Raw genomic sequence first — 57671 nt, forward strand, 5'->3', positions numbered from 1 at the left:
AGAGCAGGGACGCACCGGTGAAGACGACGAGCCCCGTCAGCTGGATGCGCCTGGAGCCGTAGCGGTCCGCCAGGTTGCCGGTGAGGATCATGCACACGGCGTACGCGGCCATGTAGCCGACGAGCGAGCTGCTGGTGCTGCCCGGCCCGACCCCGAACGACCTGCCGATGGCGGGCAGCGCGGGAACGTAGGCGGCGAGCGCCAGCTGAGGCACGAACACCAGTGACATCAAGCAGACGGCCAGCCCCCGCGGCAGTCCGGCCTGCTTCACGCGACGGCCCCCACCAGCAGGCGGTCCGAGGCCGGTACGAGCTGCGCCGCCACCTTGGCGGCCTGCCGTGCGACCAGTTCCATGGAACTCACGTGGAAGTGCTCCCCCGAGGCCAGGTCGCCGAGCACGTAGAGACGGGGGAACGCCGCTCCCGCGGAACCCCGCACCTGGTTGGTCCCGGGATCGACCCGGATGCCGCCCAGCGGGTGGGAGACGAAGGTGCCGTTGCGCACCAGCCGGGACGTCAGCGAGGAGGCGGACGCGGCGGCCGTGTTGTTCGTGCGCCCCACCGCGTTGACGACCGCGTCGTAGTGCCCGGTGCGCCCGTCGGTGAAGGTCGCGGTGAAGCCGCCGCCCGCAGCCGCCGCGACGTGGGTGATGCCCCTGGCGAAGCCGAGCCGGCCCTCCTCGTGGAGGCCGAGCAGCCGGTGCGCGTTGGTCACCGGCATCGGATTGCGCAGGCAGTTGTACGTCCGGTAGTGGTCGCGCAGGAACAGGCGCCGGCTCGCCTCCGGAAGGGACCGCCACAGCTCCGAGTAGAACGGGGTGAGAGCACCGACGCAGCGCTGCGCGAGGCCGCCGGGCAACGGATTCTCCAGCCGGTGGCGCATCAGCTCCGGCGCGGACCAGGCATCGGTGTACGGGCGCAGCGCCTCGCGCATGCTCGTTCCGCCCGACCGCAGGGTGGCGTCGACGAGTTCATGGATGCTGCGCAGGCTGACGCTGCCACGGGCCAGCAACCGGCGTGCACCGGCCAGGAGTTCGGGCAGTTCGCCGGTGCCGAGGTCGGTGCGGACGTCCGGGATGCTGCCGGACCGCGAGGCGAGGGTGATCCGGCGCTCCTGCCCGGCGTCCGCCAGGACGACGGCCACGTCGATGGCCGTCAGCCCGGCCCCCAGGACGAGCACCTCCGCACTCGGGTCGACCTGGTCCAGCGAGCTGACGAGGGGATACGGCTGGGCGACGAATCCGGCGGTCCCGGCGAGCCCGTAGACATCGGACGGCGCGATGGCGCCGATCGCGATGACCACCTCGTCGGCGAGGAAGCGCTCCCCGTCGGCGGTGGTCAGGATGTGCCCGTCGCTCCCTTCGGCCCCGCCGCTCTCCACCGCCAGGTCGACGACAGCGGACGGCACGAGCGTCACCTGCGCCCCGAGCAGCCGCAGGTCCTCCCGGGACTGACCGAAGACGTTCTCCAGATACTGGCCGAACAGCGAGCGGGAGACGAAGTGCGAACGCGGCGTCCGCCGCGCCTGCGGGTCGCCGCCCTCGCCGGCGGAAGTCTGCCGGTAGAGCCAGCGGCGGAACTGACCGGGGTCGCCGTAGTCCACGGACATGGCGGAATAGGGCCGGTTGAGCAGGGCGGTGTCGGCGTCCTCGGCATAGGCGATGCCGGGGCCGAAACTCTTCCCTGGTTCGAAGACGATGACATCCGCCGCCGCGCCGGCCACGTCGCCCGACAGCCGCCGGGCGTAGGCGGCGAGGAATGCGGTGCAGGCGGCACCGCCGCCGACCACGGCGATGGTTCGGTTCTTCAACACTGCTGCTCCGGTGTGTGGTGGACAAAACCCGCTCCACGGGCGGCGTTCGGCATCGTCAGAGGTGCGCGCGAATGACCGGGGCGGACAATTCGGCGACGGGGGCTCCGGAAGTCGGCTCCACAGGATTTCCGGTATGCGTATGGAGCCGTTCCCCCTCAACTCACCTGGTGAGAAGCGATGTCGTACCCGGGCGGGTACGGATCACCTCACCAGGTCGGGACAAGGTTCCACAGTGACGGAGGCCATAATTCCCCCACTGGTTTTACCGGCCACCGATCCGGTTTTCCAAAGAGCTTGAAAAACCGGTTCGCCGTCCTGTGCGCGGCACTTACCTCCGGTCGCACGGCGGGGAAATATTCTGCTGCTCACACGTGAAGGCCCGGCATCCGCCGGGCCTTCACCGCCTCCTGTGCGAGGGTGGGATCAGCCCTCCAGGCCGTACCGCCGTGCGGCCTCGCGCACCGCCTCCGGCTTGATCTCGCCCCGCCGGGCCAGCGCGGCGAGCGCCGCCACCGTCACCGACTCGGCGTCGACGCCGAAGTGGCGCCGCACCGCCTCCCGCGTGTCGGAGAGGCCGAAGCCGTCCGTGCCGATGGACGTCCAGTCCTGCTCGACCCAGGGGGCGATCTGGTCGGGGACCGCCCGCATCCAGTCGCTGACGGCGACGACCGGCCCCGGCGCACCGTGCAGCGCCTGGGTCACGTACGGGATCCGGTCCTCGCCCTTGAGCCGCGCCGCGTCACAGGACAGGGCGTCGCGGCGCAGCTCGGTCCAGGAGGGCGCGGACCACACGTCGGCTGCCACGCCCCAGTCGCCGGCCAGCAGTCGCTGGGCGTCCAGGGCCCAGTGGACGGCCGTGCCGGAGGACAGCAGCTGGAGGCGCGGGGCCCCGTCCGGGGCGCCAGCGGCCTCCTGGAAGCGGTAGAGGCCCTTGAGGATGCCTTCCTCCGCGCCCTCGGGCATGGGCGGCTGGACCTTGGTCTCGTTGTAGACGGTGAGGTAGTAGAAGACGTCCTCGGCGTCGGGGCCGTACATCCGCCGCAGGCCGTCGCGGACGATGACCGCGATCTCGTACGCGAACGCCGGGTCGTAGGAGACCGCCGCCGGGTTGGTGGAGGCGATCAGGTGCGAGTGGCCGTCGGCGTGCTGGAGGCCCTCGCCCGTCATGGTGGTGCGGCCCGCGGTGGCCCCGATGACGAAGCCCCGGCCCAGCTGGTCGGCCAGCGCCCAGAACTGATCTGCCGTCCGCTGCCAGCCGAACATGGAATAGAAGATGTAGAACGGGATCATCGGCTCGCCGTGCGTGGCGTACGACGTGGCGGCCGCCGTGAAGTCGGCCAGCGAGCCCGCCTCGGTGATGCCCTCGTTGAGGATCTGACCGTCCTTGGCCTCCTTGTAGTACAGGAGCTGGTCGCGGTCGACGGGGTCGTAGGTCTGGCCGGCCGGGGAGTACAGGCCGGCCGAGGGGAAGAGCGACTCCATGCCGAAGGTGCGGGCCTCGTCGGGGACGATCGGCACCCAGCGCCGGCCGGTCTCCTCGTCCCGCATCAGCTCCTTGACCAGCCGGACGAACGCCATGGTCGTGGCGATCTCCTGGCGGCCCGATCCCTTGTGCAGGGCCTCGAAGGGCTTGGCGGGCGGCTCCGGCAGCGGCTTGGCGACGACCTTGCGGGCCGGGGCCGGTCCGCCGAGCGCCGCGCGGCGCTCGTGCAGGTACCGCACCTCCGGGGAGTTCTCGCCGGGGTGGGCGTACGGGATCGTCCCGCCGTCCAGGGCGCTGTCGGGGATGGGGAGGTCGAGCAGGTCCCGCATGGCACGGAACTCCTTCCCCGTGAGCTTCTTCATCTGGTGGTTGGCGTTGCGCGACTCGAAGCCCGGGCCGAGCGTGTAGCCCTTGACGGTCTGCACGAGGACGACGGTCGGCGCGCCCCGGTGCTCGACGGCGGCCCGGTAGGCGGCGTGGACCTTGCGCGGCTCGTGGCCGGCGCGGGAGGCCCGGAAGAGCTCCAGGAGCCGTGCGTCGGCGAGGCCCGCGCCGATGGTGTGCAGCGGGGAGCCGGGGCCGCCGGCACCGAAGAAGTGCTCGCGGAGGTAGGACGGGTCCGCGGTGGCGTACGTCTGGAACTGCGCGTCCGGCACCTCGCGCAGCCGGCGCACCAGCACGCCCTCGGTGTCCTGCGCGAAGAGCTCGTCCCAGGCGGTGCCCCACAGCGACTTGACGACGTTCCAGCCGGCGGCGCGGAACTGGGCCTCCAGCTCCTGCACGATCTTGAAGTTGGGGCGGACCGGTCCGTCCAGGCGCTGGAGGTTGCAGTTGACGACGAAGGTCAGGTTGTCCAGCCGCTCCCGGCCCGCGAGGGCGAGGGCGGCGGTCGACTCCGGTTCGTCCATCTCGCCGTCGCCGAGGAAGGCCCACACGCGCGACTGCGAGGTGTCCTTGATGCCGCGGTGCTCCAGATAGCGGTTGAACCGTGCCTGGTAGATCGCGGAGAGTGGGCCCAGGCCCATGGAGACGGTGGGGAACTCCCACAGCCAGGGCAGCCGGCGCGGGTGCGGGTAGGAGGGCAGCCCGCCGCCCCCGGCCTCCTGGCGGAAGCGGTCCAGCTGCCCCTCCGTCAGGCGGCCTTCCAGGAAGGCGCGCGCGTAGATGCCCGGGGAAGCGTGGCCCTGGATGTAGAGCTGGTCGCCGGACCCTCCCCCGGCTACCGCCGGGGACGCCCCCAGGCTTCCTTTGCCGCGGAAGAAGTGCTGGAAGCCCGTCTCGTAGAGCCAGGCCGCCGAGGCAAACGTCGCCATGTGGCCGCCCAGGCCCGCGCGCTGGTTGCCACGGGTGACCATGGCGGCCGCGTTCCAGCGGTTCCAGGCGGTGATCCGGGCCTCCAGCTCCTCGTCGCCCGGGTAGTCGGGCTCGGCGGAGGTCGGAATGGTGTTGAGGTAAGGGGTCTCCAGGAACGGAGGGAGACCCAGCCCGGACCGCTCGGCGTGTTCGAGCGTACGGCGCAGCAGGTACGCCGCCCGGTCGGCTCCCCCGAACCGGGCGGCGGAGTCCAGGGACTCGCACCACTCGGCGACCTCCGACGGGTCCTTGTCGGGCAGTTGGTCAAGCTGGGACACGGGTGAACCTCTTTCGCGATCCCGGGGTGGGGGACAGGGGTGCCGCGTCCGGCCGCGGCGGGCCGGCGTTGGTGACGCGCGGCCGGGCATGCGGGTGGGCCGGCCGCCGGGGCCCGGCACGTGGGCCCGCGAGAACCGCGGATTCCGCGTGGCGAAACCTTGTTTCCGTCAGACCACGCTAGGAGCGGGAAGTTGATGCAGTCAACACTTACCGCCCAGTAATGATCGATGATCGATCAAAACTGCGACAGTGTGCGGGCTTTCTCCCATTCGAGTGAACGGCGCAGAGGTCCGGAACCGGGCCGCCGGGCGGCTCCTACGCTGGCGCCACAACGTCATGTGTCCCAGGGGGAGGACCGATCATGCTCGGCAGGACCCTGTTCGCCCTCACGGCTCTCACCACCGCGCTGATCATTCCGTCCGCAGCCCCGGACGCCGACGCAGCGGTGCTCGCCACCACGTCGCTGACCAACGCCTCCAGCGGACGGACCCTCAGCCTCCGCACCGGCGATCGGATCAGCATCCGCCTCCGCCCCGTCCAGGGCAACGGCGAGAAGTGGACGTGGAGCACGCCGGTGGTCTCCTCGGCCGACGTCCTCAACCGGACGGGCAGGCATGAAGAACCGGACGGGGGCGCCGCCGCCGACATCCGTGTCGACGGGGCCGGTCAGAGCGACATCACCGCCCAGCGCACGTGCACGGCCACCCGCCCGCAGCACCGGTGCCGGCACGCCGCCTTCCAGTGGCGGGTGACCGTCAACGCCCACTGACGGTGAACGACAGCCCCGCCCGCCCCCGAGCGACGGGACAGGCATGGACCGCTCGCCGCGCCGACGCACGTATCGCACACCGGTGTCCGACAGCACCCGATGGGACCGTTTCCGGCCGCGCCCGGACGACATCATCATCACCAGTCCGCCGAAGTGCGGCACGACATGGATGCAGCGCATCACCGCATGTCTGGTCTTCGGGCACACCGGGCTGTCCACATGCTGTCCTGGTGGGAACTGCGGCACGAATCCGGCGTGTTCCTGCTCCACTACCAGAACCTGCTGGACGACCTGGAGGGCCAGATGCGGCACGTGGCCGCGTGCCGTGGCTCTTCCACCGCGGCGTGAGCGGGCAGTGGCGGGAGACCGTTGGGCCGTGCCGCTCAACCCGCTGCCGTCCCGGAGTCTCCAGGCGGGCTCAAACGCTCGGTCAGGAAGGCGAGGATCTCGTCCCTGGCCTGCAGCGTGGGGTGTCCGTCCTCGTCGACGAGGTGGGCGGTGACGACGCTGTGCGGGGTCCCGACCACGTCGCGGAAGAACGGGGGCGGCTCGGTGTTGGCGGAGCTTCCGGGAAGGACGCGGCCGTCGAAGGCGTCACCGAGGAGCGCCCGGTAGGCGGCGAAGCGCCGGCCGGTGCACCAGCGGTCGTCGTCGAAGCGGTAGGCGAGAACCTTCAGTCCGTCGCGCGCGATGCGGTCCCGGACCGCACGCGCGTCCTCGTCGCTGATCTCCAGCCCCGCGGGGTCGTCGAACGGCAGTGACGGGTGGTTGACCACCGGTGCGATGACGGCCGGTTCCATCGCCATCGTGAGGGCGAAGTTGCCGGTGAAACACAGTCCGATCACGCCGACTCCCGGACCGCCGCATTCGGCGTGGGCTCGGCGCGCCAGCCCGCGCAGCCAAGCGGTGACGGGGCTGGTGCCGCCCCCGGCGAACGCGCGGAACTCGGCACTGACGCACGCGCGACGGGCGATCTTCTCACCGGCCTCGGCCGTGGGATAGGCGCCGTCGACCCCGAAGAGGGAGGGGACGTGGACGGTGAAGCCCGTATCCCGCACCCACCGTGCCAGCCGGAGGACGTCGGGGCTGATGCCGGGCATCTCCGGCATCAGCACGACGGCAGGCCCGGAGCCCGCGACGTAGACCGTCTTCACCACCCCGTCCACATCGACCAGCCGGCGGGAGAAGTCCGTGATCGCGTCGTCAAGACGTCCATCGGCAGCACTCATAGCTGACAAGAGTGGACTGACGCCCCGTGCAAGGTGAGGCGCCAAGTCGCCACGCACAGACGAAATCTCGCCAAGAAGGGCTCTCGATCGCTCCCTTCAGCTCGGCGGCCGGCGGGTCAGCGGCCGCCGACGAGGCGGGGAAGCTCCGCCAGGACGTCGTTCACACGCTCGGCGGGGATGCCGCCGCCCTGGGCGATCTCCTGCGAGCCTCCGCCCCGGCCGCCCAGGAGCTGCTTGACCAGCGCGGCGGCGTTCAGCCCGGCTTCCCGGGCCGGGGCCGTGAGGGCCAGGACCAGTCCGCCGGACGCAGTGGCGACGGCGGCCGCGCCGGGCCGGCCCTGCGGGAGGCGGTCGCGGACGGCGAGGGCCAGGGCGCGGGCCTCGTCCGTTGTGCCGTCGACGGTGGTGGTGACGACGAGCGTGCCGTCCGCCTCCACGGCCCGGCCGGCCAGTTCGGCGGCCTGAGCCGCGGTGGCCCGTGCCTTGAGGCGGGCGTTCTCCCGGTCCGCGGCCTTGAGCCGGTCCAGGAGGCCGGCGATCTTCTCGGGGAGTTCGGCGCGGGGCGCGTTCAGCTGCTCGGCGATGCGGGAGACCAGGTCGCGTTCCCGGGCGAGGTGGCCGAAGCCCTCGACGCCGACCGCGGCCTCCAGGCGGCGCATGCCGGCGCCGACCGAGGACTCCGCGGTCAGGGCGACCGTGCCGACCTGGGAGGCGTGGTCGACGTGAGTGCCACCGCAGAGTTCCCGGGACCAGGCCCCGCCGATCTCGACGACCCGGACCTGCTCCCCGTACGTCTCGTCGAACAGGGCGAGCGCGCCGAGCTCCTTGGCCTCGGCGAGGGTCATCCAGCGCACGCCGACCGGCAGGTCGCGGCGCAGGGCGCGGTTGGCGGCCTCCTCGATCTCGCTGCGGACCGTCTGCGAGAGGCCGCCGCGCCAGGGGAAGTCCAGGCGCAGGTAGCCGGGCCGGTTGTACGAGCCGGACTGCAGGGCGGTGGGGCCGAGGATCTCGCGGAGCGCGGCGTGCAGGACGTGGGTGCCGGAGTGGGCCTGCCGGGCGCCGAGGCGCCACTCGGGGTCGACGGCCGCGACGACCGGGTCGCCGGCGGCGAGCTCTCCGGCGGTGACGCGCACCTGGTGCACGACCAGTCCGGGCAGCGGACGCTGGACGTCCAGGACGTCGGCCTCGGCCGAACTGCCGGAGATGCGGCCGGCGTCACTGTCCTGGCCTCCGGACTCGGCGTAGAACGGGGAGCGGTCCAGGACGATCGAGACGATCTCGCCCTCGCGGGCGACCGGCACCGGGCCGTTCGCGCCGAGGACGGCGAGCACCTTCGACTCGGTGGTCAGGGCCTCCCAGGCACGCCAATCGGTGGGGCCGTGGGTGTCCAGTACGGTGCGCAGCGCGCCGGTGTCGGTGGCGCCGCCGGACTTGCGGGCCCGGGCGTCGGCGCGGGCCCGTTCGCGCTGCTCGTTCATCAGCGCGGTGAAGCCCTCCCGGTCGACCTCGACGCCCTGTTCGGCGGCCATCTCCAGGGTGAGGTCGATCGGGAACCCGTAGGTGTCGTGCAGCAGGAAGGCCTGCTTGCCGGGCAGCGAGCGGCCGCCGTCCGCCTTGACCCCGGCGACGGCGGTGTCGAGCACGGTGGTGCCCTGCTTGAGGGTGGCGCGGAAGGCGTCCTCCTCGCCGTACGCCTGGTCCGCGATCCGGGCGAAGGCCTCCATGACCTCGGGGTAGCTGGGGGCCATGCAGTCGCGGGCCACGGTCATCAGCTCGGGCAGGGCCGGGTCGTGGAAGCCGAGCTGGCGCATGGAGCGGACCGAGCGGCGCAGGATGCGGCGCAGCACGTAGCCGCGGCCCTCGTTGCCGGGGGCGGTGCCGTCGGCGAGCAGCATCAGGGCGGTGCGTACGTGGTCGGCGACCACCCGCAGGCGGACGTCGGCCTGCGCGTCGGCGCCGTAGCGGACCCCGGCGAGTTCGGCGGCGCGGTCGAGGACCGGGCGGGTCTCGTCGATCTCGTACAGGTTGTCCCTGCCCTGGAGGAGGGTGGCCATCCGCTCCAGGCCCATGCCGGTGTCGATGTTGCGGCGCGGCAGTTCGCCGAGGATCGGGTAGCCGGACTTGCCGGCGCCCTCGCCGCGCTCGTACTGCATGAAGACCAGGTTCCAGAACTCCATGTAGCGGTCCTCGTCGACCGCCGGGCCGCCCTCGCGGCCGAGCGCCGGGCCGCGGTCGTAGTACAGCTCGGAGCAGGGCCCGCACGGGCCGGGGACGCCCATGGACCAGAAGTTGTCCTCGTCGCCGCGGGCCACGATCCGCTCGTCGGGCAGTCCGGCGACCTCGCGCCAGATGCCGCGGGCGTCGGTGTCGGAGTGGTGGACGGTGACCCAGATGCGGTCGGGGTCGAGGCCGTAGCCGCCTTCGGTCTGCGCCTTCGTCGACAGCTCCCAGGCGAAGCCGATGGCCTCCTCCTTGAAGTAGTCCCCGAAGGAGAAGTTGCCGTTCATCTGGAAGAAGGAACCGTGCCGGGTGGTCTTGCCGACCTCCTCGATGTCGAGGGTGCGGATGCACTTCTGCACGCTCGTGGCGCGCGGCCAGGGCGCGGCCTGCTCGCCGGTCAGGTAGGGCTTGAAGGGGACCATGCCGGCGTTGACGAACAGCAGGGTCGGGTCCGGCGTCGGCAGCGGCGCGCTGGGGACGGTGGTGTGGCCGCGTTCGGCGAAGAAGTCCAGGAATCTGCGGCGGATGTCGGCGGTACGCAAGGTGTGCTGCTCCGTTGCTCGGATCTCAGGCTCGGGTCGCGGATGGGTCGGGGGACGGCTGTGCGGGCCGGCGGGCGGGGCCCGGGCGCCTTGGGCCGGGAGGGATCAGGCTGCTCGGACGACCGGGCGGGCGAGCGGGGGCAGGGCCGCGTACTCGAGCGGTGCCGACGGGTCGATGGACACGTCGAGGGGCGCCGGTTCGGCGCCGGAGCGGACGAGGAGGTCACCGACGGCGGCGATCATCGCGCCGTTGTCGGTGCACAGGGTCATGGGCGGGACGCGCAGTTCGATCCCGGCCGAGGCGCAGCGCTTCTCCGCCAGGGCGCGGACCCGGGAGTTGGCGGCCACTCCCCCGACGACGATCAGCGTCCTGACGTCGTAGGCGCGGCAGGCGGCGAGCGCCTTGCGGGTCAGCACGTCGGCCACGGCCTCCTGAAGGGCGGCGGCCCCGTCGGCGACCGGGACCTCCTCGCCGCGCAGCCGGTGGCCCTCGACCCAGCGGGCCGCGGCCGTCTTGAGGCCGGAGAAGGAGAACGCGTACGGGTCGTCGCCGGGCCGGGTCAGCGGGCGGGGGAAGGCCACGGCCCGCCGGTCGCCCTCGCGTGCCGCCCGGTCGATGGCGGGTCCGCCCGGGTACGGCAGTCCCAGGATGCGGGCCACCTTGTCGAAGCACTCCCCCGCCGCATCGTCCAGGGTGTCGCCCAGGTGCAGGATCGGCTCGCGGACCAGGTCCCGTACGAGCAGCAGGGAGGTGTGGCCGCCGGAGACGATCAGCACCACGCACGGTTCGGGCAGCGGGCCGTGTTCGAGGGTGTCGGCGGCGACGTGCCCGGCCAGGTGGTGGACGCCGTACAGCGGAACCCCTGCCGCGTAGGCGAGGGTCTTGGCGCCGGACAGGCCCACCTGGAGCGCGCCGGACAGACCGGGGCCGGTGGTGACGGCGACCGCGTCGATCTGACTCAACCGCATCCCGGCCTGGTCCAGGGCCTGGCGCACGACCGGGTTGAAGGAGTGCAGGTGCGCCCGGGCGGCTATCTCGGGCACCACCCCGCCGAACCGCGCGTGCTCGTCCATGCTCGACGCCACCACGTGCGCGAGCAGTTTCCCGTCCCGCACGATGCCCGCGCCCGTCTCGTCGCACGACGACTCGATACCCAGCACCACCGGTGCACCCACAGCACGTCTCCCTCTGCCTCTAGCTCGCAACTGCAATATATGTGCAATAAGGGGAGAGGTGGTTACGGCCCCTGTCCCACCGGGGGCCGTGCCCCGCGGCCGGTGACGAACCGGGGCCGCGCTCGCCGGAGCGCCGCCCCGCTTCTGCGGCCTCGCCCGCGCGAGGATCGCGGGGACGACGCCATGCACGCACCCTCGGAGGACGCGATGCCGACCAGGATCCTGCTCGAAGGACGGCCGGGCGTGGGCAAGACGACCGCCGTCCGGCGCCTGGCCTCCCTGCTGCACACCCGTACGCCCGTCGGTTTCACGACGGAGGAGATCCGGGAGGGCACCGCCCGAGTGGGATTCGCGCTGGAGACGCTGGACGGCAGGCGGGCGGTACTCGCCCACGTCACCTTCCCCGGGCCGCCGCGCATCGGCCGGTACGGCGTCGATCTGCGCGTCATGGACGAACTGGCCCTGTCGGCCCTCGCCCCGCTGTCAGCGGACCCGGCGCCGGGGCATCTCGCGCTCATCGACGAGCTGGGCGGGATGGAGCTGTCCAGCTCCGCGTTCCGGGAGGCTGTCGAGGAACTGCTCACGGCCGACATCGACGTCGTCGCCACCGTGCACGCGCGCCACGACCCGTTCACCGACGCCCTCAAGCAGCACGCCGGCATCGAAGTGGTCCACGTGACCGCGCGGAACCGGGATGCGCTGCCCGGGGAACTGGCGGCACGGCTGGAGACGTAGAGAGGTCCCCGCCCCGGGCGAACTCGCGGACTTCGCCGGGGTGCTCATGCCCCGTCCGTACGACGGGTCACCGGCATCGGGACCGGCTCGGATGCGCGGACCGCTCGGGCGTAGGCTTCGCCCAACACGGACGCGGTGGGGGGCGCAGCACATGACGGCTGAGACGGCACAGAGGTGGGGATCGACCCTCGATTCGGTCGTCGTGTACGCGCAGGGCGCGGTCTGCCGCCGCCTGGCCCGGGGCAGCGTGCCGCCGGACGGCCGGGTGCGGGTGACGGGGCTGCCCCGCTCGCTCGACCCCGGCTCGCTGCGGGCCCGGGTCCTGGGCTCCCCGGGCGTGCGTGTCACCGAGGCCCGGGTGGAGGTCGAGGCCGAGCCGCTCGGCACCGGCACGCCCGACGGGTTGCGGCGCGAGGTCGAGCGGCTGCACGACGAGTGCGCGGCCGCGCAGGGCCGCCGGGACCGGCAACTGAGCCTGATCGAGGAGGTCAGGGCTCTGCGCCCGGTCCCACCGGCCCGCAAGCGCGAGGAGTCGCACCGCCGCACCCCCGTCGACGCGTGGCTGGAGCTCGCCGACTTCACCGAGGAGCGGCTGACGGGGCTGCACGCCCGCCTCGTCGAGCTGGAGGAGGCGCTGCGCCGCGTCGAGCACGAACTCACCCTCGCCACGGACAGGCTCGACCGCGCCTCGACCGACGCACCGTCAGCGCACGTGGAGACCATGGTCTCCGCGGTCCTTACGCTCGACGGCACCGCCGGCAGCACTGCTGACGCGGAGACGGAGCCGGATCTGGAGCTGGAGCTGGAGTACGGGGTGCCGGGCGCCGTCTGGGTGCCTGCCTACCGCCTCGCCTACCGTCAGGGCGACGGCACCGGCGATCTGGTGCTGCGCGCCTCGGTGGCGCAGCGCACCGGCGAGGACTGGACCGGCGTGCGCATCGCCCTGGCCACCGCTGACCTGCGGCGCCGCACCGACCTGCCGAGGCTCCGCTCGATCCGGATCGGACGCCGTCAGTCCGTCCCCGCGCCTTCGGGCTGGCGCGAGCCCCCGGCGGGGCTCGCCGACCTGTTCGCCGGGTACGAGGCGGCCGGCTCTCGTCCTGAGACGGCCGGCGCCGTGTGGGCCGGTTCGGCGCCCGGTGGTGCCGCGGGCGGCTCCGCGCCCGGTCCCGTTCCGCCACCGCCGGCGGTAATGCCGGCAGCGGCACCGCAGGGCTACGGCGCACCGCCCCCGGCGCCCAGCGGCGCAGGCGGCCACTTCGCGCAGGACTTCGAGGGCGAGATGCCCGAGTGGTCGCGGCCTGCCCGCTCCCGGTCGGGGGCCGGATCGCATCCCGGCGGCGGCCCCTTCGCCGGGGCCCCCGCCCCCATGGCGCCTGCGGCTCCCGGCCGGGCTGCGCCGCCGCCACCGCCTCCGGCGCCCGGTCCGCCGCAGCCGAGCGGCGCCGAGCTCGACTACGCCGCCCTCGTCCTGTGCGGCCCCGACGAGCAGGGCGACCGCCGGGGCAGGCTGTTTCCCGACGCTCCCTTCGACGCGGTGGCGGCCGAGTACCGCCGCCGCGCCGAATCGGTGGCCGCGCTGCCGCTGCCCGGGCACGCCGTGCGTCCCCGCGAGTCGGCGGGCTCCTTCGACCACCGCTTCGATGCCACCGCCCGCGCCGACGTTCCGTCGGACGGCACCTGGCACACCATCACCGTCGCCGGGATCCCGGTCGGTCTGCGCACCGAGTACCTCTGTGTGCCGTCCGTGGAGCAGACCGTGTACGGCACGCTGGTGCTCTCCAACGCCACCGGCCAGGCGCTGCTCGCCGGGCCGGTGGAGGTCACCGTCGACGACGAGTTCCTGCTGACCGCCGCACTGCCCACGCTCGCCCCCGGTGGTGTCCGCCGGGTGGGGCTCGGGCCGGCCGAGGGCATCCGGGTCACCCGCCGTACGAACCTGCACGAGTCGACCTCGGGCCTGCGCAACAACACCACCGTGCTCGACCACCGCGTCCACGTGGAGCTGGCCAACCGGCTCGCGAGGCCCGTCACCGTCGAGGTCCGCGAGCGGGTGCCGGTCACCTCCGAACCGGACGTCCGCATCGAGGAGCGGGCCGGCTGGACCACGCCCGAGCCCGGCACGGGACCCGAACACCACGCCCCGGGCACCCGCGTCTGGCGGGTGGACCTGCCCGCCGGCGACACCGCCGCCCTCGACGGCCGTTACGAGATCCGCATCCCGGCCGGCAAGGCCCTGGTCGGCGGCAACCGCAGGAGCTGACACCACCATGTCCACGTCGCCGAACACATCCCCGAACACGTCCCCGGAGCCGATCGCCCTCCCCGTCACCGCCGTCACCTGCATGGAGGATCGCGCCCACATCGAGCGCACCGCCGTGCTCGACCTGGAGGCCGGGGTCCAGCGGCTGCGTCTCGGTCCGGTCAGTGCCCTGGCCGTCGACCGCACCCTCCATGCCGAGCTGACCGCCGATCACCCCGCGACCGTGCTGGACGTGCGGATCGTCCGCACCTGGACACCGCGCGACCCGCTGCCGTCCGCCGAAGACTCGGCCCTGCGCCGGCGTGTACACCTCCTCGAAGAGGAGCAGCTCGCCCTGGAGCAGCGACGCGATCGGCTGCGCGCCCGCCTCGACCTCCTCGGCCGCCTCGCCGCCGATGTGCTGCGGGAGATCGGCGAAGGCGCCGGCGCAGGGGAGACCGAAGCACCCCGCTGGGCCCGTGAACTGGACCGGGTGGACGGCGAGCGCGACTCGTACGGCGAGCAACTCCGCGCCGTTGAGGCCCGGCTGGCCGCCCTCGCCTCCGAACTCAGGGAGGTCCGGCGGGGCATGGAGCTCTCCGAGGAGGAGCCCGCCGAGCTGGTCGGTCACATCGAGCTGACCGTGGAGGCCGCGGCCGCCGGGCCGGTCTCGCTGCGCCTGAGCCACCTCACCGCTTGTGCGCTGTGGCGGCCCGCCTACCGGGCCGTGCTCGACGGGGACTCCCTGACGCTGGAGACCGACGCGATGGTCTGGCAGCGCACCGGCGAGGACTGGTCGGACGTAGGGCTGACGTTGTCGACGGCACGTTCGGCGCTGGCCACCGAGCCGCCGCGGCTGGGCGAGGACCGGCTGACGCTGAAGGACCGCTCCGCCGCGGAGCGCCGCACGGTCGACGTCGAGCTGCGCGAGGAGGAGATCGGAGACCTCGGCCCGGTCCCGGTGCTCGGCCTGCCCGGGGTGGACGACGGCGGCGAGACGCGGGTGCTGCGCTCCCCCGCCCCGGTCTCCGTGCCCGCGGACGGCCGCGCCCACCGGGTGCCGCTCTCCGTCTTCACCACGGCCGCGGGCAGCGAGTACGCCTGCTCACCCGAGCTGTCTCCGCTGGTCACCCAGGTGGTGCGGTTCGACAACCTGTCCGGCCACGTGCTGCTCGCCGGGCCCGTGGACCTGGTCCGCGGCAGTGGGTTCAGCGGCCGCGGCACGCTGGACTTCACCGCCCCCGGCGCCCCCGTCGAGCTCGCCTTCGGCAGCTGCGACGACCACCGGGTGGTCCGGGAGGCCGAGGAGTCCCGTGACTCCTCCGGAATCATGCAGCGGACCGTGGTCACCCGCACGGTCCGGTTGCACCTGTCGCGCTTCTCCGCCCCCGGGGAGCACGGCGAACGGGTGGTCGTCCTGCGGGAGCGGATCCCGGTCTCCGAGGTCTCGGCGGTGGAGGTGCGCCTGCGCAAGGAAGCCTGCTCCCCGGCGCCCGCCGTGGTCGACGCCGAAGGCATCGCCCGCTGGGACGTCCCCCTCCCGCCCGGCGGCCGCCGCACGGTCACCCTGGTCTACGAGCTGTCGGCGAGTTCCAAAGTCGCCGGGCTCTGAGCCCGGCGGCCCGGTCCGCCGCACACACGCTGCCGGTAAGTGTTAACGCGGGGGCGCTCTGCGTGTTTTCGTGACGGTTCGGCCCGCGGTGCGCAACCATACGGATTCCGGCTCGGCATCAAAAGGCAACAACGCCAGGAGCGAGGAGCCGGCAAAGGGAAGCACCGAGGCAGGAAGAAGGACGGACGTGGCCGGCAGCGAAAGTGAGAACCCGGTAATCCCCTCCCCCACCCCGACGCCGTCCCACCCCCGGACGAACCGGGACTGGTGGCCGGACCAGCTGGACCTCCAGGTTCTCCACCAGCACTCGCCTCGGTCCAATCCGCTGGGCGCGGACTTCAGCTACGCGGAAGAGTTCGCGACCCTGGACGTGGACGCGCTGAAGCAGGACGTCTTCGCGGTGATGACGGCGTCACAGGACTGGTGGCCTGCCGACTACGGCCACTACGGGCCGCTCTTCATCCGGATGAGCTGGCACGCCGCGGGAACGTACCGCATCGCCGACGGCCGGGGCGGCGGCGGCTCCGGCGCCCAGCGCTTCGCCCCGCTCAACAGCTGGCCGGACAACGCGAGCCTCGACAAGGCGCGCCGTCTGCTCTGGCCGGTCAAGCAGAAGTACGGCCGGAAAATCTCCTGGGCCGATCTGCTGATCTTCGCCGGAAACTGCGCCATCGAATCGATGGGCCTCAAGACATTCGGTTTCGGCTTCGGGCGGGAGGACATCTGGGAACCCGAGGAAATCTTCTGGGGACCCGAGGACACCTGGCTCGGAGACGAGCGCTACCGCGGCGACAGAGAATTGACCGGTCCTTTCGGCGCCGTGCAGATGGGACTGATCTACGTCAATCCGGAGGGGCCCAACGGAAACCCCGATCCGATCGCTGCCGCCCGGGACATCCGCGAGACCTTCGGGCGCATGGCGATGAACGACGAGGAGACGGTCGCGCTCATCGTCGGCGGCCACACGTTCGGCAAATGTCACGGTGCCGTCGATCCCTCGTACATCGGCCCGGAGCCCGAGGCCTGCCCCATCGAGCAGCAGGGCCTCGGCTGGCGGAACACCTGCGGCAGCGGCAAGGGCGCCGACGCGCTCACCAGTGGGCTGGAGGGCGCATGGACCTCCGCGCCGACGACGTGGGACAACGGGTACCTGGACAACCTCTTCAGGTACGACTGGGAGCTGACGACGAGCCCGGCCGGTGCGAAGCAGTGGACCCCCACGGATCCCTCGGCCAAGGACACCGTGCCCGACGCTCACGATCCGTCGAAGAGGCACGCTCCCATGATGCTGACGACGGACCTCGCGCTGAAGCTGGATCCCGTCTACGCGCCGATCGCGAAGAGCTTCCACGAGAACCCGGACAAGCTGGCGGAAGCGTTCGCCAAGGCGTGGTACAAGCTGCTGCACCGCGACATGGGCCCCCTCCCCCGCTACCTCGGCCCGTGGATTCCCGAGCCGCAGCTGTGGCAGGACCCCGTCCCCGGCGTCGATCACCAGCTGATCGGGGACGAGGACAGCGCTGCGCTCAAGGGCAGTATCCTCGCCTCGGACCTGTCCGTCCCCCAGCTGGTCACCACCGCCTGGGCGTCGGCGGCGAGCTTCCGCGGCACCGACAAGCGCGGCGGGGCCAACGGGGCACGCATCCGGCTCGCGCCGCAGAAGGACTGGGAGGCCAATGCCGTCCCCGAGGTGGCCGAGGCCATCCGGACACTCGAGCAGATCCGGCAGGACTTCAACGGCTCACAGGTCGGCGGAACCAAGGTTTCCCTCGCCGACCTGATCGTCCTGGGCGGGTGCGCGGCCGTCGAGCAGGCCGCGAGGAACGCCGGGCACGACATCACGGTCCCGTTCGCACCGGGCCGCACGGACGCCTCGCAGGAGCAGACCGACGTCGAGTCGTTCTCCGTGCTCGAACCCAAGGCGGACGGGTTCCGCAACTACCTCCGGGCAGGAGAGAAGCTGTCGCCGGAGACCCTCCTGCTGGACCGCGCCAACCTGCTGACCCTGACCGCGCCCGAGATGACGGTTCTGGTCGGCGGCATGCGAGCCCTGAACGCCGGCCACGAGCGGTCTCCGCACGGCGTCCTCACCCACCGGCCGGAGACCTTGACCAACGACTTCTTCGTCAACCTGCTCGACATGGGTACGGAGTGGAAGGCGTCGACCTCTACCGAGAACGTATTCGAAGGCCGGGATCGCGCCACGGGCGAGGTCAGATGGACAGCCACCGCGGTCGACCTCGTCTTCGGCTCGCATTCCCAGCTCCGGGCCGTCTCGGAGGTCTACGCGTGCGAGGACGCGGGAGAGAAGTTCGCGCGTGACTTCGTGGCGGCGTGGGACAAGGTGATGAACCTCGACCGGTTCGACCTCGTCTGAACCCGGGGCACCGGCCGGCCGCTCACCGGCTGCCGACCGGCCCAAGACACCCCGGAGCCGGACACCGCCGCAGGCCGGGCCTCCCTGTGGCACACTCTTGATCACTTTTGAGCGAGCGCCCGCCAGGGCGTTCCGACTGACAGAGTGGGGAACTCATGACCAAGGTCCGGCTCAGCACCAACCATGGCGACATCGTGCTGGAACTCAACAGTGAGAAGGCTCCGAAGACCGTCCAGAACTTCCTGGAGTACGTCGACGCCGGCCACTACAACGGCACGATCTTTCACCGGGTGATCTCGAGCTTCATGATCCAGGGTGGCGGCTTCACCCCCGACATGCAGCAGAAGCCGGCCAACGCCCCGATCGAGAACGAGGCGAACAACGGCCTCCAGAACAACCGCGGCACCGTGGCCATGGCCCGTACGAACGACCCGCACTCGGCGAGCGCGCAGTTCTTCATCAACACCGTCGACAACGACTTCCTGAACCACAGCTCGCCGACGCCGCAGGGCTGGGGCTACGCGGTGTTCGGCAAGGTCGTCGAGGGTGCGGACGTCGTCGACGCGATCAGGGACGTACGGACGGCCAGCAAGGGGTTCCACCAGGACGTTCCGGTCGAGCCCGTGGTCATCGAGCGTGCGGAGCGCGTGGCCTGACCCTGAGCGGTCGTGGCGTCCGGTCCGGGCAACGAACGGCATGTGCCGGGGGCCGGCCTGCCGACCGGTGGACGGCCGGGGGCGGAGCATCCGGCCGTCGCTCCCGGCCTACGCCCCCGCGGTGTTCGACTGCCGACGGACGTGCTTCACCTCGCGGTCGACGGCCCAGGCGTCGGCGACCGCCCCGATGTGGCCGAGCTTGTCGGGATTGATGACCGATCGGATCGTCTGGATCTGCCCGTCGAGCACGTCGAGGACCATCGTGTGGAGCACCTTGCCGTCCCGGTCCCGGAAGATCGCGCCGGGCTGGCCGTTGACCTCGTGCGACTCGAGCGACACGCCGATCCGGACCAGCCAGGGGTAGCCCGTGCCCAGCAACCGGGCCACGTTCTCCGCACCCACGATGGCCCTGGCCAGCTGCGGGGCCTTGCCGCCGCCGTCCCCGACCATCTGCACGTCGGCGGCCAGCAGATTCTGCAACCCGCCCACGTCGCCGTTCTTCAGCGCGTCGAAGAACCGCGTCGCCAGTTCCTGCCGCTCCTGACGGTCCGCTGCGAAGCGCGGCCGCCCGTCCTCCATGTGCCGCCGCGCCCGCACCAGCAGTTGCCGGCATGCCGCCTCCGAGCGTCCCACCGCCGCGGCGACCTCGTCGAACCCGAAGGCGAACACCTCCCGCAGCAGGAAGACCGCCCGCTCCAGCGGGCTGAGCCGCTCCAGCAACAGCAGCGCCGCCATCGACACCGAGTCGGCCAGCTCCACCGCCCGCGCCGGATCCTGATACGGATCGTTCAGCAGCGGCTCGGGAAACCACGGCCCGACGTACTCCTCCCGCCGTACCCGCGCGGAACGCAGCACGTCGATCGAAATCCGTGTCACCGCGGCCGACAGGAACGCCTTGGTCGACGTGGGCCGTGTCGACGAGCCGTCGAAGCGCAGCCACGTCTCCTGCACCGCGTCCTCGGCCTCACTCACGCTGCCCAGAATCCGATAGGCGATCGAGAACAGCAGCGGCCGCAGCTCCTCGAACTCCTCAACCTTGCTCACGCCGAACCCTCTCCCCCTGAAACCCTTTCACCTGGCCGTGTGCGTCGGCGCAGGCGCCTTCTGATGATCATCCGGATCACCGGCGGGCCAGAGTAACGCCCCTGGCCCGGAGGCTCGGAGCCCGCAGCCGGGCTCCGAGCCGGTTACTGCTGCCGCTCTCAGTGGAACTGCCCGGCCTTGTAGTCGCCGGCCGGCTGCCGGGTGATGACGTTCAGCCGGTTCGCCATGTTCATAAGGGAGACCAGGACGACCAGGGCGGTGAGCTGCTCCTCGTCGTAGTACTTGGCGGCGTGTGCCCACACTGCGTCACTGACCCCGCCGGCCGCGTCCGCGACCCGGGTCCCCTCCTCCGCCAGCTCCAGCGCGGCACGCTCGGCCTCGGTGAAGACCGTCGCCTCCCGCCACCCCGCCACCAGGTTCAGCCGCAGCGCGGTCTCGCCGGCAGCGGCTGCCTCCTTGGTGTGTATGTCGATGCATACGGCGCAGCCGTTGATCTGGCTCACGCGCAGCGACACCAGTTCCTGCGTCGCGGCCGGCAGCTGCGAGTCCTTGAGCGCCTTGCCCGCCGCCATGAAGTGCTTGATGACCTTGCCGGCGGTCGGGTCGGTGAAGAAGTTCAGTCGCGCGTCCATGGTGTGCTCCTTGGTGGTCGTCACTGCCTACACCCCCGAGACGAGGTAGCCCGCGCCCCTGTGACATGGGCTGATGTGACGTGGGTCTCCCCGGCCGTGCCGCCGCAAGGGCCTGCTTCCAGGCGGCACGAACACCAAGGCTCAATACACGCGCCGCCCGCCCTCGTGTGTGATCTTTGAGCGTGTCTCCTGAGTCCGTCATGACGCGCCGGTGCCGGCCGGCGCCCGTCCCCGTTCCGGGGCTCGTCGTCTTGGCATTGCTACCGCTGTACGGCGTGTGGGCGCTGTGGCTGGCCACCGGCGGCGGGGACCTCGCCGCGCAGATCGCCTGGGCGCAGTTCGCCCGCGCGCACCCGGATTCCGCGTACAACCTGTCGTGGTACGGCGGCATGCACGTGGCGAACTACAGCCTTCTCACTCCCCTGCTGATGGGCTGGGCAGGGCTCAGGGCCGTGGCCGTGTCAGCCGGGCTGGGTGCGACATGGGCGCTGACCGCCGTGATGTGCCGCGCCCCGGGAGTGCAGGCTCCGCTCTGGCCGGCGCTGCTCGGCGGAGTGGCCGTGTGGTGCAACGTCGCCTGCGGCAGGGTCACCTTCGCCGTGGGGCTGGCCGCCGCCGCGCTGGCGCTGCTGTGGGCGAGTTCCGCTCCCGTCCGCACCGTTCGGACGGCGTGCGCGGCAGGCGTGGCCACAGCAGCCAGCCCACTGGCCGGCCTGTTCCTGTGCGTGGTCAGCGTGGCGTACCTGCTGCGCCGCTCTCCCCGTGCCGGCTGGTCGCTGCTGCTGCCGACGGCCGCCGTGCAGGCCGTGGTCGTCGCCGCATTCCCGTTCTGGGGCGAACAGCCACTGCAGGCTCCCGCCGCGCTGGTGCCGCTGGGCACCTGCATCGTCGCGCTCCTGGTCACTCCCCGTTCCTGGGGGCTCGCGCGCACGGCCACGGCCGTGTACGGCGCCGGCGTCGTGGCCGTGTGCCTGGTGGCCGGTCCGGTCGGCTCCAACATCGAGCGCCTGGGCGTGATCGCGGGTGCACCCTTCATGCTCGCCGCCCGCCTGTCCACCCCGGCCCGTCACCAGTACAGAACCGCTGCGCTGACGTCGGCCACGGTGTTGCTCAGCGTATGGATACTCGGCAAGACCGCCTACGACCTGAGCCTTTACACCCCCGTCCCGGACTGGGCCACCCACACCCGCCCCCTCACGAAGACGCTGCACCGGCTGGGAGCCGACCGCTCGCGCATCGAGGTGCTCCCCGCCCGGGACCACCGGGAGGCATGGCTTCTCGGGCGCGACTTCCATCTGGCCCGCGGCTGGAACCGCCAACTCGATGTCACCCGCGGCAGACTCTTCTACGACGGCACCCTCACCGCCGCGACGTACCGGAGCTGGCTCGATCACCGGGCCGTCAGCCACGTGGTGCTCCACTCGGGCCGCCCCGACGGGCCCGCCGAGGCCGAAGCCGCCCTCATCCGGTCGCACCCCACGTGGCTCCGCAAGGTGTGGTCCGACGCCCACTGGACCGTCTACGCCGTGGACTCCCCGGTCCCTCTGGTTTCCGCGCCCGCCCGAGTCCTGCACACGGACAGTTCCGCCATCGTCCTCGCCGCCGACAAGCCGGCCACGTACACCCTCCGCCTGCCGTATTCCCCACGGCTACGGGTGGACGGCGGCGCACTCCTGGCCCCCGCCGGGGACTTCACGCGCGTCACCACCACCCGGCCAGGGCCGCACACCATCCACTCCCACTACCTCAGCAGCCCGTGACCGCTCCGGGCAGCGGTCCGCCGGCCGTCTCGTCCGAGTCATCCGTGCGCCCTGGACCAGAAAAGCAAAGGCAAGGAGCAGTACCCACTCCTTGCCACTTTTAACTTATAGCGCACAGGGGGCCTTGCGGCAAGGCCCCGGCCGTGGGGCACAATCACGGACCCAGCTCAGAACCTGCCGAAAACGGAGATCCACTAAGTGCGTGTGTTGTCGTCGGACATGACCTCCCTCACCACCAGCGCGTTCGACCTTCCCGACCACCTCTCCCCCAAGGCCGACCCGGCACTGATCGACGGCGACGACCAGCACTTCGCGGCCATCTCCGAGAGCCTCGAGCAGGCGATCGCCGAACTGTCCGACCGCCTCGAAGCCGCGCGCAAGGCGCCCGGCGGCATCGGCCGGGAGGCGATGGACCGGGACGCGGAGATCCACCGCCTGACCAGCCGCCTGCGCACCCTGCGCCGCTTCGGCCTGGACCTGTGCCTGGGACACATCGTCCCTGCGGACACCGCCGAGCCCGTGTACATCGGACGCCTCGGCCTCACCGACAGCACGGGACGCCGGCTGCTGCTCGACTGGCGCTCCCCCGCGGCCGAGCCGTTCTTCGCGGCGACCCACGCCAACCCGATGGGCCTGGCGAGCCGCCGCAGGTACCGCTGGACCCGCGGCCGGATCAGCGACTACTGGGACGAGGTGTTCACCGCCGACGGGCTCGAGGGGCACGCCGCGCTCGACGACCAGTCCGCGTTCATCGCCAGCCTGGGCAGCAACCGGTCGTCCCGGATGCGCGACGTGCTCTCCACCATCCAGGCCGACCAGGACGCCATCATCCGGGCGGGATCCCGCGGTGCTCTCGTCGTCGACGGCGGTCCGGGTACGGGCAAGACCGTCGTCGCTCTGCACCGCGCCGCCCACCTCCTCTACTCCGACCCCCGCCTCGGTCACCGCCGCGGCGGCGTGCTGTTCGTCGGCCCGCACCAGCCCTACCTGGCCTACGTCGCCGACGTCCTGCCCAGCCTCGGCGAGGAGGGCGTGCAGACCTGCACCCTGCGCGACCTCGTCACCGAAGGAGCCGGCGCAGCGGCCGAGACCGACCCGGGCGTGGCCCTTCTGAAGTCGTCCGCGGACATGGTGAAGGCGATCGAGGCGGCCGTCAGGTTCTACGAGGAGCCGCCCACCAAGGGAATGACGATCACCACCCCCTGGGGGGCCGACCTCCGGCTGAGCGCCACCGATTGGGCGGTGGCGTTCGAAGCGGTGGAACCCGGCACTCCGCACAACGAGGCGCGCGAGCAGATACGGGAGGAGCTGATCACCATCCTGATGGACGAGGACGACAGTGACGCCCCGCCCGAGCTGCTCCGGAGGTCGCTGCTGCAGGACCGCGAGCTGACCGGGACCCTCGACCGTGCGTGGCCGATGATCGAGGCGAGCGACCTCGTCGGAGATCTGTGGTCGGTGCCCGCCTACCTGCGCAAGTGCGCTCCCTGGCTCGCCCCCGACGACGTCCGCAAACTGCAGCGCGAGGACGCCCAGGCCTGGACGGTGTCCGACCTGCCCCTCCTGGACGCGGCACGGCAGCGGCTCGGCGACCCGAAGGCGTCCGTACGCAAGCGCCGGCACGACGCCTCCGTCGCCGCCGAGCGTGCGCGCAGGTCCGCCGCCATCGACAGCCTGCTGCAGAACGTCGTCATCGACGAGAGCGAAGGCGCGATGGGGATGCTGCACGGACGGGACCTGCAGGACACCCTGATCGACGAGAGCGCCCTGCCCGGCACCACACCGGACCTGCTCGCCGGCCCGTTCGCGCACATCGTCGTGGACGAGGCCCAGGAACTGACCGACGCCGAGTGGCAGATGCTGCTGCTGCGCTGCCCGTCCCGGAGCTTCACCATCGTCGGTGACCGCGCCCAGGCCAGGCACGGGTTCACCGAGTCGTGGCAGGAGCGCCTCGAGCGGGTCGGGCTCGACCGGATCAACGTGACCTCGCTGAGCATCAACTACCGCACGCCGGAAGAGGTCATGACGGAGGCCGAGCCGGCCATCCGCGCTGCGCTCCCGGACGCCAACGTGCCGGCCTCCATCCGCAGCAGCGGCATCCCGGTCGTCCACGGATCCGTTGCGGACCTGGACTCGGTCCTCGACACCTGGCTCGCCGCACACGCCGACGGGATCGCCTGCGTCATCGGCGATCCCACGTTCCGGGAGACCTCCCGCGTCCGGTCGCTGACGCCGTCGCTGTCGAAGGGGCTCGAGTTCGACCTGGTCGTCCTCATCGACCCGGAGACGTTCGGCACGGGCATCGAAGGAGCCGTCGACCGCTATGTCGCGATGACCCGCGCGACCCGGCAACTCGTCATCCTCACGAGCTCCTGACGCCATCCTGATGGGCCGGGGCCGCTGCCCCTGCTCAGTCCTGGGCGCGCGCGTGCCCCTTTCCGTGCCCCCTGGCCGCCCCCGCGGCCAGGGGGCACGGGGCGCAACAGGGCCAAACAGATCCGGCACTCTGTTGCGCAGGAGTGGACCGGAGTACTTTCCGCCCCATGGGGACACGCGCTCGAACGACCCGCATGACGTACAGATCGCTCCTGACAGCGGCCGTATGCCGCCCCTTTCGACCGGTCGCCGATCCTGGCCCGGGCCCCGGCCCCGTAGGCGGCCACCGATGACGGCTCGCATCCGTATCCGCATCCGCACACTCGCCACCGGCTTCGCCACCGCCGCGCTCGCCCTGACCCTCGTCCAGGCACCCGCGCAGGCCGCTCACACCCCGCCCCGCACCGGCTTCGAAACCGGCTTCGAGCTCAGCGACGGAACCCGCTGGACCACCCAGGCCGAGGAACAGCGCCTCCTGGCCGCCCTCGACCGGTCGAGCGACCGCGTAACCGTCCGCCGCATCGGCACCACCCGCCAGGGCCGGCCGCTCCAGCTGGTCCGCGTCGGCCCGGCCCACCGCACCGCCGAAACCCTCCTCCTCGCCTGCAGCCAGCACGGCGACGAACCCGCCGGCCGGGAAGCCTGCCTCACCCGCATCCGCGACCTCGCCCACGCCACGGACCCGGACACGCGGCGCTTCCTCGAACGCACCACCGTCCTGGTCGTCCCCACCGTCAACCCCGACGGCCGTGCCGCCGACACGCGCACCAACGCGGACGGCGTCGACATCAACCGCGACCACCTCGCTCTCAAGACCGCCGAGAGCCGTGCCCTGGCCGCCGTCATCAGGGACCACCGGCCCGACATCGTCTACGACCTGCACGAGTACGGCGCCACCCCGCCGTATTACGACAAGGACCTGTTCGACCTCTGGCCGCGCAACCTCAACACCGACCCCCGCGTCCACCGGGAGGCGCAGACCCTCTCGGCGGACTACCTACGTCCCGCCGCCCACGACGCCGGGCACAGCACCGGCACCTACGGCATCTGGACCGACCCCGCCACCGGTGACCCGGTCAAACAGGTCGCCGGCGACGGACAGGAGCGCATCCTGCGCAACACCTCCGGCATCAAGCACGCGATCGGTCTGCTCATCGAGAGCCGCGTCAACCCGATGACGGAAGCGGAGAAGGCGGACCCGGCCGTGAACAACCGGCGTCGCGTACGGTCCCACCTCGCGGCGCTGGACGGGATGTTCGCCTTCGCGGACGACCGACGCAGGCAGATCACATCGGCCACGGCCGCTGCACGCGTCAAAGGTCTCGCCGACCGCGGCCCGGTCCACCTCGCCGGCGCCGACAACGAACCCGCACCCCCCGGCCGGACCCTGCCCGACCCGCCCTGCGCCTACCGGCTCACCGCGGAGCAGTACGCGGACACCCAGGACGAACTCGCCCTGCACGGCATCAAGACCATCCCGTCACCCGCGGGCGGCGCGCTGGTCCCGCTGCGCCAGCCGCTGCGGGCCCTGGTGCCACTGCTGCTGGACGCCAGGGCATCGTACGAACTCACCGCGGCCGAACCCGTCGACCACTGCTGACGGGCAGCCCCTCCCGCGCCCCGGGTCCGGCTGGGGCGCAGGAATTCGGGGCGGGGGCTTCACCCCGCCCCGCACACCTCCGGGGCCTCCTTCTTCAGGCCGAGCAGCCGGAAGTAGTTCTGCCCGAGGGCGATGTGGCGGAACGCCTTGTCGCCCAAGGCCTTGTTGATGCGGCTGGTGACCTCGAGCTCCTGCTCGTAGACCTTGTAGTCCTTGTCCCGGGACGCGACGAAGTCGGTACCGGGAATGGCCCGGGTCGGGTACCGGTCGAGGAACGCTGCGTACTTCTGCCGGACGCCGGGCTTACTGAAGTACTGGTCCTCCAGTACGCGCCAGCTGAGGTCCAGGTTCAGCTTGGGGTGGGCGTCCAGGAGCCTCGTCATGATGGAGATGTGCTCGTCGGGATCCATGGTGGACAGTTCCTTGGACAGGCCCATGTGCGCCCACACGATCTTGTTCTGCGGGTAGCGCCTGAGGGTCTCCTCCATCAGGTGGAGGTATTTCAGCGGTTCCTTGTCGCTGCCGAGATCCGAGTGGATGGTGATCGGGATCCCCCGGTCCCGCAGCACCTTCATGAACGGCGCCCAGTTCTTGATGTTCTCGCTCGTCGCGGACGTGTGGTGATTGGGGAACAGCGCCTGCTTGACGAGGTTCACCTCCCCCGCCCACCGGAACATCCCCGGGAACTCCTTGTCGTAGAGCGCGATCCCGGGCGGGATGGTCTCGGGGTGGTTGAGGTCCATGAAGGTCATGGAGAGCGTGAGGTCGGGGTCCTCGGGCTTCGCCTCCAGGTAGTTCAGGGCGTTGGCGAAGTCGTTCTTCATACTCGGCACCACGGGTGTGCCGGGGCAGTTGAGGTAGTAGGTGCAGCCGGAGTCCACCGGCAGCATCTGCCCGATGCCATAGACGCTCGCGTGGTGGACACCGCTCTTGCTCAGGTAGCCGTTGAGCTCCTCGAACGGCACCGGCCGGCCACCGAACGGACGGAAGTGAAGGTGGCTGTCGACCACCGAGGTGTACGGCTCTCTCGCGCGGTCGAAGCATCCGTGTTCCGCCAGGGCGCGGCCTACGCCTGCCGGAGAAGCGGCGATGGCCACCGCCGTCAGAACCGCGCCTGCGATACCGAGCCGCCTGCTGATCCGGGTCGCACTGCTGATGACGGCCTCCGCTCATTCAGTGCGGCGGAGGCCAGGCCAAGCCCTCGGGAAGGTGCCGGCACACCGCACACATTCGTCACAGAGCGCTACTGAATCATTCCCCTGCACGCATCCGGCAGGGCGCGCGGGGCGCACCCGAAGCACCCCCGTCAACTTTCACACCCACAGGTGGCACAACGCTCCCGCCACGCCGCTGAAAGCCACGCCTCGAAGCGCCCCAAGCAATCCTTATCCAGATACAGCAAATCCAGCTTCTGCCTTATGGTTCGTGTGAACGCGGTGATGTACGAGGAGCGGGGACATGAGCGTGGATACGGACATGAAGACGATCGGACTGATCGGCGGGATGAGTTGGGAGTCGACGGCGGAGTACTACCGGATCCTGAACGAGCGGACGCGCGAGCGGCTCGGCGGCCTCCATTCGGCCCGCTGCGTGCTCCACTCCGTGGACTTCGCGGAGATCGAGCAGTTGCAGGTCCAGGGCCGCTGGGCGGAGGCCGGCGAGGTTCTGGCCCGCGCCGCCCGGTCGTTGGAGGCGGCCGGTGCCGAACTGCTGCTCATCTGCACCAACACCATGCACAAGGTCGCCGACTCCGTCGAGGCGGCGACATCGGTCCCGCTCCTGCACCTCGCGGACGCCACCGCAGCCGCCGTCCGCGCCGCGGGACTGCGCCGGGTGGGGCTGCTGGGAACCGCGTTCACGATGGAGCAGGACTTCTACCGGGGCCGGCTCGCCGCGGGCGGGCTCGACGTGTGCGTCCCGGACTCCGCGGGGCGTGAGCTCGTTCACCGGGTGATCTACGAGGAGTTGTGCGTGGGCGTCGTCCGCGACGAGTCGCGTGCGGCCTACCGCCAGGTCGTCGAGAAGCTCGTCGCCGAGGGCGCCGAGGGCGTCATCCTGGGGTGCACCGAGATCGAGCTCCTCATCGGCCCCGAGGACAGCCCCGTACCGCTCTTCCCCACCGCCCGCCTCCACGCCGAGGCAGCGGTCGACGCGGCCCTGGCCGGCACGGACTCGGTGTGGTGGCGTTCGCCCGTGACCTGAGGTGGCACTCGGAAGGGCCGGCGGACGATCCCGCCGCCCCGGACCGCGAGGTACTGCGCGCCTCCCGGCTCCGCGTGCCGGCCGCCGCCGACCTGATCGTGCCCGGCCACGGCGGCCCGTTCAAGGCCGACGACAGGGTGCCGCGCCAGGACTCGTCCGAGGCTGGTCGGCGGTCGGTCCTATTTCAGTGCGGCCGGTCGTGGTGGGTGGGGGCTTCGGCCGCGGTCTTGAGGTCGCGCAGCCATGCTTCGAGGCCCTGGCGGAGGATCGCGGTCGCGGCAGGGACGTCGGCTTCGACCTCGGCACCGGCGTGGGTCTCTTCGGTGCTCACGCGGACGCCGTCCTTGACCTCGGTGAAGTTCCATACGTGGACGCCGTCGATGCGCAGCCCCTCGGCGACCGCGGGGCCGGTCCAGCGGATGCAGGAGTTGTGCTTGAGCTGCTCGACGGTCGAGGTGATCTCCAGACTGGTGGCGGGAGTCGTGGGGTTGGGAGGCACCGGGGTCGTCCACCGGAACGCCGAACCCTTGCGGAACGGACCATGGTCGAGGCGTTTCATGGTCGAGATCGCCCCCTGCCAGGACGGCCAGCGCTCCACGTCGGTCTGCAGCTTCCAGACGGTCCGCAGGGGCGCGTGGATGACGGTCTCGGCCCGGTGGCGGACGAGGGCGTCGGGGTCGACGCCCTCTCCGCGGCAGGTGAGGGACTTGGCGGGGTGAGAGGCGGTGGCGGGGGCTGCGGCCCCGGCCGGTGCGGCAGCGGTGCCGAGGATGCCGGTGGCGACGAGCGGGACGGCGAACAGGGCAGCGCGCATGCGGGTGCTACGGGCACTTCGGGTGCTACGGAAGCCGGACATGGTGTTCCCCTCGTCGGGCGGAGTGCACGGTCGCGCAGCCGCACCGCACATTCCGCACCGGGCTAGCTCTAACCTTCGTTAGAAGTTATAACGCGATGCGAAGTGATGGGTCAACAGGTCCGTGATACCCTCTAACCAAATCTTGAAGGCGTAGCCACACGGGCGGGGAAGGCGGCAGGCCATGGCGACGACGGACGCGAGCAGTCCGCGGGAGCGCTATCGCACCCAGGTGCGCGCGGAGGTCAAGAAGCACGCCTGGGAGCAGATCGCCACGGCGGGGGCGTCCGCGCTCTCCCTCAACGCGATCGCCAAACAGATGGGCATGAGCGGACCCGCGCTCTACCGCTATTTCGCCAGCCGCGACGAGTTGATCACCGAACTCATCCGGGAGGCGTACCGAAGCCTCGCCGAGACCCTCCGCACGGCCTCCGCCACCGGCGCCGACCTGGCCGCACTGGCCCACGCCCTACGAGCCTGGGCCATGGACGACCCCCAGCGGTATCTCCTCGTCTACGGCACCCCCGTCCCCGGCTACCAGGCGCCCGAGGACATCACCGGCATCGCCGACGAGATCATGAAAACCCTGCTCGACGCGTGCACGGCGCTCGCCCCGGACGGCCCCGCGACTCCGTTCACCACCCACCTGGAAGGCCACCGGGACTGGGCCGCCGGCCACCCCGCCCCACCCTCGGCCCTCCACCGGGCCCTGGCCTTCTGGACCCGGCTGCACGGCGTCCTGTCCCTGGAACTCGCCGGCCACTTCGCCGACATGGGCTTCGATCCCGCCCTGTTCTTCGCAGCCGAACTGGACGACCTCCTGGCACACCCGGCCTGACGACGCACGCGGCGTTCCGCCTATCCGGGCCGCCCGGGCCGGCGCTGAACACCGGCTACGACACCACGCTGTCCCGATCGCATGGCCACGGCGTGGTTGAGGTGGAAGAACGGGCGCGCCAGTGGCATCCAGCGCCGCAACGCGGCCTTCCTGACGCTGACGTGCTCAGTGAAGGAGGCCACGCAGCCGTGCCCGCCGTCGTCCCCCACGCACCACCGCACGTTGCCCGCGATGTCCCCTTCGAGTGCCGCCTCCAAGACGCGCTCGACCGGGTCCTCGACGACCGGTGTCAGCCGTACCGTCAGCTCGTAGGGCAGCATCGACCTGATGACGAGCTCGCACTCCCGTTCTCCGGTCTGCTTCACGGAACGGAAGGCCGGCCACCATCCGGGGTAGTGCTCGATGTCGGCAAGCTTGGCGTACATGGTGCCGGGCGGGAGCGGTGCCCTCCAGAGTCCGGCGAAGCGCATCTCGTGGCGGCTCACGTCAGCCTCCTTGTCAGCCGTGCGCTCCCGGGCACCCGCAGATGGTTGCGGGTGCGAGCGAAGAAAGCGGCCGTTCCGAGTCCCCACATGAGGACGAACCACAGGGGGCCCAGGAGGAGGTGCCCGTACGGGGTGTCCGTGGAGGTGAAGCCGGCGGCAACGCTGACCTGTGTCGGACCGTAGCCGGGGAGCAGCTGGAGCCCGTCCTTGTCGGCTCCCGTGTTGCTCATGGGGTTCTGCAGCATGGTGTCGAGCAGACTCGCCATGATGATGACGAACAGCGCCGCCAACTCGTTGCGCAGAAAGGCGCCGAGGAGGACGCCGATACCGCCGTAGGCGACCGCGGCGGTGAACAGACCGAGCGCGAGGAGCCCCGGCCGGGCGGGATCCCAGTACCAGCAGATGACGGCCGTCGTGTAACCCGCAATGAGGGCGGCGGCGACGGTCATGGCGATGACCTTGCTCAGGAGCAAATAAGTACGGGGGTATCCGGCGAACGCGAGCCTGCGGTCGAAGGCGAGGGACTTGAAGGTCGTGATGAACATCATGAAGCCGACGATGAGTGTCACCGTATTGACGGCCCCGGACACCATCGTCAGGTGATTTCCGTTGACGGTGACGGTGCGCCCCGCCGCGCGCAGCAGGAACCGCGCCGGCGCCGGGGTGACGAACAAGTGCTCCAGCGTCAGCCAGAGAGGGATGTACACGACGACCAGCACCGAGGCAAGATGGTTGCGGGCGTGTTCCAGGAGGGCGAACGAGGCGCCCGTGCGGAGACCTCTCTGCGTACGGTTCACCGGTCCGCCCCTCGCGCCGCCACCGGGCGCATCGCGCCGGACTCCCCCGGTGCCGCCACTCCGTGACGCAGCCGGAGCACGACGTCGAGCCGCTGGGTGTCCCAGGCCAGGTGCGACACGACGAGGACACAGCGTCCCCGCTCGCGGAGCCGGGCCGCGACGTCCCAGAAGCGGAGGTAGGTCTCCCAGTCGAAGCCCTGGTACGGCTCGTCCAGCAACAGCACGTCCGGGTCGTGCATGAGCGCCAAGGTGAGGTTGAGCTTCTGCCGGGTGCCTCCGCTGAGGACCTCCACACGGGTGTGCCGGTATTCGGCGAAACCGAGTTCTTCCAGCAGTTCTTCGGCTCGGTCGAGCCCCTCCAGGCCGTAGGCGGTCCGGAACCAGCTCAGATGCTGGTCGACGGTGAGGGCGTCGTTGAGCACCGTCTCCTGCGGGCAGTACCCCAGGGAGCCGCCGTGCTCGACCTTGCCGGAGTCGGCGGCGATCTGGCCGCACAGGATACGCAGCAGCGTGCTCTTGCCGGAGCCGTTCTCACCCACGACGCCTGCCAGTGTGCCGGGCTCCAGGCTGAACGAAACGCCTCGAAGCACACGGCGTGACCTGTAGGACTTGTGTACGTCGTGCACGCGCAGAGCGTGCGGGGTTCGGGGCACGGCGAGTGCTTCCTCCTGCGTATCGGCCGTCTTCGTCGTAACCGTCATCGTGGCGAACGCCATCGTGGCGAACGCCATCGCGGTGACTGTCAGCTGCTGCGGCGGGACAGGTCGGTGATGAAATGCCGCCACTGTTCCCCTGCGTCGGCAGGGATCGCCGCCTCGCCGAGGGCGGCGACTGCCGACGCCACGTGGCGGACGGCCACCTCCTCGGCACGTCTCCTGCTCTCCGTCTCCTCCAGCAGCCGCATGGCTTCGGGGACGTCAACCGGACCCGGCGGACCGGCGTCCAGCAGGGCCGCGAGCCGCTGACCGGCGGCTGTACCGGAGCCGACCGCGAGCAGCAGGGGCAACGTCTTCTTGCCGCGCATCAGGTCCGTCCCGACGGGCTTCCCGGTGACCGTGCTCTCACCCCACAGGCCGAGGATGTCGTCGAGGATCTGGAAGGCCACCCCCAACTCGGTCCCCGCGAAGTGGAGTGCTTGCGTCACGGGGGCCGGCGCGTCGGCCAGCACGGCGCCCAAAGCCGCGGCACAGCCGAAGAGGGCGCCGGTCTTGCCGCGCGCCATGTGCACGTACTGGTTGGGAGAGGCCTCGCGCACGGACCACCCTTCGAGCGAAAGGTCCTCCGCCTGCCCCTCCACCATCTTCTCCACCGCCACGATGAGAGCGTTGGTGGCCGCGGCGGCCCCGGGAGCCTGCGCGTGGAAGATCCCGGCGACCGCCTGCACCACGAGAGCGTCACCGGCGAGCACGGCCGGGCCCGTACCGAACGCGGCCCAGGCGGCAGGCCGGCCGCGCCGCTCGGTGTCACCGTCCATGACGTCGTCGTGCAGCAGGGAGAGCTGGTGCACGAGCTCCACGGCCGTTCCGGCGACGGCGGCGAACCGCTCCGGCGCTCCGACGGAGCGGACCGACAGCACCGCCAGCGCCGCGCGCACGCGCTTGCCGGCTCGTTGCACGAGACCCGCGGGGTCCTCTGCGTCCCACCCCATGTGGTAGCGGCACACCCGGGCCACGGACGGGTGAAGCCGTGCCACGATCCTGCGCAGCTCGGGCTCGACGAGGGCCGCCCCCCGCTTGAGGACCTCGTCGGTCCCGGGCGACAGCTCCGACGTGCCGTGGGCGACAGTGCTGTGCAACAGAATGCGTGTCATCACTGCCTCGTCCCGCCCGGTGGTCCGCAGCCCGCAGTGGTCATTTCGGGCCTCCGCCCACCGCATAACGACACCGACGATCGAGGAGTTACGGCGGCAGCCGCGGTCCGGCCGGATTCAGCAGCCGGCTGCGGCTGCCCGTGCTCGCTGCCGGCAAGGCCACTCGATACGTCCGAGGCGTCCGCCGGGCTCCCTCAGGTCACGGTGCCAGGTAGGAGTGGAAGACGTTCTCCGGGTCCCATGCGGCTTTGAGCTCCTGCAGGCGGTCCCAGTCGGCGGGTGCGTACGAACGCCGGGCACGGGAGACGTCGGCTTCCAGGTCCGTCTCGCCGATGTAGCGCCCGCCGTGGCCCGACGGGTCGGCCGAGGCCATGGCGTCCCGCAGCCACTGCACGTTGGCCGCGTCCGCGGCGGGGTCGTCCCAGACCGCGTAGCAGACGAGGTAGGAGTCTCCGAGCGGCGAGAAGGCCATGTTCCGTAGCAGAGCAGGGTCTTCGGATGCGGGTTGCACCGGCGCGAGTACGAGAGACTTGCCGGAGGGCGCGTGGGCCACGGCGTCGGCCATACGGTTCAGTTGTGTCTCGTACGACTCCTCCGACCACAGCGTGTCGGCCGCGTACCGGTGCGCCGAAGGCCATGCCGCGCCGGTGCCCTGGTGCAGGCGGGCGAACGACGTCGGCTCGGGCCCTTGCCGGAGGACGGTGCTGTCGGCGAAGAGGCAGGACCCGGCGGGCGAGAGAGCGGCGAGTGCTTCTTCCTGCGTCGTGGCGAATGCGGTCATGCCGACCAGGATCCGCGGACCGGGCGGTGCTGTGGGGGTCGGTTCACCGGAGGCGGTGAGGACGAAGGCCGTCTCGACGTTCACCGGGAGTTCGCGGGCGACCTGTTCCGCCCAGGCCGCCACGGGACCGGTTGCGGCCAGTGGGAAGGTGAGTCTGGTGGTCACGACGGCCCCCGGGTGGGGGTGCAAGCGGAGCCGGAAGCGGGTGACGACGGCGAAGAAGCCGGGCCCCGCGCCGCGGGCGGCCCAGAAGAGGTCGGGGTTGACGGTCTCGCTGCAGGTGACCGTCCGGCCGTCGGCGGTGACGGCCTGGATCTCCAGGACGTCGGCGCATGACGGTCCCCAGGCGCGAGAGTTCCATCCGAGTCCGCCGCTGAGCAGGAATCCGCCCGCGGCGACGGAGGGGCAGTGGCCCACGGGAAAGGCGAGGTCGTACGGGGCCAGCGCCTTGACCAGGTCCTCTCCGGTGGCGGCGGGCCCGACCACTGCCGTCACCGACCCCGGGTCGATGCTGCACCGCCGGAACCCGGAGAGGTCGATCAGCAGGCTCCCGTCGCGGAGCTGGGAGCCGGACCAGTTGTGTCCGCCGGAACGTGTCGAGATGCGGAGCCCTTCGGAGCGTGCACAGGAAAGGGCTTCCGCAACGTCCCGCTCGGACGCTGCCTGCACGATGGCCTCGGGGAAGCGCTCCGGCTTGAGCCCGTTCCACACCGCGGCGGCCCTGGCGCTGTCGTACGCGCGGTCGCCTCGCCGGATCAGGGTTCCTTCGAAGCGTGCTGAGGGTGAGCGCCCGGGCATTCTGGCCTCCTCGATGGGCCTGTTGTGGCCGACGGTGGTGGCGATGGCGGTGGTGACGGTGTCGGTGGCGGTGGCGGTCAGTGGGTCGTCAGGCCGAAGACCCCGATGATCTTGAACAGCTCGGATCCCATGAAGCCGGGGAACTTCTCCTGCGCCTTGAGGACCTTCTTCTGCCACCGCAGGAAGCCCTCCTCGCGCCCGGGCTTCACTTGATGGGAGATGACGGCGGTGACGGTCTCGGGGGTCTGTTCGGCCGTGGTGCCGCCGCGGAGCACCTCTTGTGTCGGATCCGCTTCGAAAAGGCTCCGGCCTTCGGCGAGCAGTTGCCGCCGGCGGTCCGATTCCAGCCAGGCGGTGAGGCAGTCGATTCCGGAAAACCGGAATACTGCCACCCATTCGTTTTCCGAGCCGACGCCGGGCGGGTACACCTCGGAGCCCTCGAACCCGTCGAATTCGCGGGCCGCCTCGTTCGTCCGGTTCTGCCAGCGCTGGTACTCGTCGACGTGGCCTGCGCGCACCTTCTGCGAGGTCACAACGGTGGCGTTCTCGGCCGTGGAGTCACGGCTTGCACGTGGACTCACCTGGAGTAGCCTAGTCGATACGGAATTTATAGGGCAAACCGGGTGTTTGATTACCTGCTCCGCGAGCCCCCTCCGCAGCGGGAAACCGACGCCGACGGGAGACTCCGCGATGGAACACAAAGAGCTCATCACCGAGGCGGTGCGCCTTGCCACCGAGTCCGTGGAGAACGGCTGGGGCGGCCCCTTCGGCGCAGTGATCGCCCGCGACGGGAAGATCATCGCTCGTGGGCAGAACCGGGTCCTCCTGACCGGAGACCCCACGGCCCATGCCGAAGTAGAAACAATCCGCAAGGCCGTGCAGTACCTCAACCCGGAAGCCCCGTCGATCGCCGAAGAGCACCAGAACGAGAGCACCCTGGAATACGTCCCCCGCCCTGAGGGCTCACCGGACCCCGTACCCGAGCGCGCCCGCATGCTCCAAGGCTGCTCCATCTACATCAGCGGCGCTCCGTGCCCGATGTGCATGAGCGCCATCTACTGGTCCCGGATCGATGCCGTCTACTTCAGCTGCGCGTTGGACGACACCCGGCGCATCGGTTTCGACGATTCCTTCCAGTACGAGGACTTCGGGAAGCCGCTCGACGAGCGGCGGATCAAGATCGAGCAGATCCACCCCGAGATCGGCGCACACGCCTACGAGGCCTGGACGAACAAGCCGAACCGGCACCCCTACTGAGCGCCCGTCGGCCACGTTTTCCCTTCCCGTGCCGTCCTCGGCTCCAGTGCTACAGCAGTCGTTCGAAACACAAAGAACTCTCAACGCCGGCATAGGCACCGAAATTCGGAATCCGCCCGTAGCCGGAGCGTGTGTAGAAGCGCACGGCGTCGGGCTGGCGGTCGCCGGTCTCCAATCGAAGGCTCGTCCACCCCTGCCCACGCGCCCAGTCCTCCAGCGTGCAGAGGATGCGTGTGGCGACTCCTGAGCCGCGCAAGGCCGGGGATACGTACATGCGCTTGACCTCGCCGACCCCGTCACCGAGGTCGCGAAGCCCTCCGCACCCCACAGCGGTGCCGTTGTCCTCGCGGGCCACGAAGAACACTGCGATGTCCGCTGCCGACGGCGCCACCCCGGGCTCGCTGTCCGGGGTTCCGTAGGTCGCAGCGATCTCAGCTCGCTGCCGGTCACGCAGTCTGCCGGCATCCGGGTCCGCCCAGGGCACCTGTTCGATCTTCATGCTGCAGAGTCTGCCGAGAATCTGTTTCGGGCGGGTAAATCCATGCACCGCGGTGAAGTCGCCGCCGCCTTCGGTGACCGCCGGAACTGCTGTACCGGGCGTACGAGGCGGAGCCGCCGATGCCGCCGATGCCGCCGGAGCAGCTCCGCCACCAGAGGCACCGCCGCCGTACCGAGCAGGACCTACGGCCTGGGACTACAGGAGGGCGTACGAGCTCGCCCGGTCGTTCATGGCATCCCCCACATAGGGCGTGGAGTCGCGGTACTCCTGGTGCGTCCCGGTCTGGTGGGGGTCGGCCCAGAGTTCGATCCAGCAGGCTACGGGGATGACCGAGCTGATGCTGTCCGCCCAATCGGTGAACTCGCCCGCATAGTCCCGGCCGTTGCCGCTCCGGCATGCGCCGCCGTTGAGAATGATCGACGCGCCTCCGAAGTTCCAGTGCTCGTAGAGAATGGCGAGCTCGGCATTCAGGCCGCCTCTCGCGGCGGAAGCCGCGCGGAGTCTGTCGGCCAGCGTCCGGTCCCGCGCGGCGTCCTTGGCGAAACGGGGCGCGTCAGTGATGCGTCCCTCCGTGGAGGCGGCGACGGCCTCGCGGAACGTGCCGAAGCACCGGGTGCTGTCCGTGTCGACGTCGACCAGGCAGGTCTTGCTCCCGGACACGGACTCCGTCCGGGCCTGCGCGGTGGTGCTCCCGGCGGCCAGGACCAGCAGTCCGGCGCCTGCGGCTATGGCGATACGCGTCACACGTGAACTCATGGGCAACTCCCAGATCGTGGACTCTCTGCCAACACCCGGGATCCTTCCGCTGCGCCAGGCATACACCAAGGGCATTCCCGGCCAGTTGAACGCTGCACTGTTGCGTCACGGACTGTGGTCGCGGCCACCGGGCCGGGGGTGGGTGCCGCCCCCCGGCGGCGGGCGCCCCCCTGGCGGTCTGTCCGCCGTCAGCCGACCCGCCGGGCCAGCACCTGTCCCGGCCAGGCTCCGGACAGGAACCGGTCGGTGGGGGTGAACCCGTTCCGCTCGTAGAACGCGACCAGCTCGCCCCCGCCACCCGCCCAGCAGTCGACCCGCAGCAGCTTCACGCCGGCCCGCCGGGTCTCCTCGGCGGCATGGGCCAGCAGTGCCGCCCCGATACCCAGACCGGCGTGCCGGCGGTCGGAGACCAGCAGCCGGACGTACCGCTCGGGTTCCTCTGCCGGTGTGATCGGCATCTGCGGGCTGGGACCGGAGTCCAGCACCAGGGCTCCCGCAGGTGCTCCGTCCAACTCCGCGATGTAGGGGGCGTTCTCGGTCGTGTACCGCTCCACCCGCGCCACCCCACCCGGCCTTTGTGAATGCGGAGTCGTGCCCCACTGCTCGGTATTGCCGCGATCGTTCATCCAGACCACCGCGGAATCGAGCATGCCCAAAATGGCCGGCGCGTCGGCCAGGCTGCCCGGTCTGATCCGTATGCCATGAGTGCTGTCGTTCACGGCCGAAGTTTAGGCACTCCCGAGTGGGCCCCGACTCGAGGGACGCGGGGGCGTCGGACGTCGGCACCCTGGCCGAGGTCCGAGGTCGTCGGCCGCCCGGTCATTTGGTCCAGATGTCCAGCAGTTGGTTCGCTGCCCGGAAATTGTCGGGTGACTCCAAGTTGCACACCACGGTGACTGCAGTGTTCCGGTCCGGGCTCACCTTGAAGGTGCTGTGGAATTGCTCCCAGTCGCCGCGGTGCACCAGGCTCTCGTCGGGGAGAAGGAGGATTCCGGCCCCGTACCGCCCTTCTTCGATGCCGCGCTGACGCAGGGCGTCGCCCACGCTCACTGCCCCCTCCGTGACTCCGGCGAGCAGTTCCGTTCCACCGATGCGGCCGGTGCGGTAATTGTCGGCCCAGCGGACGAATTCCCCAGGAGTGGATTGAACGGACCCGTCTCCGTACTGCTTCCAAGGGGAGGAGTTCGGGGTGAAGGAGCCGTCCTTCTCGTCGTACGACTTCGCCTTGCCGGGAACGTCCACTGCCGGGGACAAAGTCATGCGCAGGTGCAGCGGGGCGAAGAATTCCTGCTGGAGAAACCTCGGGAACGGCTTGCCGGTGACCCTTTCGACAACGTGGGCCAGGAGGACGTAGTTGGAGTTGGAGTAGGAGAAACGCTCACCTGGCGGATCCTCCGGCCGTGAGGCGAGGATGGCCGCGATCGCTTCCTGCTGGCCGGCCGGATCCGTCAGCTCGATGCCCTTGGCCTCCAGCAGATCCTGGTAGTCGGGAATGCCGCTGGTGTGATGCATCAGGTCACCCAGCGTGACGTCCTGGGTCCAGGCGGGCGGGTCGTCGAGGAAATCGGACAGGGGGTCGCTCAGTGCGAGCTGATGCCGCCCGGCCAGCAAAAGCACGGCATCTGCGGTGAATTGCTTGGAGTTTGACGCCATGTCGAAGACCGTCTTCGAGGTAATGGCACGCCCGGTCGCCAGGTCGGCTTTTCCTCTCCCCGCCTCCCAGACGACATCACCGCGTATGCCGACCGCGGCCGCGCAGCCCGGGCCACCGGCGGAAGGCACCAGCTCCTGGAGGACCTCCGCACTGCGTTTCTCGCGGTCGTCACCGGCCGCCTATGCCTGCGGGCCCACGGCACCGGAAAGCGCGACCACAATCATGGCGCCCCCGGCTGTGCACAACGACGCCATCCGATTCACGTAGACCACCTTCTTCTTCCCTGCTATCGAGATTCCTCCGGCGGCCATGCCCTGGCCAATCGATCAAGAGTCGGCGGATTCTGCGTGAGTTCGGCGAGGGCGCCGAAGCGGATCCGCGTCTCCGGCTGCCGGAGCCGACCGTGAGCCGTCGCGTGCCGCGCTCACTGGCTGGTCTTGATCTCCTTCATGGTCAGGTGGGATTCGAGGCGGAGGACGGCGGGCAAGCAGCTGAGCTTGCCGGTGAGGAAGGCTTCGTAGGCGGCGTGGTCGGCCACGGCGACGCGGATGAAGTAGTCCGGACGCCCGTACATGCGGCGGAACTCGACGACCTCGTCGTAGGAGGCGACGGTGTCCTCGAACTCCTCGAAGCTCTTGCGGTCCTGGGCGTAGATCTCGACGTCGATGAGGACCTCCAGCCCGCGGCCCATGGCCTCGGGGTTGACGACGGCCCGGTATCCGGCGATGACGCCGGTCTCTTCCAGCCGCTTGACCCGGCGCAGGCAGGGCGGCGGGGTCAGGCCGACCCGCTTGGCCAGCTCGACGTTGGTCAGTCGCCCGTCCTGACGGAGATGAAACAAAATTTCTCGGTCAACGTCATCAAGGCTCACTTCATTGCTCACAGCCTCATCATAGGGCGATAAGCAGCAACCATATGAGGCAGGATTCTTCCTAAAATTTCTCCATGCACATAAGCCCTGCTGTCACCGAGGGCCGTCCTCGGCCTGCACCCGTCCCTGCGCCCGTCCCTCCGTCCGCCCGACCGTCCGAGGCGCGTGCGGCGTTCAATGACTCCGCGGGCGCCGGCCTGGGATTCATCCCGCTCGGCCTCGCCTTCGGCGCGCTCGTGACCCAGTCGGGCCTGGACTGGTGGTGGGCGGGGCTGTCCGCGACGCTCGCCTTCGGCGGATCGTTCGAGTTCCTGCTCATCGGCATGGTCACGGCCGCGGCCCCACTGGCGGCCGTCGCGCTGTCCGCGTTCATGGTGAACGTCCGGCACGTCTTCTACGCGCTGTCCTTCCCCCTGCACCGCATACCCGGACGCCTCGGCAAGACGTACGCCACCTTCGCCCTGTGCGACGAGGCGTACGCCCTGACCACCGGGAAGCAGGCCCGCTCCTGGTCCGGCCGGCGCATGCTGTGGCTGCAGTTCTTCCTGCACCTGTACTGGGCGGGCAGCGCAGTGGCCGGAGCCCTGCTCGGCTCCCTCATCCCGGACGGCGTCACGGGCCTGGACTTCGCCCTCACCGCCATGTTCACGGTCCTGGCCCTCGACGCGGTCCGGGACCTGCGCGGCGACCTGCCCACCCCCGCGCTCGCCCTGCTCAGCGCCCTGACCGCCCGGCTCCTCTTCCCGGGGCAGATGCTCCTGGCCGCCTTCGCCCTGTTCACCGCCGCCCTCCTGGCCCGCCACCTCACCACCGGCAGGAAGCCGACCCATGCCTGACACGCGCTACGCCATCGCCGCCGTCCTCGTCGCCGCCGCCGTCACCTGGGCTCTGCGGGCCCTCCCCTTCGCCGCCCTCACACCCCTGCGCTCCAGCAGCACGGTGCGGTACCTCAGCACCCGCATGCCCGCCGGCGTCATGGTGATCCTCCTCGCCTACTGCCTGCGCGACCTCCCCCTCACCCACACGCGAACCCTGGCCCCGCTGGCCGCCCTCGCCGTCACCGTCGGCCTGCACCTGTGGCGCCGCAACGCCCTGCTGAGCATCCTCGGCGGCACAGCCACCCACGTAGTCCTGGCGAGCACGGTCTTCGCCCCCTGAAGCCCGCCTGACACGGACACTCAGCACCGTCGCCGCCCTCAAGGGCAAGGGCCATGGGGTGACGCCACGTGGGCGAAAGCACGGCGTGGTGCGCCGAGGCTTCGCCCCCGGAGGCCACGCCGGAGCCCTAGCCTCCTGACCCGGGAGGTCCTCATGAACAAAGCGATCGGCCGACGGATCGGCGCAGCTGCAGCCATCACGGTGTGTCTGATGTGCTGCGCTGCCTGCGCCGACGAAGAGGAACCCGAGCGGGAGGAGACGACGTCCTCCCCTGCCGCTCCCACGACGAGCGACGGTTCCATCCCGACGCCACTCCCGGAACCGAATGGCACCGGAAACGGCCGGACGACTCCCCTCGTACCGACGGTGCCGCCAGGTACCACACCTCCGGCACAACCCGGCCCAGCGGCCACGTGACCGAATCCGGCGGAGATCGTCAGTCCCCGGTTTCCGGGAAATCCACCGACGACCCGGCGGCTGTGGCCAAGGCGCTGGTCGGTCAGGCGTCGTTCATCGCGGCGCTCATGTTCTATCTGGGGGCGGTGTACACCAGCAGCTACTACGGCTACTTCCACCTGTCGGCCTTCCGCCTGGGAATCGGGTTCCCCGCGTTCGTCATCCAGAGCCTGAACCTGCTCACGCTGCCGGTCGTGGTGACCGGCAGCGTGGTTCTGATCGTCGCGGGACTCAGAGTCCCCCCGAGCCCGTTCGCACGGTTCCTGTCAGCCGCGCTGACCACGGCTGCACGGTTTCACCTGGTCGTACTGGCCGCCGGGCTGGTGCTGCACCTGCTGTGGCGGCACGTTCAACCGTACGGCTGGGCCGCGCCCGTCACCCTCGCGGCGGGGCTCCTGCTGGGCCTCAGAAACTCGGAGAACGACGAACAGCCGCGCAAGGTCCGTCACAGGGCCGTGCCCCTGATCGCCGCCGGCCTGCTCCTCCTGTGGGCGGTCACGCTGGGCGCCGCGTATCAAGGCCGGCACCAGGCCCGGGTGCACGCGCGGCACGTGGGGCAGTGGACGGGCGTTCTCGCGCTGAGCAGCAAGCGCCTCAGCCTGCACGGCGTGCGCGAGGAAGACCTCGGTGCCGGGCTCCGCCACCGCTACCGGTACACCGGCCTGCGGCGGCTCGTCGAAGGCTCGGACGGCTACTACCGTCGTGCCTCGGGGATGGAGGGCGGGCAGAGACCCGGTCTACGTGATCCCCAAGAGTGACGAGACGTGGATCGGCTTCATGCGGTGAAGGGAGGGGGCGTCATGGCCCGCGGGACGAGGGGGGCCGGTCGCGGCGTCCGCCAAGACACGGCCTGCCTACCAAGGCACGGCCTGCCCCTGATGGTCGACAAAGTGGAGACCAGGCACCCCGCGGTGGCTCTCGATCGTCGCCGCCACCCCTGGAATGCTCTCCTCCACGCTGAGATCGGCGTCGGGTCCCCCGAGTTCGGTGCGCACCCAGCCCGGGTCCATGAGCAGCAGCGTCCGCTTGTCCTCGGCATGGCGGGCGGCGTAGCTGCGCATCAGCTGGTTCAGTGCGGACTTGCTGGCTCGGTACAGGTCCTGCCCTCCGTCGGTGTTCAGAGAGACGCTGCCCTGGTCGGAGGACATGATGCCGATGGTCCCGGTCGGTGCGACCAGCGGGCGGAGGGACTCCACGACATGCATCGGGCTGAGTGCGTTGGTGATCATGACCTCGGTGAACATGTCCGTCGGGACCTCGCCGATCGGGACATCGCCGCGCGTGATGGCGGCGTTGACGAAGAGCAGGTCGAGGGTGCGCCCTGCCAGTCGGTCGCGCAGTGCCGATATCTGCTCCGGCTCGGTCATCTCCAGCGACTCGATGGCCAGCCGCCCTCCGGACGCTTCGGCAAGGTCGTGGAGGCCGGTGCGCCGGCTGCCGCGGACCGTGCCGATGACGTTCCAGCCCCGGCGAAGGTACTCGGCTGCGAGGCCGAGGCCCAGGGTCCGGGAGGCCCCGACGATGAGGGCGGTCTTACGGGTGTCGGTGTCGGTGTCGGTCATGTGATTCCTATCGTGGGTGAGGATGCCAGGACCGTCGTCGGAGTGGTGGTGACGACCACTCATGATTCGAGTCTCCGAGTGATCCATCCGGGCGTCCAATACTCTTCCGACCACATTGATACCGTTAGGGCATGGATCTGGATTCAGATTTAGATTTGGATCTGCGCAAGCTCCGCTATTTCGTCGTGGTGGCCGACCATCGGCACTTCGGCCGGGCGGCCCAGGCGCTGTTCATCGCGCAGCCGGTCCTCAGCCGGCAGATCCGCGCGTTCGAGCAGGAGCTGGGATGCCGGCTGTTCACGCGGACCACGCGCAGCGTTGAGCTGACCCCCGCGGGGCAGCAGTTGTACGACGAGGCGCGAAGGATCACCACGGTGGTGGCCGCGGCGCTGCGGCGCGTGCACGAGGCCGAGCGGGGCGCGCAGCGGCTCGTCATCGCCTTCTCGCCCGGCCTGCACGTGTCGGATGCGATCCGGGCGTTCACGGCGAACCACCCGAAGGTCGAGATCGACGTCTTCCCGCTCCGCTGGTGGGAGCAGGACGCGCCGCTGCGCGACGGCCGCGCGCACGTCGGATACCTCCGGCGCCCCTTCGACGATTCGGGGCTGCGCACCGTCCCCATCGGTCACGAGACCAAGGTCGCGTGCCTACCCGTGACGCATCCGCTGGCCGGCCGGCACGCACTCACGTCGGCCGATCTCGACGGTGAGCCGATCCTCGACGTCAGGACGCGGCGGACGTCCTCACTGGAGGAGAAGTTCGAGCTCATCGCCTCCGGGCAGGGCATCGCACTCGTCCCCCTCAGGGTCGCAGGCTCGTACTCCCGCCCCGACCTGGTCTACCTGCCCGTCACCGATGCCCTGCCCGTGGAGACCTGCCTGGCGGTACCGGAGAGCAACTGCTCGGGCCCCGTACGGGACTTCCTGGACATCGCCACCGCGACGCTGCGCCGGCGCTCCGGCGATGCGGAGGTGGAGGAGCCGGGAGCCACGAACCCGGCGCCCGCACCCCCGCCCTCCCCCGCACCCGCACCCGCGCCTGCGCCTGCGGTCAGTGCTCCCAAGGCCAGTTGGCGTCCCGGCCGTCCTCCAGCAGCGGCACCATCCGGAATGCCGCGTCGGTGAGCCCGCCGAAGGTGTGCCGGTTGCCGGATCCCGACGGGCCGTGGCCGGGCCGGTAACCGGCGAGGTTCCAGGTGTAGACCGGGATGTGGGCCGGGACCTGCTCGGTCGGGTCGCCCGCGTGGTGATGGCCGGCCTGTTCGTCGGTGACGATCAGGACCCGGTCGTGGCCGCGGTAGTGCCGGCGCACCGCCTCGGTGGTGTCGGTGCCGCCGAGGCTCCCGAACCGCTCGAGCACCTTGAGGACCGACTCACCCCGGCGGTAGGCCACGGGCGCGCTGGTGGTGCCGAACTCAACGAGATCGGCGTCGGCCGCGCGAATGGCCACGGCCGTGCCGAAAATGGCCGCGGCGTCCGCGCGGTTGAGCTGGGAACGGTCGGACAGTGGGGACCACATGGAGCCGGAGCGGTCGACCAGGACCAGGGTCCGGCCGGGCAGCCGGGGCACGTTCTCGAGCGAGTGGCCCAGGGCCTGCTCCAGCGGGTAGGCCCAGCGAAGCGAGGGCGCGTGCTGGTGGGCGGCCAGGTACCGGAAGGGGAACTGCCGGGACCGCGCGACCTCTTCCGGGTCGGCTATCCGGGCGGCCACCTGCTGGGCGACCTCGTCGGACACACCGGCCTCGTCGAAGTTCCGCAGGTTGCGGACCAGGGCCATCGTGCCCATGGAGGGAATGACGGCCTCCCACGCCGCCGCGTCCATCGGACCCTGCAGCCAACCGGCCAGCGTCTCCCAGGTCATGCCCGCCGCGGCGAGCCGCTCGGCGCCGTCGGAGCCGGTGACCACGGCCCGCCGCTCCTCCACGGGCACGGCCATCAGCGCACGGTGCGCGGTCAGAGTGCGGTCCGAGACGGGCGGGACGGCGGTGTCCGGGTTGTGGCGGCGATCCAGGGCGTACTGGAACAGCGCGCCCTGCCACGGCTTGTCCGGGTCGGGCGTGGGGTGGACGAGGTTGAGGACGTCGCCGAAGCGGTAGCCCTTGGAAGCGGTGTCGTACTTCAGGAGGTTGCGGCCCGTGTACAGGCGCTTGACCGCGTCGGCGATGCCCCGCTTGACGGGCTTCGGGACGTTCCGGCCGTAGGCGGAGGTCCAGTAGGCCAGCATCTCGCCGGGCTCGTCGGCGCGGCGCAGGACGGAGTCGACGACCTGGCGGTTGGTGGGACCGTCTGTGGCGTCGGCGTCGAGGCGCGCCTTGACGTACTCGGCGGCGCCGACGAGGGAGGCGGTGCGCATCCGGCCGTCGCCGCGCAGCCACCGAAGGAGGCCGGCGGTCCAGGCCGGGTCCTCGACGGCGAGCTTGCGTACGAGCGTGGCGAACCGGTCGTCACGGCTCGTACCGCTCTCGTGGTAGGTCTGCTGGGAGACGAAGTTGGCGACCGCGAGCAGGAACAGCTCGGAGCGGTCGTCCCGCGTGTGCCCCTTGCCGCCGAGGTGCGTGCGGGTGTGCCGCCCGGTCGTGGTCACGGGCGAGACGGGCCCGGCCGCCTTGGGAGCACGGGTGTTGAAACGTGCCATGTGAATTCCCCCGAATTCGTCGGGGAAGCACGGCACAAGGGCGTCCGAGATCACGAGGTCGGCGACGGTACAGACAGCTGCTCTTCCTGGCTGAGCTACACCAGCCCGTGGCTGGGACGGGATTCGAACCCGCGACCGGCTGTTCCAGAAGTAACCGTCACCTGCGCACCGGACGCCCCGGTGCCGCGCCTCCCGAGTTCAAAAGTGGCCACGGCATGGGATTCGATCACAACGAAGTAGCCATGGCCCGCGCACCGGGAGGTGCTGAAGCTTGGTGTCCAGAGTTCAAGGCGGCGGAACCGACAAGGTGCTCTGCCTCTGAGCTACGCCGGCGTGTGTGCCGGCGGCGGGATTCGAACCCGCGACCTCCCGATTAAGAGTCGAAGTAGGTCCCGCCTTCGCACCTGGACACCGATCACTCTAGGAGTACGGACGTCCAGGGCGCCAAGGGTTTTCAGGTCCGGCAAGCAGGGTGGTCTTCCTCGCGTGCCAGGGGGGTGGAGGCCCAGCCGTGTTCCAGGAGGGTGAACAAGTCGCGCATGGTCCGGGCCGGGTCGTCGCCGGCGGCGGCGATGCCGGGGGCTTCCAGGGCGAAGCGTGCCAGGCCGGTGACGGCGGGGGCTTCCGGGGGGAGCCCGGTGGCTTCGGCGAGGGTGGCGGCCAGTGTCTTCTCGTGGCGCGCCCACATGCGCCGGGCGTAGTCCCGCAGCGCGGGGGTGGATTCGACGAGGACGAACATGGGGTCGTCGGTCCGCACGGCGGTACGGGTGCGCACCATGTGGTCGCCGAGGGCGTGCAGCACGGACTGGCCGGGAGCCCGGTCGCGAACGGCGGCGACCAAGGCGCTCTCGATGTCCTCGTCCAGGTCGAAGACGAGGGCTTCCTTACTGGGGAAGTGCTTGAAGAGCGTGCTCAGCGAGACGTCGGCCGCCTCTGCCACCTCGCGCACACCGACGTTGTCGAAGCCGCGCTCGGTGAACAGCCGCAGTGCGGCATCCGCCAGCGCCTGCCTGGTCCGGGCCTTCTTGCGCTCGCGGCGTCCTGTCGTTGTCTCGGCCATGCACCCACCCTACCCGCTTGAAGTGACTCGATCACAAAGGCGAGCGGATAGAAAGTCGGAGCGGTTGTACTTTTGGAGCTGCTGTGCTTCTGTGGGCGAGCGCCCCTCGACCGGCACCCAGGCGCCGGAAGCCCGGGATGCGCCCCACACCGGGGCGACTGATCCGCCATGCCCGAAACAGGGCGTCACCACGAAGACGCCAGCACTCTCTTCAACCGCCGAACGGAGCGTGACCCCCATGTCCACCACTCCTCGCATCGCAATCGCCGGCGCCGGCCTCGGCGGCCTCGTCTGCGCGCGCGTCCTGCAGCAGCACGGCGTGCCTGTCACGGTCTACGAAGGTGAGACCCACCCTCACTCCCGCTCGCAGGGCGGCTCTCTCGACATCGACGAAGACACCGGCCAGGCAGCCCTGCGCGCGGCCGGTCTGTTCGAACAGTTCCTCGCCCTGTCCCGGCCCGAGAGCCAGGAGTGGCGCCTGTACGACCGTCACGCTTCCCTGATGCGCCACGACCAGGCCGGCGAGGGCGACCTGAGCAGGCCCGAGATCGACCGCGGTCAGCTGCGCGCGCTCCTGCTGGACTCCCTCACCCCGGGCACGGTCCGCTGGGGCCACCCCGTAACGGCCGTCACCCCGCTCCCCCACGGCGCCGCTCGCCTGCACCACCACGACCGCGCCTCCGAGGACTTCGACCTGGTCGTCGGCGCCGATGGCGCCTGGTCCCGGGTGCGCCCCGCGCTGTCCGACGCCCAACCCTCCTACACCGGGATCACCATGGTGGAATCCCACTTCGACGACGTCGACCACCGCCACCCCGGCATCGCCCGCCTCGTCGGCCGCGGCACCATGACGGCCAAGGCGGGCCGCCGCAGCCTGGTGCTGCAGCGCAACAGCAACGGACACGTCCGCGCCTACACCACCTTCCGCGGCCCGCAGGACTGGCACGCCGGCCTCGACCTCGCGGACGCCGAAGCCGTACGCGAGCGCCTCCTCGCCCAGTACCAGGGCTGGCACGAGAGCCTGCTGGACATCCTGCGCGAGAACGAGGGCGGTTTCATCAACCGGCCCATGTTCGTCCTTCCCGTTCCCCACTCCTGGCAGCGCGTCCCCGGCATCACTCTGCTCGGCGACGCCGCCCACCTGATGCCGCCCGTCGGCGTCGGCGCCAACCTCGCCCTGCTCGACGGCGCCGAACTCGCCCGGGCCGTCCTTGACCACTCCACCATCGAGGAGGCCCTCGACGCCTACGAGAGCGTCATGCTGCCCCGCGCCACCGACAACGCCAGGACCGCCCAGCAGATGCTCGCCACTCTCATGCCCGACACCGAATCCGACGAGGCCGTCTTCCCCGACTCCCTCTGGCCTTCCAGCACTCGCCCTGACGCGCGCCCCGCTCCCACCGGCTGAGCCCGGGCCGGACCGACCGGGATCCACGCTCGAACATATGTCACCTTTCATGATGAATCGATTCTCCTTTGTACAGTCTCTTCTTGGCGTGCTCGCACCCAAAACGGACCAGGCGCACATAGAGGAGTAGATATGCGCACATGGAGGACGGCAGTCGCCGCCGCGTCGATGGCAGTCCTGGCGTTCATCGGCGGCACCTCACCCGCCGCGGCAAGAGGAGCAGCCGACGATCCGTCCGCTCCGGCCACCGTGCCGGGGGGGACGCGACGCCGACGGCGGCAGCGTCGATGCGGGCAAGTCCGGTTCGGATGCCGACGCGTCCGCGGTGATCCGCTGTCAGGGCCAGGTACAGCGCCCGCACAACTCCACCCACGTGCCCGGCACCATCAACGTCGTCGTGACGGTCTCGTGCTCGGCACCCGTGCCACAGATCACCACCCGCGCGGCCCTGTACAAGAACGGGCATCTCGTCCATCAGTCGACGCTGAGGACGCAGACGAACACCCGTAGCGCCCAGAACAACGCGGCCGTGAGGTGCAGCCCCGGCAATTACCGAGGCTGGATGTACTTCAAGGTCGTCTTCCCGCCCGGTTACCGCCCGCCGACCGCCTCCGCCAACGCTCTCGGCCAGGAGGTTGCCCTGAACTGCTGAAGCTGCTGAAGCTGCTGAAGCCGCAGCAGCTTCCGAAGCTGCTGAACCACGGCCGCCGGAAGGACGGCATCGTGTTGCCGAGGGGCGCCACCGGGGAAGGATCACGGTGTGCGCCCCACCCCTGCCCGGATCCTGCGCCGACGAGTGGCACAGCTCGACGCGGCGGCGGACCTCACCGTCGACACGGAAGCCCGGCTGCGCCATTTCACCTCCGTCATGACGGGGTGGACCGAACCCGAGATGACGGCCTTGGCGGGCGGTCCGGCCGCCCTTGCCCCGTCCGAGGTGGAGGAGGCGGACGAGTTGGCCGACAGCTGCCTGCTGCTGGGCCGGCTCGCCCGGGACCAGGAGTGCCTCGTCCGGGGGCCGCTCGACCGGACGCGACAGCACTGGATCGGCACCAGCCCGCACGAGCTGATGCCCCACCGGCGGCCCGCCCCGGACCGGGAGCACTTCACCGCGCCCGGCGGGGATCCCGGTCCGCCCAGCACGAAGCCCTTCCGCCTGGGGCTCTACACGTCCACGGCGCGGCGTGACGGGCCGGGCATGTGGCGGATGTATCTCGACCTGGGATCGAGCCTCCACCCCCGGCCGTGGCAGACCTGGGAGCTGCCGGTCACCGACCCCGCCGCCGATGTCCTCGGCATCGGCGGCGCGAGCGACTGGGCGGCATTCGTCGGACGCTACCCGCTGGTCCGCGGCGACGACGTCTACCCCGACTGGGCAAAGGCCGCCCGGGACTTCGCGGGGGTGCACATGACCCTGCGCGCGATCGTCGCGGCCCAGGGGTTCCGCGTCCCGGTGGCGGACGGCCTGGCCGCGGCGCCCTTCTGGGACATCGAGTCAGTGCTGTGGCTGCGCTGGTGCTTCTCCGCCCCGCGCCTGGTGGAGATCACCCCACCCGACGCCCCACCGTAACGGCTGCGACGGGAGTCGGATCCGACCCGGCCTGGCCGTGCAAGGCATACGGCGCCGGCGCCGACGCCGCGCACTATCCGGTGACGGGACCCTCCAGGAACCGAAGCAGCACGGCAGCCTCCGCGCGTAGTTGTGCAGCTCGGTCAGCATGGGCCGGCGCGGTCAACTGTGCCGCCACCTCCAGTCGCTCGGCGGCCTCGGCGCGCACGACATCGACCATGCTGCGCTCGCTCAGCTCACGCCGCGGTGCTTCGGTGGCGCCGGGACCGACCGGCGCATGCTCAAGGGCCACGCCGCGGAGCTCGGCCTCGTCCACGGGCACCGCCTCGGCGTTGTCCAGCGCGGCAAGTGTCGCGCGCAGGGCACTCACCGCGGCCTTGTCGCGGGCGCGCATCGCTTCCGGCAGTGCTTGACGCATACGAAGACGTACAGACATGCCGATGACCCTATGGGCCTACCTCTGGGCCGACAACGCGATATGCGTGCAGCCGCTTGATGAGTGAAGGACGCGGGGCTTGGCACCGAGGCGCCAGGACCCGCCGTCCTTCACTCCGAAGCCCGGTCAGTCGTAGGCGAGCGCCTCGAGCCTGTCGTACGAGCCGTTGAAACGGTCGTGGTCGCCGACGGTGGGGCCGGTGTTCGTGTGCTGCCAGAAGGTGTAGAAGCCCCAGCCGTTCGGAAGCTCACCGGAGGAGGAGCCGTAGCGCGGTACCCACAGCGGGTTGTACTTGCCGAATCCGCCGTAGTTGCCGGTGCACTTCTTCCACCAGGCGGTCGAGGTGTAGATCACCGCGTCGCGCCCGGTGTGGTCGCGGTAGGCGTCGAGGAAGTCCTCGATCCAGTCGATCATCCGGCCCGCGCTCAGGCCGTAGCAGGTGCTGCCGTAGGGGTTGTACTCCATGTCGAGCACGCCCGGCAGCGTCCAGCCGTCGTCCGTCCAGCCGCCGCCGTGGCGGACGAAGTAGTCGGCCTGTGCGCCGCCGCCGGAGTTGTTCGGCAGCGCGAAGTGGTACGCGCCCCGGATCATGCCCGCGTCGTACGGGCCGTTGTACTGCTGGGCGAAGTAGGGGTTGGTGTAGCTGGTGCCCTCGGTCGCCTTGGCGTAGGCGAATCTGACACCGCTGTTCCAGAGCTTGGACCAGGCGACGTTGCCGTTGTGGCTGCTGACGTCCACGCCGTTGACCGTTGCGCTTACCGAGGCGCTCGCCGGCGGCCCTGCTGCGGGGCCCGCCGGGGGGCCCGCCATAGGGAGGCCGGGCGGCGAGGGGTCGGGCAGCGAGGAGCCTTTGGCCGCCGGGCCTCGTTCGCCCTCGTGGGCGCGGATGGTCGAGCCCATCCAGTCCTGCTCGGGGTGGGTCGGCCGGTCGTCGATTCGGGCGACCGCGGCGGCGGTTCCGGGGAGAGTGACGAGCAGGGTGAATACGGTCAGCAGGGAGAGGAGGATGGCCGCCGCCGTGGGGGGATGCGGGCGGCCCTGGCCGGAGTGGTGCTCGGGCATGAGGTGCCTCCGAGGCCATGGTGGGGGGAGGGTGCGGAGAAATTCAACGGTCACCGCATTGGTATGACCATCCCTTCTATCCGGCTGTGGCTCACGGGCACGGACACAGGTACGGGCACGGACACGGGCACGGACACGGACACGGGCACGGACACGGGCACGGACACGGGCACGGACACGGGCACGGACACGGGCACGGGCACGCTGAGCAGGTCGAACATGAGGGCCCCCGACCACTTCGGTCCGGCCACGACGATCGCCTCCTCCGGCATTCGGCGCCACGCTGTACTGCCACGCTCACACCCGGGCCCCGGCGGCGCACGAGGTGGCAGGCAGCCGGATGACCCCATGAGGTACATCTATACCGGTATGAACCGGTACGGCGCGTGAGCGGGCGCAGTGACCGGGACTGCCGTCGATTCCGGCGCCTGCCCTCATACCGTGGGTCCGGGCCGGGCCGCACCAGCAACAAGTCGGCACCCGTGCTTGCCCCGTGCAGCTCACAAGGCCATCGGCCTACTGCTGTGCCATGCCCGTCGCCTCATGCCGCTCCCGAGGAACAGGGCGCGTAGACAGAGGTCCGACGACGGAACGGTTTCCTGCGCCATGTGGGTGACGCGGCGATCGCGATCTCCGACCGTGGACGGACCACAGCGCGCCCCGCTGTGTCGCCGGTACCGAGGCGTCGTCGGCGCCGGCGTGCACGGCAGGAGGCCGGCTCCCGCCGTAGGCTGAATCACTCACGCGATGGGCAGGAGGCTGAGGTGGCCGAGACGGCGTTGGCGGAGGTGATGGCCGAGCTGGCCGAGCTCGAGGACCCGAAGACGCGCAAGGTGAACGAGAAACACGGTGACGACCATGGTGTGAACCTCAGCAAGTTGCGCGCGCTCGCGAAGCGGCTCAAGACGCAGCAGGACCTCGCGTACCGGCTCTGGGAGACGGGTGATTCGGCGGCAAGACTGCTGGCGACCCTGATCTGCCGCCCGAAGGCGTTCGAACGTGACGAGCTGGACGTCATGTTGCGCGAGGCGCGCACACCCAAGGTGCACGACTGGCTCGTGAACTACGTGGTGAAGAAGAACCCGCACTCGGAAGCGCTGCGCCTGGCCTGGTCCGCCGATCCGGATCCGGTGGTCGCGAGTGCCGGCTGGGCGCTGACCACCGAACGCGTGACGAAGAATCCCGACGGCCTCGACCTCGCAGGACTTCTCGACGTCATCGATGCGGAGATGAAAGACGCCCCGGATCGCCTGCAGTGGGCGATGAACCACTGCCTGGCTCAGATCGGGATCGAGCACGCCGAGCACCGCGCCCGTGCAATCGACATCGGTGAGCGCCTGGGAGTACTCAAGGACTACCCGACTTCCCCGGGCTGCACGTCTCCGTTCGCGCCCGTCTGGATCACCGAGATGGTGCGCCGACAGCACGACAAGTAGGAGACGAGCAGGGGTGAGCGGAGGTGAGCAAGAGGGTGCGCGCGGCACCCCCCGGTGGCGCAATCAGGCCCTCTGGCGCACCTGCGTGCCCCGCCCCACCCTGAGAGCAGCAGCTCCATAGAGCAGCAGCTCCATCGGTCGGGACATCCGGGAGGGCACATGCTGTACGTCTTCGGTTTCGAGCGGATCGGCGTAGTGGCGAGCGACATGTACTTCGTGGATCCCGACCCGATCCCGGGGCAGGAGGGCGCCGAACGGGGAGTGCGCCTGGAAGTACGCGTCCTGCGGCCCGGAGACCTGCCGGGAGGCATCTACGCGTCGCGGCCCGTCGTGGTCGACCGCCCGCTGTGGCGGGCCGACCTCCTGGAGTCCGTGGCGGGCCCGTCCGGCAGCCTGGACCGGGCGCACCACCACCCTAAGTTCGACGGCTGGGAGCCCGGCGGGCGCGTCTTCGTCGAGGAACTCTCCGCCGCACCGCTGGACTGGGTGGCCGGCAGGCTGGCGGACCTCGACACCCTCCTGGCGGAGGCCGACGTCCCGGCCTCCGAGGCGGGCCCGGACGACGCCGCCGACCTCCGCAACGCCGTCCCCGACATCATGGCGGCGGTACGGAGGCTGCTCGACGGCGTGGCCAAGGGAGAGCTGGCCCGTCCGCCTGCCGGCCAGGCCGAGGAGGACATCGCGAACGCCCGCGTCAGCTGGTTGTGACGGTCTGCACCGTCTGCACGGACGCGCCGGGCGTCGTCGGCCGATCCATTCCGATCCGAGCGGGTTCGGCTGACCGGCCATACGCACTGGCTTGCTCCGGCGAATGCGCTCAGGAGGCCCGTTGCGTCCGTTGCGCCCGCCGCGCCCGCTGCCGGCCGGGTGTGAGCAGCCGTGGGGCGTGCCCTCGGGGGTGGGTCGGGGCGTGAATGTGCAGGCACGCGCCCATGGCGGGTATCCGGGGTGCGCCCCCTGCCTCGCGACGGAGGCGCCACGCGGTCGTCTCCGTCGTCGGGAGGAATGACCGACGCACCCGCCTCATCCAAGGGTGCACCTGCGAATCGATACACAGCATGAGGATCCGGTAATTACCGGTCGGGATGATGGCATTACCTGCAAAACGCCCCTGTGTCCCCCTTTCGGGCACGCGGGCCGCACACACGGGGGACCATCATCAACGTCAAGCGCACCACCGCATGCCAGTTGTCCCAAGAGGACATCCTCTCGGTCGTCGAAGGCACCACGCTGGCCGTCCACGTTCCGGGGTTCGTACACCCGGAGGCGCTCGCCTCGGCGCAGCGGCAGCTCTTCGACCACCCCGACCGGGGCAGTCTGAGTCAGGCCGCGGAGTTCAAGCGCATCGGATTCGCCTACTCCGAGATCAGCGACAGCGCGTCGCGGGATCGTTATCACGCCGAGGCGCGCACCAACATCCAGCGGATGCGCGACCTGTTCGCGCCCTACGCCTCGCCCAGCGACGTCCTGCGGCTGCTGCTGGAGGAGACCTGGGCCGCCGGGGCCGGCTTGATGCACGTCGAAGGCCGCAAGGCGTTCATCGGCATCTGCCGCTACCAGGACAAGAACGTCGACCTCAATCCGCACACCGACGCCCTCGAGCGGAACCTGCCCGCCGAGCACGCGCGCCGCCTCGAAGCGCAGCTCTCGATCAACATCTACATCAACATCCCGCGCACCGGCGGAGAGCTGGAGCTGTGGGGGACCGAGCCCGGCGAGGACGTCTACCGCCACCTCATGGACGGGCGGACCTGGGGAATCGACCGCGAGAAGATCGGCCCGCCCGTGGAGGTCGTCAAGCCGGCCCCGGGTGATCTGCTCCTGCTCAACCCTCGTCAGATCCACGCCGTGCGCCCGTCAGGGGACGAGCCCCGCATCACCCTGGGGCACTTCCTCGGCTACTACGGCACCGACCTCCCGCTCGAACTGTGGAGCTGACGGTGGACAACGACGTCAAAAGCATCGGCCACGACATCAACGAATTCGTCGGCGCCGACGGCTCCCACGACACGGCCGGCATCAACGGTCTCAGTGGACAAAGCCGCACAGGCCTCGTCCAGCACTCCTATGTCCTCGACGGTCGCAGCAAGGCGAGTTTCGGGGAGAGGGGCAAGTCGCTCGCTCTCGCCGGGAAACGGGCCGTCCTGCTGGTGAGCGTGGGCCAGCGCTATCACGAGGGAGACAAACTCCGCGCCACAGTGGAACTCATCCGACGCGGCGGGTTTCAGCAGCTGACGATTGCCGTGGCTGATACCCTGCAGCGCACCAACTATCTCGGGCTTTCCCGGCAGGACGCTTACGACCGCGCGCTCAGGGCGGGGGACGAGTGGCTGCAGCGCAACGAGAAGACGCTCGCGCGGATCTCCGCGATCAGCGATGTCCTCCGCTGGGACGAGGCACTGCGCGACCCGGTCTACCCGCAGTTCCGCAAGCACATCGAGGATGCCTACGAGCACGACCCGCGCTACCGGCAGGCCCTGCTCCGCACCGTCGGCAAGTTCCTCGACCGTCTCACGGCCCGCGACCCGGAAGCGGACATCGCCGCGGCGTCCCGGAATTGCCTGTCCTACCTCATCGAGGAATGCCCCGTCATCATGCCGACCTGGGCACACCGCGGATACGACTATGTGATTTATCCGCAGCCCATGACGATGGCCATGGCGGAGACCCGCCGGCTGTTCGTCGAGGACGCATATCCCGGCAAGGCGGAATGGCTCTCCCTGAAGTTCAAGAAACGGGCCGCCACCGCCCAGGACATCATCTGAAACCGCCCATCGACCCGGTGTAGGGGAACATCACCGTGACAGCATCGACCGACCGCAAGTGGTGGGCATTCACCGGTGTCAGCCTCATCAGCTTCCTCGGCTGCATCGACCTCACCATCGTCAATACCGCCGCCCCCCAGATCCAGGCCGATCTCGGCGCCTCCGTGACCGACCTCCAGCTCATCGTCAACATGTTCATCGTCGCCCTGTCGATGTTCATGGTGACGATGGGGCGGCTGGCTGACACCTACGGCCGGCGTCGCGTCCTCTACACCGGAACCGTCGTCTTCGCCCTGGCCTCCCTCGGCGCCGGACTCGCCCCGGGCACCGGCTGGCTCATCGCCTTCCGGTTCCTCCAAGGCGCCGCGGGAGCCGTCCTCTACACCTCCACTGGCGCCATCGTCCAGAACGCCTTCCCCCGGTCGCAGCGCGGCCGCGCCATCGGCGCCCTCTACGGCGTCAACGGCCTGGGCCTGGCCGTCGGCCCGCTGCTCGGCGGAGTCATCGTCTCCGCCGTCGGCTGGCACTGGGTGTTCTGGCTGAACGTCCCCCTCATCGCCGTCGCCCTGATCCTGTGCTCCTTCAGCGTCAAGGAGTCCCGCGACCACGACGCCCCCGGTCTGGACCGGCCCGGGCTCGTACTCATCAGCCTGGGCATCCCCGCCGTGGTCCTCGCCTTCACCCTCGGCGACCACTGGGGCTGGTCCAGCGCAGCCACCCTGGGCCTGCTGGCCTTCGCGGCGGCCGCGCTCGTCGCCTTCCACGCCGTCGAACGCCGCGCGGCCGACCCCATCATCGACTTCCGGCTCTTCCGCCACCGCGCCTTCCTCGGCGCCATCGTCTCCGACTTCGCCCTGGCCTGCTTCTACGCCACCGTGCTGTTCCTGCTGCCCCTCTACCTCAGCGGCGTACGGAGCTACGACGGCTACGCCACCGGTGCGCTGCTGCTGTCGTGCACCGCCGTCATGGCGGCGCTCTCCCCCGGCGTCGGCCGGCTGACCGACCGCTACGGACCCAGGAAACTCCTCGCCGCCGGCTTCGCCGCGTTCACGGTCTCGGCCCTGATGCTCGCGCGGATCGCCCCCGACAGCTCCATCGGATACCTGGCTCTTGCGCTGGTGGCGATGGGCCTCGGCTGGGCGTTCATTCTCGGCCCGGCCACCGTCTCCGCGCTGTCCGCCGTGCCCGAGCGGCAGGCGGGGCTCGCCGTCGGATCCTCCTGGACCTTCCACAACCTCGGCGGAGCCATCGGGCTGGCGGCCGCCATCAACCTCTACCGCATTCAGGGCGAACGCACCCTGAATGCCGAACTCGCCGAACACCACGCGCCCACCGGCCCCTGGACGCAGTCCGTGGTCGGCGAACCGGAGCACGCCATAGTGCTGCTCCGGCAGCACACCTCCCTCAGCGGACCGGAGATCGACGAGGTGTACGGCCAGGTCTTCTCCCACGGCATGCAGACCGCGATGTGGATGGTGGCCGGCACCTCGCTGGCCGCCCTCGCCGTCCTCGGCCTGCTCGGCCTGTCGGCACGCCGGTCCACGGCCGCCAGCTGCGAGGTGGCGGCCGACAACGAACTGGCCCGCTAGGGCGCGTTGACGGACACACGGTTCGCACGCGCTCCCGAACGGCCGTCACTCCTCTTCGCATAAGGTGACATCACCGGACACCCCACTCGACCAGGGGATCCGGGACCCGTACCGCGGACGGAGCGGGCGGTGGTCGGAGCGAGGAGGGGATGTGGGGAACGTGGGGGATGCAGGGGACGTGGCGGTCGGCTCGCGATCGGAAGAGGACGGCCCGGGTGAGGGGCCCACGGAGCCGGCGGAGAGGACGAGGAGATGGAGGGGGACCGGAAGGTCCGCGAAGGCGCAGCGGTCGTTCTGGAAGGAACTGCCCCTGCTCATCGTGGTCGCGCTGGTGCTGGCGCTGCTGATCAAGACGTTCCTGGTGCAGGCCTTCTCGATCCCCTCGAACTCCATGCAGAACACCCTGCAACCGGGTGACCGGGTCCTGGTCGACAAGCTGACCCCGTGGTTCGGCTCGAAGCCCGAGCGCGGAGAGGTCGTCGTCTTCCACGACCCGGGGCAGTGGATGAAGGACCATCCGACGCCCGAGCCCAACGTGGTGCAGAAGGCACTGAGCTTCATCGGGCTGTTGCCGTCCGCCGACGAGAAGGACCTGATCAAGCGGGTCGTGGGCGTCGCCGGCGACACCATCGAATGCAAGGGCACCGGCCCGCTGCAGGTCAACGGCAAGCCGCTGGACGAGCCCTACGTCTTCCCCGGCAACACCCCGTGCGGCATGAACCCGGAGGCCCGGTTCAAGGTCACGGTGCCCAAGGGCCGGCTGTGGGTGATGGGCGACCACCGGCAGGACTCGCAGGACTCCCTCTACCACCACAACGAGGACGGCACGGGCTTCGTCCCCGTGGACGACGTGGTGGGCCGCGCCATCGTCATCGCCTGGCCCGTCGACCGCTGGGCCACCCTGCCCGTCCCCGCCACCTTCGACCAGAAGGGCATCGGCAAGGCGGCCGTCGCCGCCCCCACCGCGGTGGCCTTCGCCGGCGCTCTCCCTCTGGTACTGGTGCGCAAGCGCCGGCGCCGGCGCTTGCGTCGCAAGG

Annotated in this window: 52 protein-coding genes and 1 pseudogene (2 of these 53 cut by a window edge); 27 read left to right on the forward strand and 26 right to left on the reverse strand. The window is 70.5% G+C overall.

The features are described from left to right. The 3 genes from ACFPP6_RS09610 to aceE form a co-directional block, all read right to left on the reverse strand. Positions 1–220 carry the 5' end (the start) of an MFS transporter gene (locus ACFPP6_RS09610; RefSeq protein WP_382039091.1) on the reverse strand. Its footprint begins 1007 nt before the window's first position, so only the first 220 of its 1227 coding nucleotides appear in the window; it begins with the start codon at positions 218–220; the stop codon falls past the left edge of the window. A gap of 47 nt (positions 221–267) precedes the next feature. After that, a complete protein-coding gene (locus tag ACFPP6_RS09615) occupies positions 268–1809 on the reverse strand; it encodes an FAD/NAD(P)-binding protein (RefSeq protein WP_382039093.1) in 1542 nt (513 codons plus the stop codon). A 426-nt stretch (positions 1810–2235) separates the two neighbouring features. Then, entirely contained in the window at positions 2236–4926 is a 2691-nt protein-coding gene (gene aceE / locus ACFPP6_RS09620; protein WP_382039094.1) for a pyruvate dehydrogenase (acetyl-transferring), homodimeric type, read from the reverse strand. Between the two features lie 362 nt (positions 4927–5288). Between aceE and ACFPP6_RS09625 the strand changes: the two genes are divergently transcribed. From ACFPP6_RS09625 to ACFPP6_RS09635, 3 genes and pseudogenes are all read left to right on the forward strand, one after another. Further along, on the forward strand, positions 5289–5696 hold the full coding sequence (locus ACFPP6_RS09625; protein WP_382039096.1) for a hypothetical protein: 408 nt from the start codon (positions 5289–5291) through the stop codon (positions 5694–5696). A gap of 43 nt (positions 5697–5739) precedes the next feature. Next, positions 5740–5882 (forward strand): annotated as a pseudogene (locus ACFPP6_RS09630) (sulfotransferase domain-containing protein); the annotation flags it as partial. After that, complete coding sequence (locus ACFPP6_RS09635) at positions 5883–6044, forward strand: sulfotransferase domain-containing protein (protein ID WP_382039098.1); 162 nt, start codon at positions 5883–5885, stop codon at positions 6042–6044. Positions 6045–6079: 35 nt separating this feature from the next. Here the strand turns inward: ACFPP6_RS09635 and ACFPP6_RS09640 are convergent, their stop codons facing one another. From ACFPP6_RS09640 to tsaD, 3 genes are all read right to left on the reverse strand, one after another. After that, a complete protein-coding gene (locus ACFPP6_RS09640; protein ID WP_382039099.1) occupies positions 6080–6925 on the reverse strand; it encodes a dienelactone hydrolase family protein in 846 nt (281 codons plus the stop codon). Between the two features lie 116 nt (positions 6926–7041). Then, positions 7042–9687 (reverse strand): alanine--tRNA ligase, encoded by a 2646-nt coding sequence (gene alaS / locus ACFPP6_RS09645; protein WP_382039101.1) that lies wholly within the window; start codon positions 9685–9687, stop codon positions 7042–7044. A 105-nt stretch (positions 9688–9792) separates the two neighbouring features. Next, positions 9793–10863, reverse strand: coding sequence for a tRNA (adenosine(37)-N6)-threonylcarbamoyltransferase complex transferase subunit TsaD (tsaD, locus tag ACFPP6_RS09650; RefSeq protein WP_382039103.1), 1071 nt, complete (start codon positions 10861–10863; stop codon positions 9793–9795). Between the two features lie 183 nt (positions 10864–11046). On the opposite strand from tsaD, the gene ACFPP6_RS09655 reads away from it, so the two are divergent. From ACFPP6_RS09655 to ACFPP6_RS09675, 5 genes are all read left to right on the forward strand, one after another. Beyond that, positions 11047–11598, forward strand: coding sequence for a nucleoside-triphosphatase (locus tag ACFPP6_RS09655; protein WP_382039104.1), 552 nt, complete (start codon positions 11047–11049; stop codon positions 11596–11598). Between the two features lie 151 nt (positions 11599–11749). Continuing rightward, complete coding sequence (locus ACFPP6_RS09660; RefSeq protein WP_382039106.1) at positions 11750–13861, forward strand: DUF4139 domain-containing protein; 2112 nt, start codon at positions 11750–11752, stop codon at positions 13859–13861. 7 nt (positions 13862–13868) lie between these two features. Beyond that, positions 13869–15452, forward strand: a complete 1584-nt coding sequence (locus ACFPP6_RS09665; RefSeq protein ID WP_382039107.1) for a mucoidy inhibitor MuiA family protein — start codon at positions 13869–13871, stop codon at positions 15450–15452. A gap of 187 nt (positions 15453–15639) precedes the next feature. Next, positions 15640–17829, forward strand: coding sequence for a catalase/peroxidase HPI (katG, locus tag ACFPP6_RS09670; RefSeq protein ID WP_382039109.1), 2190 nt, complete (start codon positions 15640–15642; stop codon positions 17827–17829). Positions 17830–17984: 155 nt separating this feature from the next. Continuing rightward, the gene (locus ACFPP6_RS09675; RefSeq protein ID WP_382039111.1) at positions 17985–18485 is read left to right on the forward strand and encodes a peptidylprolyl isomerase; all 501 of its coding nucleotides are present in this window, start codon (positions 17985–17987) and stop codon (positions 18483–18485) included. 108 nt (positions 18486–18593) lie between these two features. On the opposite strand, the gene ACFPP6_RS09680 is transcribed toward ACFPP6_RS09675, so the two are convergent. Further along, entirely contained in the window at positions 18594–19529 is a 936-nt protein-coding gene (locus ACFPP6_RS09680) for an RNA polymerase sigma-70 factor (RefSeq protein ID WP_382039113.1), read from the reverse strand. Between the two features lie 158 nt (positions 19530–19687). Then, on the reverse strand, positions 19688–20161 hold the full coding sequence (locus tag ACFPP6_RS09685) for a carboxymuconolactone decarboxylase family protein (protein ID WP_382039115.1): 474 nt from the start codon (positions 20159–20161) through the stop codon (positions 19688–19690). Between the two features lie 251 nt (positions 20162–20412). On the opposite strand from ACFPP6_RS09685, the gene ACFPP6_RS09690 reads away from it, so the two are divergent. The 3 genes from ACFPP6_RS09690 (at position 20413) to ACFPP6_RS09700 (ending at position 25897) form a co-directional block, all read left to right on the forward strand. Continuing rightward, positions 20413–21921, forward strand: coding sequence for a hypothetical protein (locus tag ACFPP6_RS09690; protein WP_382039117.1), 1509 nt, complete (start codon positions 20413–20415; stop codon positions 21919–21921). A 219-nt stretch (positions 21922–22140) separates the two neighbouring features. Continuing rightward, positions 22141–24297 (forward strand): RNA polymerase recycling motor ATPase HelR, encoded by a 2157-nt coding sequence (gene helR / locus ACFPP6_RS09695; protein WP_382039119.1) that lies wholly within the window; start codon positions 22141–22143, stop codon positions 24295–24297. Positions 24298–24586: 289 nt separating this feature from the next. Beyond that, positions 24587–25897 (forward strand): M14 family metallopeptidase, encoded by a 1311-nt coding sequence (locus ACFPP6_RS09700; protein ID WP_382039121.1) that lies wholly within the window; start codon positions 24587–24589, stop codon positions 25895–25897. A 59-nt stretch (positions 25898–25956) separates the two neighbouring features. On the opposite strand, the gene ACFPP6_RS09705 is transcribed toward ACFPP6_RS09700, so the two are convergent. Beyond that, a complete protein-coding gene (locus tag ACFPP6_RS09705; RefSeq protein ID WP_382039122.1) occupies positions 25957–26862 on the reverse strand; it encodes an amidohydrolase family protein in 906 nt (301 codons plus the stop codon). Between the two features lie 511 nt (positions 26863–27373). Here ACFPP6_RS09705 and ACFPP6_RS09710 point away from each other — a divergent pair. Then, the gene (locus ACFPP6_RS09710) at positions 27374–28099 is read left to right on the forward strand and encodes an aspartate/glutamate racemase family protein (protein ID WP_382039248.1); all 726 of its coding nucleotides are present in this window, start codon (positions 27374–27376) and stop codon (positions 28097–28099) included. A gap of 184 nt (positions 28100–28283) precedes the next feature. On the opposite strand, the gene ACFPP6_RS09715 is transcribed toward ACFPP6_RS09710, so the two are convergent. Next, positions 28284–28913, reverse strand: coding sequence for an SRPBCC family protein (locus ACFPP6_RS09715; protein ID WP_382039124.1), 630 nt, complete (start codon positions 28911–28913; stop codon positions 28284–28286). Positions 28914–29136: 223 nt separating this feature from the next. On the opposite strand from ACFPP6_RS09715, the gene ACFPP6_RS09720 reads away from it, so the two are divergent. Further along, complete coding sequence (locus ACFPP6_RS09720) at positions 29137–29790, forward strand: TetR/AcrR family transcriptional regulator (RefSeq protein WP_382039126.1); 654 nt, start codon at positions 29137–29139, stop codon at positions 29788–29790. Positions 29791–29810: 20 nt separating this feature from the next. On the opposite strand, the gene ACFPP6_RS09725 is transcribed toward ACFPP6_RS09720, so the two are convergent. The 6 genes from ACFPP6_RS09725 to ACFPP6_RS09750 all read right to left on the reverse strand — a co-directional run bounded on the left by ACFPP6_RS09725 (position 29811) and on the right by ACFPP6_RS09750 (position 35042). Beyond that, entirely contained in the window at positions 29811–30275 is a 465-nt protein-coding gene (locus ACFPP6_RS09725) for an SRPBCC family protein (protein WP_382039127.1), read from the reverse strand. Next, complete coding sequence (locus tag ACFPP6_RS09730; protein WP_382039129.1) at positions 30272–31072, reverse strand: ABC transporter permease; 801 nt, start codon at positions 31070–31072, stop codon at positions 30272–30274. Before ACFPP6_RS09730 ends, ACFPP6_RS09725 begins: the two co-directional genes overlap by 4 nt. Next, the gene (locus tag ACFPP6_RS09735; RefSeq protein WP_382039249.1) at positions 31069–31704 is read right to left on the reverse strand and encodes an ABC transporter ATP-binding protein; all 636 of its coding nucleotides are present in this window, start codon (positions 31702–31704) and stop codon (positions 31069–31071) included. The genes ACFPP6_RS09730 and ACFPP6_RS09735 overlap by 4 nt, the downstream gene beginning before the upstream one ends. Before the next feature lie 110 nt (positions 31705–31814). After that, positions 31815–32882, reverse strand: a complete 1068-nt coding sequence (locus tag ACFPP6_RS09740) for a polyprenyl synthetase family protein (RefSeq protein WP_382039131.1) — start codon at positions 32880–32882, stop codon at positions 31815–31817. Between the two features lie 199 nt (positions 32883–33081). Beyond that, positions 33082–34461 carry an FAD-binding oxidoreductase gene (locus ACFPP6_RS09745; RefSeq protein ID WP_382039133.1) on the reverse strand — a complete coding sequence of 460 codons (1380 nt, stop codon included), beginning with the start codon at positions 34459–34461 and terminating at the stop codon, positions 33082–33084. Positions 34462–34538: 77 nt separating this feature from the next. Beyond that, complete coding sequence (locus ACFPP6_RS09750) at positions 34539–35042, reverse strand: putative antibiotic biosynthesis monooxygenase (RefSeq protein WP_382039135.1); 504 nt, start codon at positions 35040–35042, stop codon at positions 34539–34541. A gap of 109 nt (positions 35043–35151) precedes the next feature. On the opposite strand from ACFPP6_RS09750, the gene ACFPP6_RS09755 reads away from it, so the two are divergent. After that, positions 35152–35718, forward strand: coding sequence for a nucleoside deaminase (locus tag ACFPP6_RS09755; RefSeq protein ID WP_382039137.1), 567 nt, complete (start codon positions 35152–35154; stop codon positions 35716–35718). Positions 35719–35767: 49 nt separating this feature from the next. Here the strand turns inward: ACFPP6_RS09755 and ACFPP6_RS09760 are convergent, their stop codons facing one another. The 5 genes from ACFPP6_RS09760 to ACFPP6_RS09780 form a co-directional block, all read right to left on the reverse strand. After that, positions 35768–36217 carry a GNAT family N-acetyltransferase gene (locus ACFPP6_RS09760; RefSeq protein ID WP_382039139.1) on the reverse strand — a complete coding sequence of 150 codons (450 nt, stop codon included), beginning with the start codon at positions 36215–36217 and terminating at the stop codon, positions 35768–35770. 195 nt (positions 36218–36412) lie between these two features. Next, a complete protein-coding gene (locus ACFPP6_RS09765) occupies positions 36413–36973 on the reverse strand; it encodes a hypothetical protein (protein ID WP_382039140.1) in 561 nt (186 codons plus the stop codon). Positions 36974–37161: 188 nt separating this feature from the next. After that, entirely contained in the window at positions 37162–37692 is a 531-nt protein-coding gene (locus tag ACFPP6_RS09770; protein WP_382039142.1) for a GNAT family N-acetyltransferase, read from the reverse strand. Between the two features lie 100 nt (positions 37693–37792). Further along, positions 37793–38755, reverse strand: coding sequence for a serine hydrolase domain-containing protein (locus ACFPP6_RS09775; protein WP_382039144.1), 963 nt, complete (start codon positions 38753–38755; stop codon positions 37793–37795). A gap of 296 nt (positions 38756–39051) precedes the next feature. Then, entirely contained in the window at positions 39052–39498 is a 447-nt protein-coding gene (locus tag ACFPP6_RS09780; RefSeq protein ID WP_465269367.1) for an Lrp/AsnC family transcriptional regulator, read from the reverse strand. Positions 39499–39572: 74 nt separating this feature from the next. On the opposite strand from ACFPP6_RS09780, the gene ACFPP6_RS09785 reads away from it, so the two are divergent. The 3 genes from ACFPP6_RS09785 to ACFPP6_RS09795 all read left to right on the forward strand — a co-directional run bounded on the left by ACFPP6_RS09785 (position 39573) and on the right by ACFPP6_RS09795 (position 41870). Continuing rightward, positions 39573–40334: an AzlC family ABC transporter permease gene (locus tag ACFPP6_RS09785; RefSeq protein WP_382039148.1), complete on the forward strand. Its 762-nt coding sequence runs from the start codon at positions 39573–39575 to the stop codon at positions 40332–40334. Next, positions 40327–40656, forward strand: a complete 330-nt coding sequence (locus ACFPP6_RS09790; protein ID WP_382039150.1) for a branched-chain amino acid transporter permease — start codon at positions 40327–40329, stop codon at positions 40654–40656. The genes ACFPP6_RS09785 and ACFPP6_RS09790 overlap by 8 nt, the downstream gene beginning before the upstream one ends. A 413-nt stretch (positions 40657–41069) precedes the next feature. Next, entirely contained in the window at positions 41070–41870 is an 801-nt protein-coding gene (locus ACFPP6_RS09795; protein WP_382039152.1) for a hypothetical protein, read from the forward strand. A gap of 96 nt (positions 41871–41966) precedes the next feature. Here the strand turns inward: ACFPP6_RS09795 and ACFPP6_RS09800 are convergent, their stop codons facing one another. Beyond that, positions 41967–42674 carry an SDR family NAD(P)-dependent oxidoreductase gene (locus tag ACFPP6_RS09800; RefSeq protein WP_382039153.1) on the reverse strand — a complete coding sequence of 236 codons (708 nt, stop codon included), beginning with the start codon at positions 42672–42674 and terminating at the stop codon, positions 41967–41969. A gap of 131 nt (positions 42675–42805) precedes the next feature. Here ACFPP6_RS09800 and ACFPP6_RS09805 point away from each other — a divergent pair, with 131 nt between their 5' ends. Further along, positions 42806–43798 carry a LysR family transcriptional regulator gene (locus tag ACFPP6_RS09805; protein WP_382039155.1) on the forward strand — a complete coding sequence of 331 codons (993 nt, stop codon included), beginning with the start codon at positions 42806–42808 and terminating at the stop codon, positions 43796–43798. Here the strand turns inward: ACFPP6_RS09805 and ACFPP6_RS09810 are convergent. Together ACFPP6_RS09810 and ACFPP6_RS09815 are read right to left on the reverse strand one after the other, a co-directional pair. Then, positions 43725–45308 (reverse strand): TROVE domain-containing protein, encoded by a 1584-nt coding sequence (locus tag ACFPP6_RS09810; RefSeq protein ID WP_382039157.1) that lies wholly within the window; start codon positions 45306–45308, stop codon positions 43725–43727. The two genes, ACFPP6_RS09805 and ACFPP6_RS09810, sit on opposite strands and share 74 nt — an antisense overlap. 454 nt (positions 45309–45762) lie before the next feature. Beyond that, a complete protein-coding gene (locus ACFPP6_RS09815; protein WP_382039159.1) occupies positions 45763–46368 on the reverse strand; it encodes a TetR/AcrR family transcriptional regulator in 606 nt (201 codons plus the stop codon). Between the two features lie 238 nt (positions 46369–46606). On the opposite strand from ACFPP6_RS09815, the gene ACFPP6_RS09820 reads away from it, so the two are divergent. The 3 genes from ACFPP6_RS09820 (at position 46607) to ACFPP6_RS09830 (ending at position 49346) form a co-directional block, all read left to right on the forward strand. Continuing rightward, positions 46607–47776 (forward strand): FAD-dependent oxidoreductase, encoded by a 1170-nt coding sequence (locus tag ACFPP6_RS09820; RefSeq protein WP_382039161.1) that lies wholly within the window; start codon positions 46607–46609, stop codon positions 47774–47776. Between the two features lie 325 nt (positions 47777–48101). After that, complete coding sequence (locus ACFPP6_RS09825; protein WP_382039163.1) at positions 48102–48428, forward strand: hypothetical protein; 327 nt, start codon at positions 48102–48104, stop codon at positions 48426–48428. A 108-nt stretch (positions 48429–48536) separates the two neighbouring features. Beyond that, on the forward strand, positions 48537–49346 hold the full coding sequence (locus tag ACFPP6_RS09830) for a hypothetical protein (protein ID WP_382039165.1): 810 nt from the start codon (positions 48537–48539) through the stop codon (positions 49344–49346). 73 nt (positions 49347–49419) lie between these two features. On the opposite strand, the gene ACFPP6_RS09835 is transcribed toward ACFPP6_RS09830, so the two are convergent. After that, positions 49420–49740, reverse strand: coding sequence for a GatB/YqeY domain-containing protein (locus tag ACFPP6_RS09835; RefSeq protein WP_382039251.1), 321 nt, complete (start codon positions 49738–49740; stop codon positions 49420–49422). Between the two features lie 168 nt (positions 49741–49908). Further along, the gene (locus ACFPP6_RS09840) at positions 49909–50844 is read right to left on the reverse strand and encodes a lysozyme (protein ID WP_382039167.1); all 936 of its coding nucleotides are present in this window, start codon (positions 50842–50844) and stop codon (positions 49909–49911) included. 791 nt (positions 50845–51635) lie between these two features. Between ACFPP6_RS09840 and ACFPP6_RS09845 the strand changes: the two genes are divergently transcribed. The 6 genes from ACFPP6_RS09845 to lepB form a co-directional block, all read left to right on the forward strand. Then, on the forward strand, positions 51636–52280 hold the full coding sequence (locus ACFPP6_RS09845) for a DNA alkylation repair protein (protein ID WP_382039253.1): 645 nt from the start codon (positions 51636–51638) through the stop codon (positions 52278–52280). A gap of 159 nt (positions 52281–52439) precedes the next feature. Beyond that, positions 52440–52988 carry a hypothetical protein gene (locus ACFPP6_RS09850; RefSeq protein ID WP_382039168.1) on the forward strand — a complete coding sequence of 183 codons (549 nt, stop codon included), beginning with the start codon at positions 52440–52442 and terminating at the stop codon, positions 52986–52988. A gap of 480 nt (positions 52989–53468) precedes the next feature. Further along, positions 53469–54218 (forward strand): 2OG-Fe(II)-dependent halogenase WelO5 family protein, encoded by a 750-nt coding sequence (locus ACFPP6_RS09855; protein WP_382039170.1) that lies wholly within the window; start codon positions 53469–53471, stop codon positions 54216–54218. 2 nt (positions 54219–54220) lie between these two features. Next, on the forward strand, positions 54221–55045 hold the full coding sequence (locus ACFPP6_RS09860) for a tRNA-dependent cyclodipeptide synthase (protein WP_382039171.1): 825 nt from the start codon (positions 54221–54223) through the stop codon (positions 55043–55045). A 35-nt stretch (positions 55046–55080) separates the two neighbouring features. After that, positions 55081–56634 carry an MFS transporter gene (locus ACFPP6_RS09865; protein WP_382039172.1) on the forward strand — a complete coding sequence of 518 codons (1554 nt, stop codon included), beginning with the start codon at positions 55081–55083 and terminating at the stop codon, positions 56632–56634. Positions 56635–56785: 151 nt separating this feature from the next. Then, positions 56786–57671, forward strand: the 5' portion of a protein-coding gene (gene lepB / locus ACFPP6_RS09870) for a signal peptidase I (RefSeq protein ID WP_382039174.1). Its footprint extends 23 nt past the window's final position; the window shows 886 of its 909 coding nt (coding positions 1–886); its start codon is at positions 56786–56788; the stop codon falls past the right edge of the window.

The organism is Streptomyces aureoversilis (genome assembly GCF_042657885.1).
Taxonomy (GTDB): domain Bacteria; phylum Actinomycetota; class Actinomycetes; order Streptomycetales; family Streptomycetaceae; genus Streptomyces; species Streptomyces aureoversilis.

Coding starts and splice junctions, on each gene's coding strand:
- ACFPP6_RS09625 (WP_382039096.1), top strand. CDS start 5,289: ATGCTCGGCAGGACCCTGTTCGCCCTCACGGCTCTCACCACCGCGCTG.
- ACFPP6_RS09635 (WP_382039098.1), top strand. CDS start 5,883: ATGTCTGGTCTTCGGGCACACCGGGCTGTCCACATGCTGTCCTGGTGG.
- ACFPP6_RS09640 (WP_382039099.1), bottom strand. CDS start 6,925: ATGAGTGCTGCCGATGGACGTCTTGACGACGCGATCACGGACTTCTCC.
- ACFPP6_RS09655 (WP_382039104.1), top strand. CDS start 11,047: ATGCACGCACCCTCGGAGGACGCGATGCCGACCAGGATCCTGCTCGAA.
- ACFPP6_RS09660 (WP_382039106.1), top strand. CDS start 11,750: ATGACGGCTGAGACGGCACAGAGGTGGGGATCGACCCTCGATTCGGTC.
- ACFPP6_RS09665 (WP_382039107.1), top strand. CDS start 13,869: ATGTCCACGTCGCCGAACACATCCCCGAACACGTCCCCGGAGCCGATC.
- ACFPP6_RS09675 (WP_382039111.1), top strand. CDS start 17,985: ATGACCAAGGTCCGGCTCAGCACCAACCATGGCGACATCGTGCTGGAA.
- ACFPP6_RS09685 (WP_382039115.1), bottom strand. CDS start 20,161: ATGGACGCGCGACTGAACTTCTTCACCGACCCGACCGCCGGCAAGGTC.
- helR (WP_382039119.1), top strand. CDS start 22,141: ATGACCTCCCTCACCACCAGCGCGTTCGACCTTCCCGACCACCTCTCC.
- ACFPP6_RS09700 (WP_382039121.1), top strand. CDS start 24,587: ATGACGGCTCGCATCCGTATCCGCATCCGCACACTCGCCACCGGCTTC.
- ACFPP6_RS09710 (WP_382039248.1), top strand. CDS start 27,374: ATGAAGACGATCGGACTGATCGGCGGGATGAGTTGGGAGTCGACGGCG.
- ACFPP6_RS09715 (WP_382039124.1), bottom strand. CDS start 28,913: ATGCGCGCTGCCCTGTTCGCCGTCCCGCTCGTCGCCACCGGCATCCTC.
- ACFPP6_RS09720 (WP_382039126.1), top strand. CDS start 29,137: ATGGCGACGACGGACGCGAGCAGTCCGCGGGAGCGCTATCGCACCCAG.
- ACFPP6_RS09740 (WP_382039131.1), bottom strand. CDS start 32,882: ATGACACGCATTCTGTTGCACAGCACTGTCGCCCACGGCACGTCGGAG.
- ACFPP6_RS09745 (WP_382039133.1), bottom strand. CDS start 34,461: ATGCCCGGGCGCTCACCCTCAGCACGCTTCGAAGGAACCCTGATCCGG.
- ACFPP6_RS09755 (WP_382039137.1), top strand. CDS start 35,152: ATGGAACACAAAGAGCTCATCACCGAGGCGGTGCGCCTTGCCACCGAG.
- ACFPP6_RS09760 (WP_382039139.1), bottom strand. CDS start 36,217: ATGAAGATCGAACAGGTGCCCTGGGCGGACCCGGATGCCGGCAGACTG.
- ACFPP6_RS09765 (WP_382039140.1), bottom strand. CDS start 36,973: ATGAGTTCACGTGTGACGCGTATCGCCATAGCCGCAGGCGCCGGACTG.
- ACFPP6_RS09785 (WP_382039148.1), top strand. CDS start 39,573: ATGCACATAAGCCCTGCTGTCACCGAGGGCCGTCCTCGGCCTGCACCC.
- ACFPP6_RS09790 (WP_382039150.1), top strand. CDS start 40,327: ATGCCTGACACGCGCTACGCCATCGCCGCCGTCCTCGTCGCCGCCGCC.
- ACFPP6_RS09800 (WP_382039153.1), bottom strand. CDS start 42,674: ATGACCGACACCGACACCGACACCCGTAAGACCGCCCTCATCGTCGGG.
- ACFPP6_RS09805 (WP_382039155.1), top strand. CDS start 42,806: ATGGATCTGGATTCAGATTTAGATTTGGATCTGCGCAAGCTCCGCTAT.
- ACFPP6_RS09810 (WP_382039157.1), bottom strand. CDS start 45,308: ATGGCACGTTTCAACACCCGTGCTCCCAAGGCGGCCGGGCCCGTCTCG.
- ACFPP6_RS09815 (WP_382039159.1), bottom strand. CDS start 46,368: ATGGCCGAGACAACGACAGGACGCCGCGAGCGCAAGAAGGCCCGGACC.
- ACFPP6_RS09820 (WP_382039161.1), top strand. CDS start 46,607: ATGTCCACCACTCCTCGCATCGCAATCGCCGGCGCCGGCCTCGGCGGC.
- ACFPP6_RS09835 (WP_382039251.1), bottom strand. CDS start 49,740: ATGCGCGCCCGCGACAAGGCCGCGGTGAGTGCCCTGCGCGCGACACTT.
- ACFPP6_RS09840 (WP_382039167.1), bottom strand. CDS start 50,844: ATGCCCGAGCACCACTCCGGCCAGGGCCGCCCGCATCCCCCCACGGCG.
- ACFPP6_RS09845 (WP_382039253.1), top strand. CDS start 51,636: ATGGCCGAGCTGGCCGAGCTCGAGGACCCGAAGACGCGCAAGGTGAAC.
- ACFPP6_RS09850 (WP_382039168.1), top strand. CDS start 52,440: ATGCTGTACGTCTTCGGTTTCGAGCGGATCGGCGTAGTGGCGAGCGAC.